This is a genomic window from Caulobacter sp. UC70_42, from assembly GCF_044056025.1.
Lineage (GTDB): Bacteria > Pseudomonadota > Alphaproteobacteria > Caulobacterales > Caulobacteraceae > Caulobacter.
Genome location: NZ_CP171994.1, coordinates 5,398,811 through 5,455,475, shown reverse-complemented (window position 1 = coordinate 5,455,475; position 56,665 = coordinate 5,398,811). Strand labels below are relative to the sequence as shown.

Genomic DNA, 56,665 nt, shown 5'->3' with positions numbered 1-56,665 from the left:
AGCCACCAAGTCCTACCTCGGTCCGGAGGGCGACATCGGCTTTCTGGACCTGCTGAAGCCGATCATCTTCGGGGACGCGGTCTCCCACGAGATGTTCGGCGTCCAGACGCCCGGCGGCACCGGCGCGGTGCGTCTGGCCTGTGAACTGCTGAAGGCCGCCAAGCCGGATATCCGCATGTTCATCGGGGCGGCGACCTGGCCCAACCACACCCAGATCCTGGACCAGCTGGGCATCGAGACCGTCACCTTCCGCCACTACGACCAGCGCGCTCAGCGCATCGGCTTCGACGACATGATGGCGGCGCTGGAGACCGCCCGGGCCGGTGACGCCGTGCTGCTGCACGCCTGCTGTCACAACCCGTCGGGCGCCGACTACAGCCTGGAGCAATGGGCGGCGATCGCCGCGGTGGTGGCCCGCAAGGGGATCACGCCGCTGATCGACCTGGCCTATCAGGGCCTGGGCCTTGGGCTCGAGGAGGACGCGGCGGGCATGCGCCTCGTTCTGGCCGCGGCCGAGGATGGCCTGCTGGCCTATTCCTGCGACAAGAATTTCGGCCTCTATCGCGAGCGGGTCGGCGCGCTCTACACCCTGACTCGCGATGCCGCGACGCTCGATCTGGCGGCCAGCAACATCCGGGCCCTGGCGCGCACCAACTGGTCGATGCCGCCCGATCACGGCGCCGCCACGGTGCGTATCATCCTTGAATCCGAAGCCCTGACCAAGCTCTGGAAATCGGAACTGGACGCCATGCGGACCCGCGTCGCCGACTTGCGTCAACGTCTGGCGAAGGCGGTTCCGCTGCTGGCGCCGCTGGCCGGCCAGCACGGCCTGTTCGCCCTGCTGCCGCTGTCGCCGGCCCAGGTGGCGCGCCTGCGCGACGACCACGCGATCTACATGGCGGGTTCGGGCCGCATCAATCTGGCCGGCCTGACCGTTGACACCATCGACACATTCGCGCGGGCGCTGAACGCCTGCCTGCAGGGAGAACCGGCATGAGCGTGACTCAAGACAATCCCCTCGGCCTCAACGGCTTCGCCTTCGTCGAGTTCACCAGCCCCGACCCGGCCGCCATGAAGGCGCTGTTCGAACAGATGGGCTTCGTCGCCGCCTCGACCCACCCGACCAAGGCCGTGACCCGCTACAAGCAGGGCCGCATCAACCTGCTGGTCAATGACGAGGCGACCGGCCAGGTGGCCGAGTTCCGCGCCGCTCACGGCCCTTCGGCCAATGGCATGGCGTTCGGCGTCGCCGATGTCGAGCAGGCCTATGCCGAGGCCCTGAAGCGCGGCGCCGTGGCGGCCGACGCCTCGGCCACGGTGCTGGGCGAGGGCGCGCGGGTGCTGGAAGGCATCGGCGGCTCGATGCTTTACCTGGTTCCTGGCGCGGACGCGGTGTTCGCCAGCTGGACCCGGTGGCCGGTGCGACGGAAGCCGAGGCGGCCAATAATGTCGGCCTGGATCTGCTCGACCACCTGACCCACAACGTCAAGCGTGGTCAGATGCGCACCTGGTCGACTTTCTATCGCGATGTCTTCGGCTTCGAGGAGCAGAAGTATTTCGACATCAAGGGCCAGGCCACGGGCCTGTTCAGCCAGGCGATGATCGCGCCCGACAAGGCCATCCGCATCCCGCTGAACGAGAGCCAGGACGACAAGAGCCAGATCGAGGAGTTCATCCGCCAGTACAACGGCGAGGGGATCCAGCACCTGGCCCTGACCACGGACAATATCTACGACACCGTCGAGAAGCTGCGCGCCCGGGGCGTGAAGCTGCAGGACACCATCGAGACCTATTACGAGCTGGTCGACAAGCGCGTGCCCGGCCACGGCGAGGACCTGGAGCGCCTGAGGAAGAACCGCATCCTGCTGGACGGCAATGTCGGCGAGGAAGGCCTGCTGCTGCAGTACTCACCGAGAACCTGTTCGGCCCGATCTTCTTCGAGATCATCCAGCGCAAGGGCAACCAGGGCTTCGGCAATGGCAACTTCCAGGCCCTGTTCGAGAGCATCGAGCTGGACCAGATCCGCCGTGGCGTGATCACGGTCGAGGCTTGAGCCTAGGCTTGAAATTACCCTTCGTTGTCATCCCGGCCGAAGCGTAGCGTAGAGCCGGGACCCAGGGGCGACCGCAGTGCGCTGCCTCTGGGTCCCGGATCGCCCTTTCAGGGCGTCCGGGATGATAAGAAAATTGGGTTCGGAACGCACATGGACCTCCGCTACCAAACCGGCTTCGGCGCCCACTTCGCCACCGAGGCCGTGGCCGGCGCTTTGCCGGTGGGCCAGAACTCACCGCAGCGCGTGCCGTTCGGCCTCTATGCCGAGCAGCTGTCCGGCACGGCCTTCACCGCGCCGCGCCACGAGAACAAGCGCAGCTGGCTCTACCGCCTGCCGGCCAAGCGCCGGGCATGGGCCGTATCAACCCTATGCCCAGGACAGGCTGGTCTCGGCGTTCGGCGGGCCGGTGACACCCAACCGCCTGCGCTGGAGCCCGCTGGAGATCCCGGCTGCCCCGACCGACTTCGTCGATGGCCTGGTCACCCTGGCCGGCAATGCCGAGGCCGCCACGCTGAACGGCATCGGCGTGCACCTCTATCTCGCCAACACGTCGATGAAGAACCGGGTGTTCTACGACGCCGACGGCGAGCTTCTGCTGGTGCCGCAGTTGGGGGTCTTGACCCTGGTCACCGAGCTGGGCGTGCTGACGGCGGGCCCCGGCCAGATCGCGGTGATCCCGCGCGGCGTGCGGTTCCGCGTCGAGGTCGGCGGCCCCTCGCGCGGCTATGTCTGCGAGAACTATGGCGCGGCGTTCAAGCTGCCGGACCTGGGGCCGATCGGCTCCAACGGCCTGGCCAATCCGCCGCGACTTCGAGACGCCCGTGGCGGCGTTCGAGGACGTCGATGAAGCGACCCTGGTGATCCAGAAGTTCCAGGGGGCGCTGTGGGCCGCCGCGTGGGATCACAGCCCGTTGGACGTGGTGGCCTGGCACGGCAATCTCGCGCCGTACCGCTACGACCTGTCGCGCTTCAACACGATCAACACCGTCAGCTTCGACCACCCCGATCCGTCGATCTTCACGGTCCTGACCTCGCCCAGCGACACGCCGGGGACGGCCAATTGCGACTTCGTGATCTTCCCGCCGCGCTGGATGGTGGCCGAGCACACGTTCCGACCGCCCTGGTTCCATCGCAATGTGATGAGCGAGTTCATGGGCCTGGTCCACGGCGCTTATGACGCCAAGGAGGGCGGCTTCTCGCCGGGCGGCGCCAGCCTGCACAACTGCATGAGCGACCACGGTCCCGACGTCGCCAGCCACACGAAGGCGACCGAGGCCGAGCTGGGACCGCACAAGATCGACGGGACCATGGCCTTCATGTTCGAGAGCCGCTGGGTGATCCGGCCGACGAAGTTCGCTCTGGAGACTTCCGCGCTTCAGGGTGACTATGACGCCTGCTGGACGGGTTTCCCCAAGGCCCGCCTGCCTTAACTAGAACTGGGAAAGAGGAAGCGTCGATGAAGCTCGCGTCTCTCAAGGGCGGCCGTGACGGCAGGCTTGTGGTGGTCTCTAACGACCTGGCCTGGTTCACCGACGCCGGGACCATCGCGCCGACGCTGCAGGCCGCGCTGGACGACTGGGCGCGTTGCGGGCCGATGCTGCAAGGGCTGGCCGACAGCCTCGAGCACGGTTCGGTGCCGAAGGAGCGCTTCCACGAGCACGACGCCCTGAGCCCGCTGCCGCGCGCGTTCCAGTGGGTCGACGGCTCGGCCTATGTGAACCACGTCCAGCTGGTGCGTCAGGCGCGCGGCGCCGAGATGCCCGAGAGCTTCTGGACCGATCCCCTGATGTACCAGGGCGCGTCGGATGGCTTCCTGGCCCCGCGCGACACCATCCCCCTGGCCGACGCCAGCTGGGGCTGCGACCTGGAAGGCGAGATCGCCGTGATCACCGGCGACGTGCCGCTGGGCGCGACCCGCGAGGAGGCCCTGGCGGCCATCCGCCTGGTCATGCTCTGCAACGACGTCTCCCTGCGCAACCTGATCCCCGGCGAACTGGCCAAGGGCTTTGGTTTCGTGCAGTCCAAGCCGGCCAGCGCCTTCTCGCCGGTGGCGGTGTCGCCGGACGCGCTGGGCGAGGCCTGGAGGGACGGCAAGTTGCACGGCGCCCTGCTGGTCGAGCTGGACGGCCAGGATTTCGGCAAGGCCGACGCCGGCGTCGACATGACCTTCGACTTCGGGACCCTGGTCGCCCACGCCGCCAAGACCCGGTCCTTGAGCGCAGGCACCATCGTCGGCTCGGGCACCGTGTTCGAACCGTGGCGAGGACGGCGGTCCCGGCAAGCCGATCAGCGAGGGCGGCCTGGGCTATTCGTGCCTCGCCGAACTGCGCACGGTCGAGACCATTCTGACGGGCGCGCCGAAGACGCCATTCCTGCTGGGCGACGACACCATCCGTATCGAGATGAAGGACGCCAAGGGTCACTCGATCTTCGGCGCCATCGAGCAGACGGTCGAGCGGGTTTGAGCCAAGACGTCGCGACAGTCGGTCGGATCTGGGAAACGCGGGCCGGGATCAATCTCGGTCCGCTGGACCTGATCGCCGACGGCAAGGCGCGAAACTATGTGCTGCAGATCGGCGAGGCCCGCTTTCACGGCTTCGTGGTGCGCCGGGGCGAGGCGGTGTTCGGCTATGTCGACTGCTGCCCCCACGCCGGCCTGCCGTTGGCTCAGAAACTGGACCAGTACCTGACGCCGGACGGCGGCCTGATCGCCTGCTCCTGGCACGGGGCGGTGTTCACTGTGGAAGAGGGGGCCTGCGTCGGCGGCCCGTGCGTCGGCGCCAGGCTGTCGCCCTGGCCGGTCGAAGCGCGCGAGGGGCGGATCGTCACGGCCTGAGGGTTAACCCTGTTTGGTCAGGTCCGCTTAAGGCTTGCCGACCAGATTGCCATCGATCACCAGAGGAATGCGCCGTGCAGGTTTCCGCCGCCAACGCCGCCCAATATACGCCGCGTCCGGCGGCTTCGAGCGAAGCCGCCGCGGCGATCGTCGACCTGACCCAGCTGGCGGTGGCCCAGACCAACGCCAAGGCCACCGCCGCGGCCGGCGCGGCGCTGAGCCAGGCCACCGGCGAATTGACGGGCGTGCTGGTGAACATCTCGGCCTGAGCCGAGCTCCAGACAAAAGAACGGCCGCCTTCCAGGAGAAGAAGGCGGCCGAGTCATCGGGAGGAAACGCCCAAAGGGCTGATTTCCATATAGACGTTTGAATTGCGTTTGACAACGTTGTCACGTAATTAATTTCGCGTAACGATGAAATTGGAGCGCTCGGGCCGGCCCTACTTCTTCTTGGCCGCCTGGACCTCGATCTCGACCAGCATGCCGTCGGCGACCAGCGAGGTGATCTGGCTGGTGATGCGCGAGGGCTTGTTGGGCTGGGTCGCGGTGCCGAAGTAGGTCTTGTAGCCCTCCATCATGCCGGCGAAGTCCATCTTGCCGCCCTTGGCCGGATCGCCGACCAGCAGGACCCGCATCATCACGACGTCGGCCATGGTTGCGCCCTGCGTCTTCAGGGCGGCCTCGATACGGCCCAGCACGCCCAGGGTCTGGGTCTTGGTGTCTCCGAACTTGGCCACGCCGGTGGCCTTTTCATCGATCACCGGCGGGGTCATGCCGCTGACATAGATGGTGTCGTAGCCGGCCGGCACCGTCACGACGCTGGCGATGGCCGACTTGGGATCGCCGCCGCGGACGATCTCCTGGGCGTGGGCGGCGCCGGCGAGGGCGGCGATGCCGGCGGCGAGGGCGATGAGGCGTTTCATGAGGTCTTCTCCCTGTGGAATTCAAACATTGACGCGTGACGGGCGCCGAAACCGGTATCCACTTTCAGCTGTCACGCTTCGGCTAATGAGCCTGCAGGCCGCGCGCCTTGGCGGCGGCCTTGGCGGCGTTGCGGGCGGCCACGACGTCGCTGGGCTTGATGGCCGAGGCCTTGTTGCCCCACGAACCGCGGACATAGGTCAGGATGGCCGCCAGGTCGGCGTCTGTCAGGTCGTCCTTGAAGGCTGGCATGCCCGCGCGGCCATTTAGCACCGTGGTTATGACGATCTTCGGATCGCCCTGGACGAGCGGCGAGCCGGCCAGGGGCGGAAAGGCGCCCTTGACGCCCTTGCCGGTGGCCTGGTGACAGGCCGAGCAGTTGTCCATGAACTGCGATTGCGGCGTGGCGGCCGAGGCGAGCGCCGGCGCGGCGATCGTCGCGACCAGCGCCAAGGCGGCGAAACGGAAAAATCTGATCATCATCTTTTCTGGTCTCAGGCTTGCGACACGCGGGCGTGGATCTTGCCGATCTGCTGCCAGGCGGATTCGATGGCTCCGGCCTGCCAGCCGCCAAGATAGCTGAGGTGCTCGCCGGCTAGGTACAGGCGGCCGTCAGGCTCGCACAGCGTCGGATAGCTGTTCTTGCGGCCGTCTTCGCCCCACTCGGCCCAGCCGCCCAGATTGTACTCGGCCAGGTGCCAGCAGAAGGAGAAGGCGTTGTCGAAGTTCTCGGCGTATTCCGGGAAGATCTTCTGGCCCGCCGCGACGGCGTAGGCCGCGCGATCAGCCGGGTTCTTGGCGCTGATCCGGGCGGCCTCGCCGCCGAACATGTAGTAGCCCAGCAGCACGCCCTTCTGCCCCTGCCAGCCGTAAGAGGGCAGGGTGATCGAATTGATCGCCGTGTCGGTATAGACGTGTCCGCCGTAGATGTGGTGCTTCTCTTCCCAGAAGCGCGTCTTCATCTGCAGGCCGATCTTGTTGACCGGCGCGTAGGAGACCCCCTCCATCGCCGCCTTGAACGGCGCCGAGGCGTCCAGGTCGATCTGCTTCAGCACGCTGAGCGGGATGGTGCACAGGCAGTAGTCGGCAGTGACCTCGGTCTTCTTGCCGTCGGCCCCCTTGTACGAGACCGTCACGCCGGTGGGCGACTGCTTGATCTTCTCGACCACGGCGCCATAGCGGATCATCGGCCCGACCTGCTTCTCGAAGGCCTTGGCGATCTGGTCCATGCCGCCGATCGGCTGCAGCATGGTGCGCTGCTGCTCATAGCCGGTGACCGAGCTCAGCACCCGCCAGGCGTTGCTGTCGAGCACGTCCTTGAAGGCGAAGGGCGGCAGTTCCTTGCCGGGGCCGGGGTTTACGCCCGCGCCGGGATGGACTGAAAAGCCGCGGCCTTCCGTGCCCTTGTAGGCCAGGTCCTTGGACAGGCGGCCTTCGTTGACGACGTAGGCGATGAACTTCTCGCGGTCGAGGCCCGACAGGGGAGCGTCCAACTGGCCCTGGCTGGCGGCCTTGGCGACCAGTTCGGCGGTGTAGCCGCGGATGTCGGCGGCGATCTCACCCTTGCGGACCGGCTTACCGGCCAGCGCGCCCGCGCCTTTCTCGAAATAGACGTACGACGCGTCGTTATCGTTGACGAAGCTCTCCAGCGGCACGCCGAATTTCTTGGTGTAGTGCAGGGTCGAGCGGTGGTGATACGGGATCCGCCACGGGCCGTGGTTGATGTAGTGGCCCTCGTCGAACTCGCAGGTCTGCTCATGGCCGATCAGGTCTGTGTGCTTGAAGCCCTTGCGCGCCGTCTGGCAGCGACCGCCCGCGAACGAGCGCGCCTCCAGCACCTGCACCTGATAGCCGGCCTTGCTCAGCTCGTAGGCGGCGGTCATGCCCGCCAGGCCCGCGCCCAGGATGACGATCTTGGTGTTCTTGGCGCCGCCGGTCAGCTCGGGGGGGAGCTCGGTGGCCGAGGCCATGCCGTAGCCCAGCGCCTCCATGCCCGACAGCACCAGCGACATGCCGCCGACCGCGGCCAGGCTTTCGAAGAACCGACGCCGTGTAAGCACGCCACCCGAAGAAGACGCGTCCAATCCACTCATAACCATCCCCGCCTGTTCGTTATCGGCCGGCGTCCCGGGACGTCGAGCTCGAGGCCGGCGGACCCTGCACGCCGGAACGCCGCCATCTCGAAATTACGGCCTCGCTGGCGCAATCCGTTTTCAGTCGAGACGGAGACTGACATGTTAGTCGCCTCGCCATTGGGCGCCTGGGGCGGCCGATGGGCGATCGGTGGGCGGGGCGAAACATTGTCCGACGTCATGCCGAATCCCTGTTTTCCGGGGCCTGGCCGCGCCGTGATGGAGTCGTGATGAATTCGTCCCAACCCAACCTTCGTCTTCGCCTGGCGCGTCCCGAGGACATGCCGGTCCTGTCAGCCCTCATGGACCGCGCGATCGGCGAGCTGCTGGGAGCGTTCCTGCCGCCGGAGGGGGTGAAGGCCTCGTTCGAAATCATGGGCCTGGACACTCAGCTGATCGCCGACGGCGCCTATTTCGTCGTGGAGGATGGCGAGGCGATCGCCGGTTGCGGCGGCTGGAGCCGGCGCGCCACCCTGTTCGGCGGCGACCACTCGGCGGGGCGCGACGCGGCCTTTCTGGATCCGAAGACCGACGCGGCGCGGGTGCGGGCGATGTACACCCATCCCGACCATACGCGCAAAGGCGTCGGCCGGCTGATCCTGGACGCCTGCGAAGCCGCCGCCCGCGCCGCGGGCTTTTCGCGTGTCGAGATGGCCGCGACCATGGGCGGCGCGCCGCTGTACCGCGCGTGCGGGTATCATGAGATCGAGCCGTTCGAGGCGGAGACTTCGACCGGCTACCGGGTGCCGCTGATCCGAATGGGAAAGGCGCTGTAGTCGGAAAAGCAAAAGGGCCGGGGATGAACCCGGCCCTTCGCATGGCGCGATGTCCCGATCCTAGAAGGTCGCGGACACCTTGGCGTACCAGAAGCCGCCCTGCCAATCGACGATCGAATCCGAGCGATAGAGGCGGCCGTTGGTGGCCGACTCGCCGGTCTTGTCCGGATCGGGGTAGTTGGCGAAGAGGTTCCGGGCGCCGATGGCGACCGAATAGTTTTCGGTGGCCTGGTACGACAGCTCCAAGTCGACGAAGGTCTCCGGATCCCACTTCTGGACGATCGGATTGGCGACGCTGAACATGTTTTTGTAGGGGCCCCAGATGTTCAGGCGGCCGGTGGCCTTGAACTTGTCGATCTGGTGCGTGGCCGAAACCACCGAACGCCAACGGGGTTGGGCGTGCTCGAAGTCGAACACGCCTTCGGCGTCGAAGAAGTTCGCCGAGAAGACCTTCTGGACCTTGAACTTGTTGTAGTTGCCGCTGACCGTGAAGTTGGTCGACTGACCGTTCTCCCAGCTCTTGCGGTAGGTGGCGACGACGTCGACGCCGGTGGTCTTGGAGTCGAAGGCGTTCTGGTAGAACTGCACCTGACCGATGGTGTCCGCGCCCGGTACGCTGGCCGCGACGAGGGCGGCCCGGATGGTCGGGGTCACCGTGATCGGCGTGGTGGCGTAGAACTGGTCGTTGATCTTGATGCTGTAGGCGTCGACGGTCAGCGACAGGCCATCCATGATCGAGGCCGTGAAGCCGATGGCCAGATTGACCGATTTTTCGGGCTTCAACTCCTTGGCGCCCATGAACTGGGCCACGGGATTGGTGGCCGGGAACAGGCCCGAGGCAATGATGGCGCCGTTCTCGACGCGGGTTGAGACGTTGGTCGTGAACAGCTGGCCCGGCGTCGGAGCGCGGAAGCCCGTACCGGCCGAGGCGCGGATCCCGAAGTTCGGGGTGATCTGGTACTGCGTGGCCACCTTGCCGTTCCAGGTCGACCCGAAATCGGAGAAGTGTTCGCCGCGGAGGGCCAGGTCGAAGAACCAGGCTTCGGTGATGTTGGCCGAACCTTCGACATAGCCTGCGTAGGAGTCGCGGGTCAGCTTGCCCGAATAGGACGGGGGCGAGCCCGGTGCGCCGTTCGAGCCAACCGCCAGGGCGTTGTACACCGGATCGATGCCGGCGAAGCCGTCCGACGCGTCTGACAGGTAGTTGGCGCAGTTCAGGCCGGCCGTGGTCGGCAGAGCCGCGCCCGCGGCCGTGGCCGTATGGGTCGTGGCGTTACAGAACTTGAACGGATCGGGTACGGCCCAAGTGCCCGCGACGTAGGATGGGACGTCGCCCGGTTTGATCTCGTAGCCTTCCTTGCGGTATTCGGCGCCGAAGTTGATCGTGACCGGCGTATGGAAGCCCATGCCGCCCCAGTCATAGGCGAAGTCGGCGTTGGCGGCCGATTCCGACGAGATCAGCGTGCCGACATAGAACGAGTGCGGCGAGGCCGCGCCCATCGACGGGTTGACCGTGTCCCACAGGGTGTAACGAAGCTCGTCGTTCCCGTAACGGCCGCTGAAGTCGTACGACAGGCCGCTGGAAAGCTCGCCCTTAATGCCGCCGGTCAGGCTGTAGTCGGTGATGTCGCCGCCGAACATCGGCGTGAACCCGCCCGGGAAGATCGAGCTGAACTGGAACAGCGAGCCGTCCTGCTGGCGGATGGGCGTAGCGTTGACCGCGTTGCTGACCGGCGGACGATAGTTGAAGTATTCGGTGGCGCTGCTCTTCGAATAGTTGGCGAAGGCGTATAGCGAGACCTTGTCGGTCAGGTCATAGCCCGCGTTGACGACCGCGCGCGTGGCCTCGGCGTCGGGTTGGCCCCACTTCTGCACGTAGTCATGGATCAGGGCGGCGTAGGACGGGTTGGCCGCGGCGTAGCTGGTCACGCAGAAGCCAGCCGATTGGTTCGGGATGCCGACGTTGCAATATTGCCGGCCACGATTGACCTGGTTCTGACTGGTGTATTCGACGGTGGCGTTGACGAAGCCCTTTTCGCCGATGGGCAGGCCGATATTGCCCGTGACCAGGACGTCCTCGCCGTCGCCCAGATAGTATTGGCCGTATTCGGCCGTGAGCGAGCCGCCGCTGGGGCTGTCCTTCAGCTGGAAGTCGATGACCCCCGCGATGGCGTCCGAGCCGTATTGGGCGCCCGCGCCGTCGCGGGTCACCACCACGTTCTTCAGAGCCGAGGCGGGGATTGTCGCGGCGTCCGGGGCCTGGGAGCCGGTGCCGCCGATGCTGACCAGCGCCGAACGGTGGCGACGCTTGGAGTTGACCATGAACAGGGTCTTGTCGGTCGGCAGGCCGCGCAGGCTGGCGGGGCGGATGAAGGTGGCGCCGTCGGAAATGGGTTCGCGAGCCAGGGTGTAGGACGGGACCAGGGTCTTCAGAATGTCGTTAGTGTCGGTGAACGTGGAGGCTTTGATGTCGTTCTCGCTGAACGAGTCCACGGGAACCGCCGAGTCCAGAACGGTCCGGGGTTTGCCGCGGGCGGTGACGACCACGACATCGAGTTCGGAAGTCGGATCGGGGGGCGTAACCGCCGCCGGTGGTGTCGCGTCCGCCGCAAAAGCGGATGCCGAGTATCCAAAAGTAACCGATAGCGCAGAAATACCCGCCAACAAGGCAGGTTTGAAACGCCGAGTCATTAATAGCCCCCTCTTTGTCTTTATGGACGCGTGATGATTCCCTTCTCCATGGTGTTTTTCTCCCCGTTCTTATTGGTTTTGACGCGGGTACTAAAAATATATCGGGTACTGTCCGATCTATTCATGGGGGTCGAAGTCGCCGATTTCGGCAATGGGGCGTTGAAATAAATCGGCAACACAAAGGCCGGCGCCCAGCGGGCGCCGTTTTGCGCGGCGGCGGATCACGGATTTTGAGCAGATCGGCGCCGCTTTTTCGCGCGTGGAGGCGGTTTAGGGGCGGACGGGGCGGTGTGGTTCAGGCGACGAGGCGCATCGGCTCGGCCATTTCGTCGGTCTCTTCGGTCTCGAACAGGTCGAAAGCTTCCTCCCAGGCGGACATCCGGGAATCGCGCAGTTCGGCGTCGTCGGTGACGCGGACGATCTGATCTTCGCGATCGTTCCACACCAGGCCGATATCTGTGACCCGCTCGGCGTCGCGGCCCAGCAGCAGGAAGATGTCGGCCCGCGCCGCGCGCTCATGGCTGATCCGGCGCAGGGTGCGGCCGCCGCCCAGGTCGCGATGGATGTCGGCGAAGTCTAGCACGGCCGAGATCATGGCCTGGTTCACGGGCGCGGTCGCCCAGGGGGAGCAAGCAAAGCGCGACATACAAGGCTCCTTCGGGGCTTCTCCAGTCTCGACATCCGCAGAATGCGCGGGCCTTGCGACAGAAACGGACGTAAGGTACGCGTCTGCTTGAGGAACGCATGAGACACGAAAAAGCGACGCGCCTGCTGGACTTGGCCCGCATGTTGGCGGGCTCGGCCGAAGGCCTGACCCTGGACGAGATGGCCCAGGCCCTGGATGTCGGGCGCCGCACCGCCGAGCGGATGCGCGACGCCGTCTGGGCCGCGTTTCCGCAGATGGAGGCGATCGACGATCCGCCGACCAAGCGCTTTCGCATTCCCTCGGGTCTGGACAGCCTGTTCCAGACCCCGACCGCCGAGGAGCTGGCGGCCCTGCGCACGGCGGCGGACTCGCTGCGCGCCTCGGGCGCCGACAGCCGCGCGGCCTCGCTCTATGCCCTGGAGGCCAAGCTGCTTTCCGCCCTGCGCGGCTCGGCCCGCCGGCGAGTGGCTCCGGACGTCGAGGCGCTGGTCCAGGCCGAGATGATCGCCGTCCACGCCGGCCCGCGTCCCTTCGAGGAAGCATCGGTGCTGGCGACCATCCGTACGGCGATCAAGGGGCTCCAGGCCCTGTCGTTCCGCTATGAAGGCGGCAGCACGCCGGGGCGTACGCGCGAGGTGACGCCGCTGGGCGTTCTCTTCGGCCGTAGCAACTATCTCGTGGCGCTGGAGGGTAAGAACGGCAAGCCGCGTTCCTGGCGCCTGGACCGCATGACCGATCTGAAAGTGGTCGACAAGCCCGCCCCGCCGCCCGAGGGCTTCTCCCTGCAGGCCTTCGCCGACGAGAGCTTCGGCATCTATCACGACGAGATCCAGGATGTGGTGCTGCGCATCAAGCCAAAGGGCGCCGAGGACGCCTTGCGCTGGCGTTTCCACCCCACCCAGAAGGTGAGCCAGGAGACGGACGGCTCGGTGACGGTCACCTTCCGCGCCGGCGGCATGCGCGAGCTGGCTTGGCACCTGTTCACCTGGGGGACTCCGTCGAGATCATCGCGCCTCAGGCGTTGAAGGATAAGATGCTCGAGGAGCTTCGGGAGGCTGGTCGCGCCCACGGGGCGTGGTAGGGACGGGGCCATGAACTACCGCCACGCCTTCCACGCCGGCAACTTCGCCGACCTGCACAAGCACGCGATCCTGCTGGCCATGCTCTCGGCCCTGCAGGGGAGAGCGAGGCGCTGTCGGTGATCGACACCCACGCCGGGGCGGGGGGCTACGACCTCGCCGGCGAGATGGCGCGCCGTTCGGGCGAGGCCCAGGCGGGGATCTTCCGGCTGAAGGCGGCGAGCGACGCGCCGCCGGTGTTCGGCCCCTTGCTGAAGGCGGTCGCGCGCATGAACGGCGGACGCGATGGCGATCTCTATCCCGGCTCGCCGCTGCTGATGGCCCGCGCCCTGCGCAAGGCCGACCGCTACGCCGGCTGTGAGCTGCGACCCGACGATGTGGCGCTGCTCCGCGAGAGCCTGGCGCCTAACGCCAACGCCCAGGCCCTGGAGGCCGATGGCTTCACGATCGCCGTGAGTCAGGCCGGCAAGGGCGGCCGCGCCTTCGTGGTCATCGATCCGCCCTTCGAGCGGCCCGACGACTACGACCGCATCGTCGCCACCACCCGCGCCGTCCTCGCCCGCTCGAAAGACGCGGCCCTGGCCATCTGGCTGCCGATCAAGGACCTGGAGACCTTCGACGCCTTCCTGCGCGGGATGGAAACCGTCACGAACGATCTGCTAGTGGCGGAACTCCGCCTCCGGCCGCTGACGGATCCCATGAAGATGAACGGCTGCGCGATGGTGATGATCGGCGCGCCAGCCAGTGTCGACGGCGCGGCCAGCGCCGCCGGCGATTGGATCGCCGCGCGCCTGGGCGAGACCGGCGGCCGCTCGCGCGTCTGGCGGACGTGAGCAGCGCGCCGCCCAGCTTCGGCGAGGCCGTTCGTGTCTGGCTTAAGGTCGGGCTGCTGGGCTTCGGCGGTCCCGCCGGACAGATCGCCCTGCTGCATCGAGAGGTCGTCGAGGCCCGTGACTGGATCGACGACGACGAGTTCGCCCGCGCCCTGAGCTTCTGCATGCTGCTGCCCGGCCCCGAGGCGCAGCAGCTGGCCACGTGGCTGGGCTGGCGGATTCACGGCGTTCGCGGCGGCGTGGCGGCGGGCCTGTTGTTCGTGCTGCCCGGCCTGGGGGTCATGCTGGGTCTTTCTGCGCTCTATGTCGTCCATGGCCGTTCGGACTGGGCCGGGCCGGTGCTGCTGGGCCTGAAGGCGGCGGTGGTGGCCCTCGTTCTGCAAGCCCTGCTGAAGATCGGTCGGCGCACGATCAAGGACCGCTCCGCCGCCTCGGCGGCCATCGCGGCCTTCGCGATGATGGCCTTCACGACCCTGCCATTCCCGCTGGTGATCATCTGCGCCGGCGCCCTGGGCTGGCTGACCGCCAAGGGCGGGGAGGGGGCGCTCCCGCCGCCCGCCGCGCCCCCGAAAGGCCAGGCGAAGACGGCGCTGGCCTGCTTGGCGCTGTGGCTGGTGCCGATCGCCTTGGCTTGGTGGATCGCGCCGGGCTCCGTCCTGGCCTGGATGGGTCTGACCTTCGGCGGCCTCGCGGCGATCAGCTTTGGCGGCGCCTATGCGGCCCTGGCCTATATTGGTCAGACGGCCTCGGCCCTGGGCTGGCTGTCGGCGCCGCAGATGCTGGACGGCCTGGGTCTCGCCGAGACCACGCCGGGACCGCTGATCCTCGTCTTCGTGTTCGTCGGCTTCGTCGGGGCCTTCCAGACCGCGCCGGTCGAGTGGGCCTGGGTCCTGGCCGTGCTGGGCGGGCTGATGGCCGCCTGGACCACCTTCGCGCCGTCGTTCCTGTGGATCTTCGCCGGCGGGCCGCTGTTCGAGCGCTGGGGCCGTCGGCCCAGACCCGCGCGGGCCTTGGCCATGATCTCGGCCGCCGCTGTCGGCGTGATCGGCCAACTGGCCCTGTGGTTCGCCATCCACCTGCTGTTCCGCGGCGGGCAGACGATGGAGGTGGCGGGGCTGTTCCGCCTGATGCTGCCGGACGTCGGCAGCCTCGACCTCGCGGCGCTGGGCCTGACCGTCCTCGCCCTGACGCTGACCTTCGCCACGCGCCTGCCGATGCTGGCCATGATCGCCGTCATGGTCTCGGCGGGTGTGCTCTTGAAGGTGGTCGGAGCAAGTTGACCTAGGGTCAGCATTTTTGCGCTTGCGAACGAACTTTCCGTGTTATGCTGCATTGCAATAGATCGTGATTGCCAGCCTAGCGGAGCGCGCCATGGTTTCGATCTTCCCCTTCCTTCCCGACTACACGACCGACAAGGCAGCGCCCGAGACCGCGCCTCGCCTGATGGTCGGCGCGGCCTCGCCGCTCTGGCTGATGTTCGGCGGCGCGGCCGCGGCCGGCGCGACCTACTGGTGGTGGGCCAATCGCTGGCGCGAGGCGGTCAATCTCGAGTCGCTGATGGCCCTGGCCCCCGAGCCCGTCGCTCCGCCGCTGGAGGCCGAGCCTGAAGCGCCGACCGAGCCGGTGCTGGAAACCGTCGCCGAACCCATCGTCGAGGCGGTCGCCCTGGCCGCCGAGACCGCCGAAACCGTCCTCGAACGCCACGCAGGAAATCATCGAGGCCGCCGCCGAGCCGATCGTCGAGGCCACGGTCGCCGCCAACGAAGACGCGGCCGGGGTGGTGTCCGAGGCCGTATCCGAGCCGGTCGCCGCGGCCGAACCGATCGTGGCCGAGGCCGTGGACGCCGTCGTCGAAGCCGTCGAGGCGGCGCCCGCCGCGGTGGCGGCCTCGCTCGACGACCTGACCAAGCTGGTCGGCGTCGGGACCCAAGCTGGCGGCGTCGCTGGCCGACCTGGGGGTCACCAAGTTCAGCCAGATCGCGGCCTGGACCCCGGACGAACTGGCCTCTTACGACCAGTTGCTGAACCTGAAGGGACGCGCCGAACGTGAGGCCTGGATCGCCCAGGCCAAGCGCTTTTCGACGGACGCCTAAAGCCCGAAAGCGGCCAACAGCCGGTCCGCCGCAGCCGAGGCCGGAACCTCGCCGGCGCGCACGGCTGTCTCGAGGTCCGGGATCAGAGCCGCGACGGCCGGATCGGTCTTGAAGGCGTCCTCCAGTCGGTCGCGGACCATGGCCCACATCCAGCGGGTGTCCTGGTCGGCCCGACGCGCGGCGCGCGCGCCGTTCGCTGTCATGATGTCGCGATGACGCTGGATCTGCCGCCAGAGTCCGTCCAGGCCCTGGCCCGTCAGGCCGGAGGCCGTCAGCACGGGCGGCGTCCAGTCCTGGTGGGCGGGGGTGAGGATATGCAGGGCGTTGCGATAGTCGCGCGCCGACCGCTCGGCCTTCTGGGGATCGGCGTCGGCTTTGTTGATCAGCAGTAGGTCGGCCAGCTCGATCAGGCCCTTCTTGATGCCCTGCAGTTCGTCCCCGCCGCCGGGGATCAGCACGGCCATGAAGATGTCGACCATGTCGGCCACCGCCGTCTCGGATTGCCCGACGCCGACGGTCTCGACGATGACGATATCGAAGCCGGCCGCCTCGCACAGCAACATCGCCTCGCGGGTCTTGCGCGTCACGCCCCCCAGGGCGCCGCCGGACGGTGATGGGCGGATATAGGCGTTGGGCTGGACGCTGAGCCGCTCCATCCGGGTCTTGTCGCCCAGGATCGAGCCGCCATGGCGCCCGGACGACGGATCGACCGCCAGCACAGCCACCTTGTGGCCGGCCTCGACGAGGTCGCAGCCGAAGCGTTCGATGGTCGTCGACTTGCCGGCGCCCGGCACGCCCGTGATCCCGATCCTCTGGGCGCGGCCGGTCAGGGGCATCAGGCGCGAGAGCAGGGCGCGCGCGGCGGTCTGGTGGTCGGTCCGGCGGCTCTCGACCAGGGTGATGGCGCGCGCCAGGGCGGCGCGGTCGCCGGCGACCAGGCGCTGCTCCAGCTTATCGATGTCGAGGGCGGGATTCACCCGTTCCGCTTAGAGGACGACGGCCGTCCCGGAAACCGAAACCATCATCATCTGGGCGTTAGGGCCGACGGTGTTGTAGTCGAGATCCACCGCCAGGATGGCGTTGGCGCCGACCTTCTCGGCTTCCTTCACTAGGGCCTTCATGGCGTCCTCGCGAGCGCGAGCCAGCACGCGTTCGTACGACTTGGAATGGCCGCCGATGAAGTCGCGGATGGCCGCCATCAGGTCGAGCACGACGTTCGCGCCCAGGATCGACTGGGCGTAGATCGCGCCCTTGTACTCCTGAACAGGGCGCCCCTCGATGAACGGCGTGGTCGTGATCAGCATCCGGGAATCCTGGCGCGGCATTTGGTTAACTTAGGCGCAAACGCCGCCATTCGCGAGGGGCTCCCCCGAAAAGCGAGACTTTCCATAACGCCGTTCGCCCCGTGGGGGAATCTGGCGGGTCGGCCCTTCCTGCGCGGCCGTGCTTCGTGCAGATTGCCGGCGTTTACCGCGTCCGGAGCCCCCTGGTGATCTTCGCGAAATCGCATGTCGAGCTGCACAACATCCGCAACAATGTGGAACGGGTGAAGAAGCTGTCCGACAACGTCGTGGGCGTCGGTCCGCTGGGTATCGGCCTGGACGGGCTGCTCACCTGGATCCCAGGTGCGGGTGAGCTGTACAGCCTGGGCGCCGGCAGCCTGATCGTGTTCGACGCCGTGCGCGCGCGCGCCGCGCCGATGATCGTCATACAAATCTGCGCCATCATCCTGATCGACACGGTGGCCGGAGCGGTCCCCGTGGCGGGCAAGGCGATTGACGTACTGTTCACCGGCCACAAGTGGTCGGCCGACATGCTGACCAAACACATGGACGACACGATCTATTTCGAGGGCTCGCGCAAGGACGTGCAGGGCACCCAGGAGTATCGCGACCTGCTGGCCCGCATCCAGGCGGGCAAGGAAAGGCGCCGGGTCGTCTTCCTGGGCTAGGCGACCTTCACAACCAACTGACGAGCGGAGCGTTCAGGGAAGCATGACCGACGACATCTCCGTCTCGTCCGACTACGCGGACAGCCATGCGGGCCGCCGCGCCAAGGCCCATCGCGCCTGGCGATCGGCGGAGAGCATCAAGCGCATCTCCGACCGGCTGATCGGCATCGGCCCCATCGGCCTGGGGCTGGACGGGGTGCTGGCCTGGGTGCCGGGCGCGGGCCTGGTCTACGGCCTCGGCGCGGGCGGTCTCTTGATGTTCCACGCCGTACAAGGCGGCGCAGCGGCGGGAACCCTGCTGCGCATGGCCGCCTATCTGGCGATCGACAACGCCTCGGACACTGTGCCGGGCCTGGGCTGGGCGATCGACACCCTGTTCCCCGGCCACCTGATGGCCGCCAAGGCGCTCCAGAAAGACATCGAGTCCCGCCACGGCTTGCCGGAGGAGATCGCCTTCGAGCGCTCGCAGAAGCGGCGCGGGCTGTTCGGCCGCAAGAAGGGCTAGCGGATAGGCGGCAGGTCGGCGAGGCGCAGAGAGACGCTGGGCAGGACCAGGGAGGTCACCGTATCCTCGGCGACATGGCGCGCGATATCACGATACAAGCCATCGACCGGATCGCGATGGATGGTGATCGTGTCGGTGTTCACGTCCACGACCCAATAGTCCCGCACGCCGTGTTCAGCATAGAGCTCGGCCTTGAACGCGAGGTCGCTTCGGATCGACGACTGAGCAACCTCGATGACGAGGCCGACATTCGTTCCATCCACGGCCCGTAGCGGAAGATCAGCGTCGTAGAGATAAAGGTCGGGATCCGGTGCATTGGTTGGCGAAAGCCGCAGCGTTGATTCCACCATCACCTGCACGGCCTCTCCGGCCGACAGAATGAAGCGCCTGGCGATCTGCATTTTCACGCGTGAATGCAGGTCACCTTCAGAAGCCATCTCGACCAGAGCTCCATCGATTAACTCGACGCGAGCGCTCTCATCGAGGATGCCGGCCTCCTGCATGCGCAGCACATCGTCCAGCGTGAAGCGGTGCTGTTGAGAGGTCTCCAACGCTCGGACGAGGGCGTTCATGATAGCTAGCGTACCATGCGGGCGACTACCCGCACAGCACTTCGCTAAGCCGCTTCCTGCGTGTAGCCCAGTTGGCGGTTCAACTTGTCCAGCAGCTCGATCGCCGCCTCGGCGATGACGGTGCCGGGCGGGAAGATCGCCGCCGCCCCCGCGTCGCGCAGGGCCTGGAAGTCCTGGGGGGGGATGACGCCGCCCACGACCATCAGGATGTCGTCGCGGCCCTGCCTGGCCAGCTCGGCTTTCAGCTCCGGCGCCAGGGTCAGGTGGCCGGCGGCGAGGGAGCTGGCGCCCACGACGTGGACGTCGTTCTCCACCGCCTGGCGGGCGGCCTCGGCGGGGGTCTGGAAGAGGGGCCCGATGTCGACGTCGAAGCCGAGATCGGCGAACGCCGTGGCGATGACCTTCTGGCCCCGATCATGGCCGTCCTGGCCCATCTTGGCGATCAGAATGCGCGGGCGGCGACCATCGGCCTGCTCGAAGGCTTCGACCATGGCCTTGGCGCGGGCCGTCGTCGGATCGTTTCCGGCCTCCTTCATATAGACCCCCTGGATCGACTTGATCTCGGCGCGATGGCGGCCGAACACCTTCTCCATCGCCAGGCTGATCTCGCCGACCGTGGCCTTGGCGCGGGCCGCGTCGACGGCCAGCGCCAGCAGGTTGCCGGTCCCGCGAGCACCGTCCTCCAGCGCCTTCAGGGCCCGTTCGGTCTCGGCCGGATCGCGTTCGGCCTTCAGGCGGGCCAGCTTTTCCAGCTGCTGGGCGCGCACCGTGGCGTTGTCGACCTTCAACATCGGGATGTCGTCGGCGACGTCGGGCTTGTAGCGGTTGACGCCGACCACGCTCTGGCGATTGGCGTCGATACGGGCCTGGGTCTTGGCGGCGGCTTCCTCGATGCGCAGCTTGGGGATGCCCTGCTCGATGGCCTTGGCCATGCCGCCGGCCGCCTCGACCTCCTCGATGTGGGCCAGCGCCTTCTGAGCCAGCTCATACGTGAGACGTTCAACGTAGTAGCTGCCGCCCCACGGGTCGGCGACGCGGGTCGTGCCGCTTTCCATCTGCAAAAAGAGCTGGGTGTTGCGGGCGATGCGGGCCGAGAAGTCGGTCGGCAGGGCCAGGGCCTCGTCCAGGGCGTTGGTGTGCAGGCTCTGGGTCTGGCCGTTCACGGCGGCCATGGCCTCGACGCAGGTGCGCGAGACGTTGTTGAACACGTCCTGTGCGGCCAGCGACCAGCCGGAGGTCTGGCTGTGGGTGCGCAGGGAGAGCGAGCGGTCGTCCTTCGGCTCGAACTCGCGCTTCATCAGCCGGGCCCAGAGCAGGCGCGCGGCCCGCATCTTGGCGACCTCCATGAAGTAGTTCATGCCGATGGCCCAGAAGAACGACAGGCGCGGCGCGAAGGTGTCGATGCTCATGCCCGCGGCGACGCCGGCCCGGGCGTATTCGACGCCGTCGGCCAGGGTGTAGGCCAGCTCCAGGTCGGCCGTCGCGCCGGCCTCCTGCATGTGATAGCCGCTGATCGAGATCGAGTTGAACTTGGGCATGTTCGCCGAGGTAAAGGCGAAGATGTCCGAGATGATCCGCATCGAGGGCGCGGGCGGATAGATGTAGGTGTTCCGCACCATGAACTCTTTGAGGATGTCGTTCTGGATCGTCCCCGACAGCTTGTCGGGCGTGACGCCCTGCTCCTCGGCCGCCACGATGTAGAGCGCCAGGATCGGCAGCACCGCGCCGTTCATGGTCATCGACACGCTCATCTTGTCGAGCGGTATGCCCGAGAACAGAGTGCGCATGTCCAGGATCGAGTCGATGGCCACGCCGGCCATGCCGACATCGCCCTTCACCCGCTCGTGGTCGCTGTCATAGCCGCGGTGGGTGGCCAGGTCGAAAGCCACCGACAGGCCCATCTGACCCGCGGCCAAGTTGCGGCGGTAGAAGGCGTTGCTGTCCTCGGCGGTCGAGAAGCCCGCGTACTGACGAACGGTCCACGGGTTGGTCACGTACATGGTCGGGTAGGGGCCCCGCACATAGGGCGCGACGCCCGGATAGCCGCCCAGGAAGTCGAGGCCCGCTACGTCGTCGGCGTCGAACGCCGGGGCGACCGCGACGCCCTCGGGCGTGTTCCAGGCCGCGCCTTCCGGAGCGGGCGCCGAAGCGACCTCGGCGAAGTCGATCGTGGTGAAGTCCGGGAACTTGCTCATGGCTTACGCTCCCTCGAAGGCGGCGGCGAAGCGCACCGGCGTCAGGGCCGGGCAGTGGCTGTCTGGGCCCGGCAGGCGGACGTCGGGGCCGGCGACGGCGAAGGCGGCCGGATCGGGGGTTTCGACCTCTGGGACCTTGTCGTCGGGGTTGGGGAACACCGTGACACCGAGGATCTTGCGGGACTTGTCGGCGAAGGCGGCTTCCTGCGCCGCGCGGGTCTTGGCCACCGCATCGGCGACGAGGCCCTTCTCCAGCGCCTTTATGATCCCGCCTACGCCCTCGATGGTCTGGAAATAGTCCCAGGCGGCGCGGGCCAACTGGTCGGTCAGGCTGTCCAGGTACCACGCTCCCCCGGCCGGGTCGGCGACACGGCCCCAGATTGCTCTCTTCCATCAATACCAGTTGGGTGTTGCGGGCCTGGCGGCGGGCGAAGGCGGTGGGCAGGCCGATGGCGTCGGTAAAGGCGTCCAGCAGGATGGCGTCGGCCCCGCCGACGGCTCCCGCGAAGCCGGCCGAGGTGAGGCGCAGCAAGTTGGTCCAGGCGTCGGCCTTGGCCAGCATGCGACGCGAGGAGCGGGCCTCGATCCTTGGCGGGACGCTGACGCCGCAGGCCTGGGTCAGTCGCGCCCACATCGCCTTGGCGGCGCGGACCTTGGCGACGCCGGTAAAGTATTCCCCGTCCAGGCTGACGCCCAGGACAATGCGGCCGAACGCGTCCTCCATCGTCAGGCCCGAGCGCACCATGGCCTTGGCGTAGGCCAGGGCCGCGGCGATCATCACGGCCAATTCCTCGGTGTTCGAGCCGCCAGCCTCATGCGCGGCCCGGCCCGTGGCCAGGAACAGGCTGGCCTTGGCGTAGGTCCCGGCCAGGCGCGAGGCGACCGTGGCGGCGTTGAAGACGTGGCTCTCGATCGGGCCGGGGCTGACGCCGGCGATCGCGAAGGCGGTCAGGGGATCCAGGTGAAAGGCCAGCGGCGCGTTGGGCGCGGCCTTGGCCAGAGCGCCGAGCCAGTCGGCCGCCTTGGGGCCCAGGAAGCCGGCGTCCAGGGCGACGGGGGCCAGGTCCAGCAGCACGCCCGAAAGGGCCTTGGCAAGGTCGTCCGCCGAGCCGACGGCGACGCCGTCCACGCCGGCGGGATCGAGCCGCAGCAGCACCGAAGCCGCGCCGCCCTCGAGGTCGACCATGATGTCCTTGGCCGTGCGGAGCGGATCTGGATGGGCGGCGCGCATGCGCAGGTCCCAGGGGCGTTCGGGATCACGCGCGCGCAGGTCGCGGGCCACGGCGACGCCGTCCTGGGCGGTGTAGAGCGGCTGGATCGTCAGGCCATCGGGCGTCGTGATGGTCAGGGCGTCATCAAAGCTCTGACCTTTCAAGGTCTTTTCGACCAGGGCCATCCAGCGAGCGCGGGTCGCCGCGTCGCCTTGGGCGCCAAATTCCTCGGCCAGGGGCGTCGTCGCGACGGTCAAAGCGTCTGTCTCCTGCGGTGCAGCATTTTTTTGTCTTTTGGACGGTGATGCGCTCCTGCCGTTAGGGCCGTCAAGCCTTGCGCCAAGTCTTCTCTTCGCCTTGCATCGGAGCCAAACGCGCGTTTAATCTGATCGGTGATCACATATTCGGCGTCTCAAGCCGAACTCCAAAGGGGAGCCTTTCATGGCCTTGCCGCCTATCCTGCGTGACCGTCTGCGCCTGCCGGTCATCGCCTCGCCGCTGTTCATCATCAGCAATCCAGATCTGGTGATCGCCCAGTGCAAGGCCGGCATTGTCGGCTCGTTCCCGTCGCTGAACGCCCGCCCGATCTCGCAGCTGGACGAGTGGCTACATCGCATCACCGAGGAGTTGGCCGCCCACGACAAGGCCCATCCCGAAGCGCCCAGCGCGCCGTTCGCGGTGAACCAGATCGTCCACAAGACCAACAACCGGCTCGAGGAGGACATCGAGCTGTGCGTGAAGCACAAGGTCCCGGTGGTCATCACCTCGCTGGGCGCGCGGGAGGATCTCAACGCGGCGATCCACTCGTACGGCGGCATCACCCTGCACGACGTCATTACCGATCGCTTCGCCCGCAAGGCCATCGAGAAGGGCGCCGACGGCCTGATCCCGGTCGCGGCGGGCGCTGGCGGCCACGCCGGCACCCTGTCGCCGTTCGCCCTGATCCAGGAGATCCGCCAGTGGTTCGACGGCCCGGTGGCGCTGTCGGGCTCCATCGCCTGCGGTCGCTCGATCCTGGCCGCCCAGGCCATGGGCGCGGACCTGGCCTATATCGGCTCGGCCTTCATCGCGACCGAAGAAGCCAACGCCATCGAGGGCTACAAGCAGGGCATCGTCGAGGGCCGCGCCGACGGCATCGTCTATTCGAACCTGTTCACCGGCGTGCACGGCAACTACCTGCGGGCGTCGATCGTCGCCGCGGGCCTGGACCCCGACAACCTGCCGGTCAGCGACCCGTCCAAGATGAGCTTCGGCTCGGGCGGCAATCAGGAGGCCAAGGCCTGGCGTGACATCTGGGGCTCGGGCCAGGGCATCGGCGCGATCGACAAGGTGCTGCCGGCCGCCGAACTCATCGCGCGCTTCGCCGAGGAGTACGAGCAGGCCAAGGCCGAACTGGCGGCTAAGACGGCGCTGACGTCCGGAAATCATTTGGCTTTCGCCGCCGAATAGGCGGGCGAGGCATGGGGACGGAGCGGTGTCCGTCCCCGGCCTTCGCGGCGGCGTGATGCTGGGAGCGACTTCAACCCGCTCTCGGAGCCGCTCATGCCCGATCCTGTTTTCAGCGACGTCACGCCTCGCCTCGGCCTGCCCTATGTGGTCGCCGCCCAGGCGCAGAAACACATCCCCATCAACGAAAGCCTCGCCCGGCTGGACGGCCTGGTGCAACTGGCCGTCGAGAGCCGGTCGGTCTCGGCCCAGCCGACCGGTCCGGCCGCCGGCGGCGTCTGGATTCTGCCGGCCAGCGCGACGGGCGCGGCCTGGGCGGGCCAGCCCGCCGGCGGCCTGATGCGCTTCGAGGCCGGGGCCTGGGAGCCGCTCGCGCCGGCCGAGGGGATGCTGGCCTGGGTCAAGGACGAGAACCAGATGGTCGCCTTCGACGGGGCGAGCTGGACTCCGCTGTCGGCGACGTTTCGCGCCACGACCGTCGCCCAGACGCCGGGTCTCGCCAACACCCGTCTGGAGATCCTTGAGCAGGAAGTGACCCTGTCGGGCGCGTCGACCGCGACGGGCATCGCCATACCCAACCGCGCCATCGTGCTGGCCGTATCGACCCGCACCACGGTCGCGGTGACCGGGGCGGCCTCGTACAACTGCGGCGTCTCGGGCGATGCGAGCAAGTTCGGCGGCTCGCTGGGCGTGGCCAAGAATTCCAGCAACATCGGCGTGGTGGGGCCGACCGCCTACTACGCCGACACCCCGGTGCTGATCAGCGCCGTCGGCGGCAGCTTCGTCACGGGAAAGGTGCGGGTCGCCATCCACGTTCTGAGGTTCGACGCGCCCGCCGCGGTCGCCTGATACGTTGACCTGGCGCGTTGACGGCGGGGGGCGGAGCGGCTAAACGCGCCTTACCTTTGGGGAGTAGCCGCCCGCGACTATCAGCGGGCCCCGCCGTCAACACACTTGCTTCTTCGGGAGCATGGCGCGGGGAAGGGAAGCGACTTCAAGCTTCCTTGGCGAGACCAATGGCGCCGATTTCATCCGGGCCGGGTGGACGTCGACGCTATTGGCATGCGCCCGGCCCGGAGGACTATTTCAGTGGAAGCCCTGCTCGTCTCGACCCTGGTCGTGGCCATCGCCGAAATCGGCGACAAGACCCAGCTCCTGGCCATCATCCTGGCCACGCGGTTCAAGAAACCCATTCCGATCATTCTTGGCATCCTGGTCGCCACCCTGGCCAACCACGCCCTGGCCGCGACTGCCGGCTACTGGGTGTCGGACTTCCTGAGCGGGGCCTGGTTCAAGTGGGCCATCGCCATTTCGTTCATCGCCATGGCCGCCTGGGCCCTGATCCCGGACAAGGCCGATGACGAGGAAGGTCAGAGCGCCGGTCGCTACGGCGTGTTCGTGACCACGGCCATCGCCTTCTTCCTGGTCGAGATGGGAGACAAGACCCAGATCGCCACCGTCGCCCTGGGCGCCAAGTTCCACTCGATCTTCTGGGTCGCCGCGGGCACCACCCTCGGCATGATGCTGGCCAATGTCCCGGCCGTCTATCTGGGCGAGGCGGCGACCAAGGTCGTGCCGCTGAAGTACGTGCGGATGGGCGCGGCGCTGATCTTCCTGCTGCTGGGCCTCTGGCAGGTGGCCGAGCTCACGGGACTGTTGAAGTAGGCGTCGCAGCGGCTATGAGGGGCGGAGCAAGGAGTTCCGCCCCTCATGACTCAAGATCCCGCGCGGCTGGGAATTCTGGATCGACCGGGGCGGCACCTTCACCGACATCGTCGCGCGGCGGCCCGACGGCGCGTTGGTCACCCACAAGTTGCTGTCGGAAAATCCCGAGCACTATGCCGACGCCGCCGTCGCGGGCGTTCGGGCGCTGCTCCCCGAGGGGGCGGTCATCGATGCGGTGAAGATGGGCACCACCGTCGCCACCAACGCCCTGCTCGAGCGCAAGGGCGAGCCTACGGTCCTGGCGATCACAGCGGGTCACGCCGACGCCTTGCGGATCGGCTACCAGGCGCGGCCCAAGCTGTTCGAGCGCCACATCGTCAAGCCGGAAGCGCTCTACGACCGCGTCGTCGAGATTGACGAGCGGATGAGCGTCGAGGGGCAGACGCTGCGGCCGCTGGACGAGGGCGCGGCGCGGGCGAGCCTGCAAGCGGCTTTCGACGAAGGCTTCCGCGCCATCGCCATCGTGCTGCTGCACGGCTTCCGCTTCACCGACCACGAGGCGCGGGTCGCCGCGATCGCGCGCGAGATCGGCTTCACCCAGGTGTCGGTCAGCCATGAGGTCAGCCCGCTGATGAAGCTGGTCGGGCGCGGCGACACGACGGTGGTCGACGCCTACCTGTCGCCGATCCTGCGCCGCTATGTCGACCAGGTGGCCGATGCGCTGGGCCATGACACCCGGCTGCTGTTCATGCAGTCGAATGGCGGGCTGACCGACGCTCGGGCCTTCCGAGGCAAGGACGCCATTCTGTCCGGCCCGGCGGGCGGCGTGGTCGGCATGGCGCGGACGGCGGGCGAGGCCGGCTTTGATCGTGTCATCGGCTTCGACATGGGCGGCACCTCGACCGATGTCTGCCACTATGCCGGCCAGTACGAGCGGGCCTTCGAGACCGTGGTGGCCGGCGTGCGGATGCGCGCCCCGATGATGAACATCCATACCGTGGCGGCCGGCGGGGGCTCGATCTGTTCGTTCGACGGCGCGCGGCTGCGCGTGGGCCCGGCCTCGGCCGGCGCGGTCCCGGGACCGGCGGCCTATCGTCGGGGCGGACCGCTGACGGTCACTGACTGCAACGTCATGCTGGGCAAGCTGCGGCCGGAGTTCTTCCCCAGGGTGTTCGGGCCGAACGCCGACCAACCGCTGGACGCCGAGGCCGTTTCGAGGGGTTTCGAGGCGGTCAGCGCGGAGATTGAAGCCGCTACAGGCAAGGCTATGGCCCCGCAGGAGGTCGCCGAAGGCTTCGTCACCATCGCCGTTGAGAACATGGCCAAGGCCGTGCGGCAGATCTCCATCCAGCGCGGCTACGACGTCACCCGCTATGTCCTGGCCTGTTTCGGCGGGGCGGGCGGGCAGCACGCCTGCCTGGTGGCCGACGCCCTGGGCATGACCAAGGTGATGGTCCACCCGTTCGCGGGTGTCCTCTCGGCCTACGGCATGGGCTTGGCCGACCTGCGCCTCATTCGCGAGGAGACGGTGGAGCGGCCGTTGGATGCGGCCGGCGATCTGCCTGACCGCGCCAAGGCGCTGGCGACTGAGGCCGAAGCCGCCCTGCGCGCGCAGGACGTGCCGATGGCCTCGGTCGAGACCGTCGCCAGCCTGCGGGTGAAATACGCCGGGACGGATACGCCTCTGGTCACGCCATTCGGCGACGCGGACTCCATTCGCGAAGACTTCGAAGCGCTGCATCAACGCCGCTTCGGTTTCACCTCGCCGACGACGCCTTTGGTGGTCGAAACGCTGTCGGTCGAGGCGATCGGTCATTCGGACGCTGGTTCAGCGCCGGATCTTGAGGCCGGCCCGTCCAAGGACGAACCCACGCCGCTGGCCACCGTCGAAACGCGGATGGCGGGCGCCAATCGTACGACGCCGGTCTTCGACCGCGAAGCCCTGGCCGTCGGCGCCGAGGTCCTGGGCCCCGCCATCATTCGCGAAGCCACCGGCACGACGGTCGTCGAGCCCGGCTGGCGCGCCACGGTCGACGCCCGCCTGAACCTGATCCTCGACCGCGTCGTCGCCCTGCCGGCCCGCAAGGCCATCGGGACCGAGGCCGACCCGGTCATGCTGGAGGTGTTCAACAATCTCTTCATGGCCGTGGCCGAGGAGATGGGTTTCGCCCTGCAGAACACGGCCTATTCGGTGAACATCAAGGAGCGGCTCGACTTCTCCTGCGCCCTGTTCGACCGTGACGGAAACCTGATCGCCAACGCTCCGCACATGCCGGTGCACCTGGGTTCGATGGGCGATAGCGTGCGGGCGATCCGTGACGCGCGCGAGGGCGACGGCCGGGGCCTGCGGCCCGGCGACGTCTACATGCTGAACGCCCCCTACAAGGGCGGCACCCACCTGCCGGATATGACGGTGGTCATGCCGGTGTTCGACAAAAGCCAAGCCCTGCTGTTCTACGTCGCCGCGCGCGGGCACCAGGGCGATATCGGCGGCATCACGCCGGGCTCGATGCCGCCGACCAGCAGGACGGTCGAGGAAGAGGGCGTCCTGATCGAGAACTTCCTGCTGGTCGAGGGCGGGCGGTTCCTGGAGGCGGAGACGCGGGCTTTGCTCGCCTCGGGCAAGTGGCCGGCGCGCAATCCCGACCAGAACATCGGCGACCTCAAGGCCCAGATCGCCGCCTGCGCCCGCGGCGCCGAGGCGCTGACCTCCATGGTCGCCGAGTTCGGCCAGGAGGTCGTTCGAGGCCTATACGGCCCATGTCCAGGACAATGCCGAGGAAGCCGTCCGCCGCGTGCTGGCGACCCTGAAGGGCGGGGCGTTCGCCTATGAACTGGACGACGGTTCGGTTGTGAAGGTGACCGTCACGGTCGACCAGCGGACTCGCGCCGCCCGCGTCGACTTCACCGGCACCAGCGACCAGGTCCCGACCAACTTCAACGCCCCGGCCTCGATCTGTCGCGCGGCGGCGCTCTACGTCTTCCGCACCCTGGTCGACGACGAGATCCCGATGAACGACGGCTGCCTGCGGCCGGTCGAGCTGGTCATTCCCGAGGGCTCGATGCTGCGGCCGCGCTATCCGGCGGCGGTGGTGGCCGGCAATGTCGAGACCAGCCAGGTGGTGGTCGACGCCCTCTATGGCGCCTTGGGCGTTATGGCTGGGGCGCAGGGAACGATGAACAACTTCACCTTCGGCGACGAGCGGCGACAGTACTACGAGACCATCTGCGGCGGCTCGGGCGCGGGGCCGAACCTCGCCGGGACCGACGCGGTCCAGACCCACATGACCAACAGCCGCCTGACCGATCCCGAGGTGCTGGAGACCCGCTATCCCGTACTGGTCGAGGCGTTCTCGATCCGGCGCGGGTCTGGCGGGCAGGGCGCCCATCGCGGCGGCGACGGCGTGGTGCGCAGGATCGGCTTCCGCGAGCCGATGACCGCGACCTTGCTGTCCAACCGCCGCCGCGTGCCGCCGTTCGGCCTTCAGGGCGGCGGCCCGGGCGCGGTCGGCAAGGCGTGGGTCGAGCGCGCCGACGGAACGATCCGGCCGATGGCGGCCACCGATCTCGTGGAGGTCGGCGCGGGGGACGCCATCGTCATCGAGACGCCGGGCGGCGGTGGTTGGGGAGACGTCTGATGGCCAAGGCTTCCGTGCTGTTCGTCTGCATGGGCAACATCTGTCGCTCGCCCCTGGCCGAGGGCGCTTTCCGGGTCGAAGCCGAGCGCCTGGGCCTGGAGGTCACGGTCGACAGCGCCGGGACGGGCGACTGGCACAGGGGCGATCCGCCGGATCCGCGGGCGATCGCGGTGGCGCGGCGCAACGGCGTCGACATCGGCGGCCTGAAGGCGCGCCAGGTGAAGCCCGACGACTTCCGCACCTTCACCCACATCTACGCCCTGGATCACGACAACCTGCGCGGTCTGATGCGAGTCGCGCCGCCCGACTCGACTGCGGAGGTCGGGCTGTTGCTGGATCTGGTGGAGGGCCATCGCGGCCGGGCCGTCGCCGATCCCTACTACGGCGACGACGCCGGGTTCGACGTGACTTGGAGCGACGTCGTGCTGGCGGCCCAAGCGTTGGCGCGGCGGCTGGCGCACGAGGGTTGGTCTCGAAGCTAGTGCAGCGTCGGTCGGTGCGCGTGCGAAACCACCACCGCTGGCTCGTCGAACCGCATCGGCAAGGCCATGCCATCGTTGGCCAACGCCGTATTCAGGAACCGGGCCATCACCGTGACGCTCTCGGGCGTGATCACCAGGCCCTCGATCAGTCGACCGGCGATCTCTGGCGAGGCGGGGCAGACCCCGCAGGCGGTGATCAGGCGTTGCTCGTCGTCGGCGTAGCCCTTGCAGCAGGGCGCGGAGACGCAGAGCGGCCGGCGGACCTGGCCCTCTATGGCGCTCATCATGAGGATGAAGGCGGCGGCCACGCGGGGCGAGACCAAGGCGCCGGCCTTCTTCGACAGGCGTTGACCGGGCTCCTCGCCCAGAACGCGGGCGGTGACCCATTGGCGCAGCATCCAGAGCAGGATCCGCTCGCCTTCGGCAAGGCCGACCGGGCCGCAGTGATTCAGGTGGGTCTCTGAGAAAGGGTCGGGCCGCACGCCGGAAATCTCCTCGCCGGGCAGGGGGCCGACACCCGCCATGGCGAACCGATCTCGGTGAGCGGCCCGACGCGTTCTTGCGAACACATCGCAACTAGACGGGAAGTGTAGTTGCGAGTCAATCGCAAAAATACATCGGCCGACCTAGCCGCCGAAGCCGCCCTTATAGCTGCCGCTGTGGGCGTAGCTGCGACCGCCGCCGAAGCCGCCGCGCGAGACCACGGAGGTGCGAGTCTGGACCTTGGGCGGCGCGTTGCGGATCGCGTCCGGCGGGTCGATGCTGTCGCGACTGATGACCGTGCGGCCAGTGCTGTAGTCGCGGCCCAGGCGTCCGCCCCAGGTCGAGTAGTAGCCGCCGCCATAGCGGTCGTCCTGGCGATAGAGGCCGGTGCCGCGATAACCGCCGCCGTCCAGCATCCGGCCGATCACGAAGCCGGCCAGCAGGGGCGTGAAGAAGTTGCCGCCGTTGTTGTAGCTGCGCGGCACGCAGTTGCCGGCGCCGTAGACCTCCTCGCACGAGGCGCGGGCCTCGAAGCGCGGGGCGTCCTTGGCGTCGTCCTTCTGGGCGGCGGCGTAGGAAGTGTCGCACTGGGCGTCGGAGACCTCGTTGGCCGCCTTGCACTCTTCCAGGGTCTTGTAGCTGAAGGCCTCGACCTGCTCGCCCTTGTTGGGATCCCAGCTGGCCTGGCCCGCGGGTTCGTCGCACCCGGACAGGGTCAGGGCCGTGGCGCCGGCCAGCATGGTGGTCAGCTTCAGCGAGCTCGAGCGTTTGCGCGGGGTCATCGCTCAGGTCCTCAGGAGGTCATGCAGGCGGCGTTGAGCAGGCCGACCACGATGGAGATGCCGGCCAGGTAGACGCCGATCGCGATCTCGTTGTTTTCAACGCGGACCTGGACGTCGCGCAGGGCGACCAGACGCACGATGCTGAAGGCGGAGATTTGAACGACGCCGGCCACCGTGGCCCAGGCGGCGAACTCCGGCAGGCTGACCGTGTGGCTGAGCGCCGAGGCCAGGGGCAGGGCGTAGCCGACCAGCGCGCCAGCCAGGGCGATGGCGGCCGTCACGTTGCCGGCCCGGATCAACGCTTTCTCGTTGTAGGGCGTGATCCACTGGTAGATGTACTTGAAGGCGATGGTGAACAGGCCCGCCACGACGAAGGCGAGCAGAAACGCCGTCGCGCCGTCCTGGAATCCGGTGAAGTCGAACATCGCGTTGGCCCCTCAGGCTCGGAACTCACCCACCGACAGCGGCAGGCCGATCATCGTCTCGTGGCTCACGTCCTTGCTGTCCTCGGGCTCCAGCGTGAGCGCCAGCAGGAGTTCGCGCCCGTCGCCGCCGGCGAGGTCGCGGTTGAACAGCATGGTGGTCTGGAACAGCCGTCGGTCGGGCCGCGAGGCGTCGCGGTCGTAATAGACGTCCTCCCAGAGGGTCACGGGATCCTGCTCGGCGGCCTCGTCGCCGAACCACAGGCGGGTGTAGGCGGGCAGGCTCTCGGGCTGGAACGTGCGGGCGCGCAGGCGCTGGGTCCAGAGGTCGCGGTCGGCGCGGTCGGCGGGATACTCGCTGGCCCATGGGACGAAGACAGTGAAGTCGTTGGCCTTCTGACCCTCGCGGTCGTCCGAGACGACCTGGAAAAGGATCTCGTCATCCGTATAGAAGCGGTGCACGAACGCGCCATCGTTCAGCTGGATCAGGCCCTGGGCGGTGATCTCCAGCGTGTCGCGGTCGAGGGCGAACTTGGTCTCGGCTCCGAACCGGCGCCAGGCCAGCGGATCCAGCACCACGGTCCGGCCGATCGTGACATTGCGGATCACGGGCAGGGCGGATCTGGCCTCGCCGCCTTTGTTGCCGAAAAGCTTTCCGAACATCGCGGTGCGCGTGCCCTCAAAAACCTGCTCGGGCCGCTTATCTGACAAGCGACGCCGAATTGCCCGACGGCGGCGCTTGCCCCGGCCCTGTTCAAGGAACAAGGTCGGGCCCAGGCGCACTGAGCGTGGCGAGCCGCGCTCGGGGGTGAACTAATGCGCAGCATGACGCTGAACGACGCCTTGTCAAGCGTACATGTTATGCGTACATGTAACGCATGCCTGCCAAACCGACCCGAAGCGCCCAGGCCGCTGAAAGAACCCGAGCGTGGCGCGAAGCCCGTCGGAACGCCGGCTTCGTAAAGATCGAAGTCTGGGCGCCGGCGGCGTGCAAGGCCGACATCCTTTCGGCCGTCCAAGCCATCGTCGTCGAGTCGGTCCGTGGGCCGACCCTGGCAACCAACCCCCATCCCCCCAAGGGCGTCAGACACATGGACTCCGTTATCGACACCGCCTGGACGATCCACAACTTGCGCGACGCGCTGGTGGAAAGCGCCCTCGTGCGCGAGGGCGAGTTGACCGCCACCGTCGTCGAGGGCGTCGAGCCCGTGCTTCAGGTCACGATGCACGAGTTCGGCGATCTGCCGATCTATGTCAGCGGCGGCGAGCTGCAACTGGTCGTATCGACCCTGTTGTGGCCCTGCGACGAGCAGAACGACCGCGCGGCCTTCAACGAGTTCCTGCTCAAGGCCCAGAAGATCGTGCCGCTGTCGAATTTCGGCATCACCAGCGTCGACGGTCGTGACTATTACGAGCTGATGGGCGAGATCTCGTCCAAGACCACCCTGCAGACGCTGATCATCGAGCTGCGCACCCTGGCCGACAACGCCATCGCCGCCGCCAGCGACCTGCGCGACACCTTCGAAAAAAGCCGCGCGTCGGCCGCTTAACTAGAGACCTGGAGACCTTCGAATGTCGATCTGGAGCAAGCTCTCGGCGCTCTTTCGCGGTACGGCCCATGACGGCGCCCAAACCATCGTGGACGCCAACGCGCTACGAATTCTGGACCAGGAAATCCGCGACGCCGACAACGCCCAGGGCAAGGCCCGGGACGAGCTGGCCAAGCTGGTCGCTCGCCGCCGTTCGCTGGAGACCGAGGTCGCTCAGCTGACCGATCAGTCGCGCAAGTACGAGTCCTCGGCCCGCGCGGCGATGAACAAGGGCGACCAGGCGCTGGCCCTGGAAGTCGCCCAGCGCATCGCCGATCTCGAGAAGGACGCCGGCCAGAAGGCCACGCAGATGAACGAGCTGCGCGCGGCCGAGGAAAAGCTGCGCACGATCATCGCCCAGACCGACACCAAGGTCGAAGCCCTGCGCCGCGAAATCGAGATCGTGAAGGTCAACGAGAGCGTCCAGAAGGCTCAGGCCGCCGTGATCTCGCGTTCGGGCTCGGCCAGCGGCGTCGTCGGCTCGGCGGCCGACAGTCTCAAGCGCATCAAGGAGCGCCAGTCGGTCCGCGAGGAGCAGTTCCGGCTGCATAGCGAGTCGGAAGACCGCAAGACCGGCGCGGATCTGGACGCCAAGCTGGCGGCCGCAGGCATCCTGCCGGGCGGCGGCGGCGCCGAGGACGTGCTGGCCCGCCTGATGGCCCCGAAGGACGAGGCTCTGCCAGCCCCGATGCTGGCCATCGAGGACAAGGTGAAGGTCAATAAGGGCGGTTCGGACGCCTGATGCGCCGTCTCACCCTGACGCCTCGGCCGGACTGGAAGTCCAAGGCCGAGGCGGTCGGCTTCACCTGGCATCACGCCGACGGTCGTCGCTACTGGGACGAGCGGGCCGCCTACGCCTTCACGCTGGAGGAGGTCGAGGGCCATCTGGAGCCCGCGACCGAGGCGCTGCACAAGCTGTGTCTCGATTTCGTCGACGACGCGGTGAAGAGCGACGCCCTGATGGCCAAGCTGCGGATCCCGGACGCCTCGCGCGATCTGGTCGCCGCCTCGTGGAAGGCGCGTGACCCCTCGCTCTACGGCCGCTTCGACTTCTTCTACGACGGGGCCGAGCCGCCCAAACTCTACGAGTACAACGCCGACACCCCGACCAGCATCTATGAGGCCGGCGTGTTCCAGTGGTTGTGGCTTGAGGATCTGATCCAGCAGGGTCTGCTCCCGGAGAGCACGGACCAGTTCAACAGCCTGCACGACCAGTTGGCCGACCGCTTCAAGGCGATCTTCCCGAACGGCGGCTTCGTCCACTTCGCCAGCGATCCCGACTTCGTTGAGGACCGCCAGACCGTTCGGTTCCTGGAGGACATGGCCAGGCTGGCGGGCCTGGAGCCGAAGTTCGTGCCGATGACGCAGATCGGCCTCGACGCCGACGGCCGCTTCGTCGACCAGGACAACTACATCGTCGGCGCGATGTTCAAGCTGTACCCCTGGGAAGACATGCTGCGCGAGCCTTACGCGGCCAATATCGCGGCCTCCAAGACCCTGTTCCTGGAGCCGCCGTGGAAGGCGGTGCTGTCGAACAAGGCGCTGCTGCCTCTGCTATGGGAGCGCCATCCGGGCCACCCGAACCTGCTCGAGACCTATTTCGACGACGATCCCAAGGTCGAGCGGTTGGGCAACAGCTACGCCCGCAAGCCTTTGTTCAGCCGCGAGGGCGCCAATGTCGAGCTCTGGAAGGACGGCCGCAAGGGTCGGGTGCTGGACCAGGGTTATGGCGAGGAAGGCTGGATCCGCCAGGAACTTAAAGCCCCGCCCAAGTTCGGCGTGAACTATCCGGTGGTGGGCTCCTGGGTGATCGGCGACCAGCCCGCCGGCATCGGCGTGCGCGAGGACCGCGGCCGGGTGACGCGGGACCGCTCGCGGTTCATCCCGCATATCATCGAGGGCTAGGGGCCGAACCTCGACCGCGACAAGCTCAGGGGCAGGACAAGGCGTGGTGCTCGCCATCTGTTTCAGAGATCGCGGAGGATCCGCGCCGCTTCCGCGACGGCTGCCTCATCCGTGTCCCGCAGTTCCGGCGGCACGAAGCCCATCTCGCTGAGCCTCGATCGCGGAGCCGCTCCCGGGATCTGACCTCCAAACGAGCCGTGCACCTCGCGCACGCCGGTCCGCCGCACCAGTTCGGCCACGTTCGATGGCCGCACGCCCGCGCCGGCCAGGATGCCGATGCGTCCGTCGGCCTGTCGCACCAGTTCGGCGATCCGTTCCGCGCCCGCCTGCGCTGTCAGGGCGCCGCCAGAGGTCAGCACCCGCTCGAAGCCGAGGGCGATCGCGGCTTCCAAGGCCACGGACTGTTCGGGGAACGAGGTCGAACGCGCGATGCAGGCTCAGGCCCAGCCCCTGGCTGTGCTCGACCAGCATTTCCAACGCGTCCAGGTCCAGCTGGCCATCGGGCAGGTTGGCCCCGATGACGACGCCCGCGAGGCCGTATTCCCGCACCGCGTCGATATCCCGCCGCATGTGATCCAGATCGCCGGCGTCGTAGCAGAAGTCTCCATTCCGTGGGCGGATCATCGGATAGATCGGGATCGGCGCTTTCGCCGCCTGAGCCATCAGGCCGGGCGCCGGGGTCAGGCCCTGCAGCGCCAGCGCCGCGCAAAGTTCGATCCGATCCGCGCCGCCGGCGATCGCCGCCGCCAGTCCGGCGGGCGTGTCGACACAGACTTCCAGAAGAATGCGGTCGGCGGTCATGGTCCTGCTCCAGGTCGTGCTAGGGATTCGCGCGATCTTGTTGGAGCACACGAGCATGATGAATCGTAGAGGCCTGATCGGCGCCTCCCTGGTCGGATCGGCGATGCTGGGCGCCAAGGCGTCCGCCGCGGAGGGCGGCGTCAAGCTGGACGGGCCGTGCGTCATCTCCACGTGGGACTTCGGCGTGGCCGCCAACCAGGCCGCCTGGGCGGTGCTGTCCAAGGGCGGTCGGGCGCTGGACGCCGTTCGAGGCCGGCGCGCGCGTGCCCGAGCAGGACCTGAAGAACCACAGCGTCGGTCGCGCTGGCTATCCCGACCGCGACGGCCATGTCTCGCTGGACGCCTGCATCATGGACGAGCTGGGCAACTGCGGCGCGGTCGCGGCCCTGGAGCACATCGCCCACCCGATCTCGGTGGCGCGCAAGGTCATGGAGAAGACCCCGCACGTGATGCTGGTCGGCGCCGGGGCCCTGCAGTTCGCGCTCGAGCAGGGCTTCCCGCGTGAGGAGTTGCTGACCCCGGAATCCAGGATCGCCTGGGAAGCTTGGAAGAAGGACGCCAAGTACCAGCCCAAGGCCAATAGCGAGGTCGGCGACTACGGCAAGACTTCCGGCCAGTTGGGCACGCCGGGCGGGGCCAACAACCACGACACCATCGGCATGCTGGCCATCGACGCCAAGGGAAACATCGCCGGCGCCTGCACGACCAGCGGCATGGCCTGGAAGATGCGCGGCCGGGTAGGGGATAGTCCGATCATCGGCGCGGGTCTCTATGTCGACAACGAGGTCGGCGCGCCACATCGACCGGGGTCGGCGAGGAGGTGATCCGCAATGTCGGCAGCTTCCTGGTCGTGGAGCTGATGCGCCAGGGCCGCTCGCCCGAGGCCGCCTGCCGCGAGGCCGTCGAGCGCATCCTGAAGAAAAAGCCGAACGCCAAGGAATTCCAGGTTGGCTTCCTGGCCGTCAACAAGCAGGGCGAGGTCGGAGCCTGGGCGATCCAGAGCGGCTTCAGCTACGCCCTGTGCGACGGCAAGAAGCAGGACCTGCTGCTGCCCGGCAAAGCCACGTACCAACTCACCTCCTAAAGAGGGTAGGCGGCGGCAGAACGTGGTTATAGCGTGCCGGCCCAACCATTCGGAGGAGACCGCCATGTGCGATGACGACATCCACCCAGGCCTCGTTCACGATCCCCGCCTTTCGCGTCGCGCCTTCGGTCTGCTGACGGTCGCGGCCACCGGCGCCGCCACGGTCGCCCGCGCCGACGACACGGTCGAGGAAAAGGACGTCGAGGTGAAGACGCCGGATGGCGTGGCCGACGCGGCGCTCTTCTACCCGAAGGCCAAGGGCAAGTACCCGGCGGTGCTGCTGTGGCCCGACGTCATGAGCCTGCGGCCGGTGTTCCGCGACATGGGCCGCCGCCTGGCCGCGGCCGGCTATGTGGTGCTGGTCCCCAACCTCTATTACCGCGTCAAGAAGGCGCCGGTGGTCGAGGGGACGTTCAACTTCGCCAACCCCGACGATCGCGCCAAGCTGACGCCGCTGCGCGCCTCGGTGACCACGGAGGGCACGTTCAAGGACGCGGCCGCCTACATCGCCTTTCTCGACGCGCAGGCCAAGACCGACAAGGCCAAGAAGGCCGGCGTGCAGGGCTACTGCATGGGCGGTCCGCTGTCGTTCCGCACGGCCGCCGCCGTCCCGGCCAGGATCGGCGCGGTCGCCAGCTTCCACGGCGGCGGTCTGGTCACGGACAAGGAGGACAGCCCGCACCTGCTGATCCCCAAAACCCAGGCCGCATACCTGATCGAGATCGCCGACAACGACGACAAGCAGGACCCGACCGCCAAGGACAAGCTGAAGGCCGCCTTCGAGGCCGCCAAGCGGCCGGCCCAGGTCGAGGTCTTCGCCGGCGCCGCTCACGGTTGGACGGTGAAAGGCAGCCAAGTCTACAGCGAGGCCGCCGCCGAGACGGCCTGGAGCAACCTGCTGGCGCTGTACAAGAAGGCGCTGGCCTAGGAACGTCGCGTCGCGCCTCTCTCGCCGGACGGGGAGGGAGGCGCGATGAACAGCCTCGAAATCGCGCAGAGAAAAGGCAGGACCTGTCCTCGCGACTGGAACTCCGCCGCCCCGTCGTCGTGGGCGTTGACGCATCCGGACGATGCATCGATAGCGTCGAGCCATGACTGACACCGCCGCCCGACAGGACGTCCAGATAGCCGGAGCCAACGCGTGAGACTGCTGGCCGCCGTTCTCGCCGCGCTTGCCCTCGCGGGCGGCGCCAGGGCGCAGGTTCCCGCCACCGCCCCGATCAAGGTCAAGGTCTTCGTCGCCGCCATGTTCGAGATCGGCGAGAACACCGGCGACCGCGCCGGCGAGTTCCAGCCCTGGTACGAGCGCTACTGGCGCCAGAGCGCGCCCAGGACCGTGAGGGGCGCTCTGAAGCCCGTCTACTGCAACCCCGACGGGGTCTGCGGCTCGACCCTGGGCATGGGCAAGGTCAATGCGTCGGCCTCGATGCAGGCCATCCTGCTGGATCCGGCCTACGACTTTTCACAGACCTATTTCGTCCTCAGCGGCGTCGGCGGGACGCCGCCTTCGCGCGGGACGATCGGCGACGTTTCCTGGGCGACCTGGCTGGTCGACTATGACCTCGGCCATCGCTGGGCGCCCGAAGAGAACACGCCCGGCGCGCCGACCTTCATGCCGCGCGCCGGCTACGAGGAGTATCGCCGCTTCAAGCTCGACCCGATCCTGGTCGGCTGGGCCGTGCGGTTGTCCAGGGGCGCTCCCATGCAGGACAGCGACGACGCCCGCCGCTACCGCATGCGCTATGCCGGCGCTCGGGCGCGCGCGGCGCCCTCCGTCATGGTCGGCACGCACATGACCGGCGACACATTCTTCCACGGTCCCGGCCTGTCGAAGGAGGCCCAGTCCATCGCCAAGCTCTACGGCGCCGACGACTATGTGATCACCGAGATGGAGGCCGCCGCCCTGGCCCTGGTGATCAAGCGCCAATGGGGAACTGGGCGCATCTTGAGCCTGCGCGGGGCGGTCAACTTCGACCAGGGCGCTCCGGGTGAAACAACCTGCAGCATCTCGACCCGGCGCCGGGGCAAACAGCCGGCGGCTTCGCCGAGACCGTCGCCAATATCGGCGTGGTCGGCGCGCGCGTCGTGGACCACATCGTCGCCGACTGGCCGCGCTGGCGGGATGGCCCACCGCCCCTCTGAGCCGCCTCCCAATGAGCGGCGCAAGACTCGAGCGGCGCCGCCCTTGCGATGAGATAGGTAGGATGCTATCTAATTTAGATAGGAAGCTACCTATTTAATCGATCGTTGTTCCATGATCTCCATTCGCACCCTTGATGAACGCGCCTTCGCCCAGGGCCTGCTGCGCCTGGCGCGGATCTATCGGCGAGAGGTCAATCGCGCCCTGGCCGCGCATGGCATTTCGGACGCCAAGGCGATGCCGGTGCTGCACATCGCCCGCGCGGGCGGCGGCATGCGCCAGGGCATGCTGGCCGAGGAGATCGGGGTGGAGGGGCCGTCCCTGGTCCGGATTCTCGATCAGTTGAGCCAGGCGGGTCTGGTCGAGCGCCGCGACGATCCCTCCGACAAGCGGGCCAAGACGCTGCACCTCACATCCGAGGGCCAGGCGCTGGCGGCGGTGGTCGAGGATGCCGTGCAGGTGGTCCGGGCTCAACTGCTGGCCGACGTCGGCGACGCCGATCTCGCCGCCGCCGTACGGACCTTCACCGCGTTCGAAGCCGCCTTGAACGCGGCTGCCGGGCAAGGGGCGTAGAGCGCTTCCACCATGTTCCCCAAGTTCGATCGGCATACGCTGCTGTTCTCGGCGAACAGCTTCGCGGCGGCGATGCTCGCCCTCTATATCGGCTTCGCTCTGGGCCTTCCGCGCCCCTACTGGGCGATGACCACGGCCTATATCGTCAGCCAGCCGCTGGCGGGGGCCGTGCGCTCCAAGGCGCTGTACCGCGTGCTGGGCACCGTGCTCGGCGCGGCCGCCGCCGTCGCCCTCGTGCCCAATCTCGTCAACGCGCCGGTGCTGCTGTGCCTGGCCCTAGCCCTGTGGGTCGGCGGCTGTCTGGCCATCTCGCTGCTGGACCGCACCCCGCGCAGCTACCTCCTGATGCTGTCCGGCTACACGGCCGCGATCATCGGCTTTCCCAGCGTCAATCAGCCGGGCGCGATCTTCGACGTCGCCGTCTCGCGGGTGATCGAGATCGGCCTGGGCATTCTCTGCGCCACCCTGGTTCACAGCCTGGTCTTCCCGCGTCCGGTCGGGACGGTGCTGAAGCAGCGCCTCTTTACCTGGCTGGGGGAGGCCGACCGCTGGGCGCTGGACGTGCTGCATGGCGAGGACGGCGAGGCTATCGCCCGCGACCGCCGCCACCTGGCCGCCGCCGCCAGCGAGATCCAGATGCTGGCCGTCCACCTGCCGTTCGACACCTCGCGCCTGCGCGAGACCACCGGCGTCGTCCGAGCCATGCACGAGCGCATGCTGGTGCTGATCCCGCTGCTGTCGGGCCTGGCCGACCGCATGGAGGCCCTGCGTGAGATTCGCGACGACCGCGTCCGCGCCGCTCTGAACGCGGTCACGGCCTGGATCGAGGCCGGTTCGCCCCGCGACCGGGGTCTCGACCTGATCGAGCGCCTGGACAAGCTGGCCGCCCACCGCCGCGGCTCGGCGTGGTCGGCCCTGCTGATCGAGAGCCTGCTGGCGCGCCTGTCGGCGACCGTCCGAGCCCTGGCCGAGGGCCACGCCCTGATGGCCCGCTTCGACGATCCCGACGCGCCGCTGTCGCCCGGCCTGGAGGCCTCGACCCGCGCCAAGGGGCAGCGCGCGATGCACGCCGATCTGCCGCTGGCCTTGCTGTCGGGCGGGGCGGCGGCGATCGCCATCCTGCTGTCCTGCGCGACCTGGATCCTGGCCGGCTGGGGCGACGGCGCCGCCGCCCCGGTCATGGCGGCGGTGTTCTGCTGCTTCTTCGCGGCGATGGACGATCCGGTCCCGGCCATCAAGAGCTTCGGCGTCTACACCCTGCTCTCCTTGCCGCTGTCGGCGATCTACATGTTCGCCATCTTGCCCGCGATCGACGGCTTTCCGCTGCTGGTCCTGACCATGGCGCCCCCGCTGCTGTTCCTGGGCCTCTACATCCCCGACCCGCGCCGGGCTGGCGCGGCCCTGGCCGTGTTGATGGGCTTCTCCAACGCCCTGGCCCTGCAGGAGATGTTCAGCGCCGACTTCGCGAGCTTCCTGAACGGCAATCTGGGCCAGTTCGTCGGCCTGTTGTTCGCGATCATCGTCACGGCCGGCTTGCGGTCGATGGGCGTGGACGCCAGCGCCCGGCGCCTGCTGGTCCGCACCTGGAAGAGCTTGGCCCGCCTGGCCCGCGCCCGTCAGGCGCCCGAGGCGGCCGCCTTCGCCGCCATCCTGGTCGACCGCCTGGGCATCCTGACCCCCAAGCTGGCCGAGGCCGGCGCGCGCCACGACTTCGTCGGCGTCGACGCCCTGCGCGACCTGCGGGTTGGCATGAACCTGGTCGCCGTCCAGGCGGCTCGGTCGGACCTGCCGCCCGAGGGCAAGGACCGACTGGACGCCGCGCTCGACGGCGTCGGCGACCACTTCGCCGCCCTGGCCGCCGGAGCGGCCCGGAAACCCAGCGACGAGCTGCTCGCCCGTATCGACGCGGCCCTGCGCGGGCTGTCGATCGCCTCGGCCGCTTCGGCGGTGCAGGGCGTGTCGGGCCTGGTCGGCCTGCGGCGCAACCTCTTCCCCGAGGCTCCGGCCTTCGTTCCGGAGATCGCCCGATGATCGGTGAGTTCGCTATCGACGGGGTCTTCCTGTCGTCCGTCCTGGTCTCGGCCGTGATCGCGCTGGCCGCCTCGTTCGTGCTGCGCCGCGTGCTGTCGAAGGTCGGGGCCTACCGCTTGGTCTGGCATCCGGCGCTGTTCGACACCGCCCTGTTCGTCATCCTCTGGGCCGTCGTCGTGACGGTTCCTTCGCCCCTGAAATTCTGAACCGAAGTTCCGACCTCATGCCCCCGCTGAAGACCGTCCTGCCGACTGCCCTCCGTGTCACCGTCACCGGAGCCGTCGTGATCGCCGCCCTGGTTGGCGGCAAGGCGCTGTGGACCCACTACCAGGTCGATCCCTGGACCCGCGACGGTCGCGTTCGCGCCGATGTCGTGCAGGTGGCTCCGGACGTTTCTGGCCTGGTCACCCGCGTCGCCGCCGCCAATGACCAGACGGTCAAGGCCGGCCAGCCGCTGTTCTATGTCGACCGCGAGCGCTACGCCCTGGCCCTGCGTCAGGCCGACGCCGCCGTCGAGGCCCAGCGTGCGACCCTCGCTCAGGCCCGTCGAGAACTGGCGCGCAACCGAACCCTCGGCGAACTGGTGGCCGGCGAGGTCACCGAGCAGAGCCTGTCCAAGGTCGAACAGAGCCAGGCGGCCCTCTTCCAGGCCCTGGCCGCCCGCGATGTCGCGGCCCTGAACCTGGAACGTACGGTGGTGGCGGCTCCCACTGACGGCTTCCTGTCGGACCTCACCCTGCGCGCCGGCGACTACGTCACCGCAGGCAAGCCGGTCCTGGCCCTGATCGACAGCCGCTCGTTCCGGGTCGAGGGCTATTTCGAGGAGACCAAGCTGTCGTCCTTGCGCATCGGCCAGCCGGTGACCGTCAAGGTCATGGGCGACGATCGACCGTTGAAGGGCCACATCCAGTCGATCGCCGCCGGCATCGAGGATCGCGACCGGGCCGCCAGCGGCAACCTGCTGCCCAACGTCAACCCCACCTTCAGCTGGGTTCGCCTGGCCCAGCGCGTGCCGGTGCGGGTAGCCTTGGACCAAACCCCGCGCGATCTGCGCCTGATCGCCGGCCGAACCGCCACCGTCGCGGTCGTGGGGAGCCGGTCGATCGAGCCCGCTGAAGGCCCTGGCGGTCGCCGGCTCGCTGCTGGCCTTGACCGCTTGCACGGCGGTCGGGCCGAACTACAAACTGCCCGCCGAGGCCAAGATCAACGCCCCGACGGCCCAGGGGCCGTTCCTGGGCGCGGCCTCGGAGGCGGTCAGCCAGGCCCCGGTCCCGGCCGGCTGGTGGAAGCTCTATGACGACCCGGTTCTGAACAGCTTGGTCGAAGAGGCCTTGAGGGCCAACACCGACCTGCGCGTCGCCGCCGCCAACCTGGCGCGGTCCCAGGCCATCGCCGGCGAGGCCGACGACGCGGGCGGCTTCAAGCTCGGTGCCTCGGCGGGCGCCGTGCATTCGCGGGAGTTCGGGCGAGCAGTACCTGCTGACCGAACAGCTGCCGGTCGAGAATCTGGCCGATGTCGGGGTGGAGGTCTCTTACCAGGTGGACCTGGTGGGTCGGATCAAGCGCGCCGCTGAGGCCGCCCATGCCGACGCCGAGGCCAGCCAGGCCGCCCTCGACCTGGCCCGCGTCAGCGTCGCCGCCGACGTCGCTCGGGCCTATGTCGAGGCCTGCGCCAACGGGCACGAACTGGCTGTCGCCCAGCACGCCGTCGACCTGCAGTCACGCAGCCTGGACGTCACTCGCAAGCTCGTGAGGGCGGGCAGGGGGACGGCCGTCGACCTGTCCCGCGCCCAGGCCCAGCTGGATCTCTCCCGCGCCAGCCTGCCGACCTACCAGAGCCGGCGACGCGCGGCGCTCTACAGGCTGGCCACCCTGACCGGAAAGCCGCCGACCGAGTTTCCCACGGCGGTCGAGGCCTGCATTCATCCGCCTATCCTGACCCAGCCGATCCCGGTCGGCGACGGGGCGGCCCTGCTGAAGCGCCGCCCCGACGTGCGCCAGGCCGAACGGACCCTGGCCGGGGCCACGGCCCGGATCGGCGTCGCCACGGCCGCGCTCTATCCGAACGTCACCCTGGGCCTCGGCGCGGGCTCGACGGGCCTGCTGGCCGACATCGGCCAGGCGCCGGCCAACCGCTGGGGCCTGACCTCGCTGATCACCTGGACCCTGCCGGGCGAGGCCGAACGGGCTCGCATCCGCCAAGCCGAGGCTGGCGCGGACGGCGCGCTGGCCCGGTTCGATGGGGTGGTTCTGAATGCCCTGCGCGAGACCGAGACCAGCCTGGACGCCTACGCCCACGACCTGCGGCGCCAGGCGGCTCTGAGGGCGGCCCGTGACCAGGCCGTCCTCGCCGAGACCCAGGCCCAGACGCTCTACCGCGCCGGCCGCAGCCCCTACCTTGCCGGCCTCGACGCCCAGCGCGTCCTGGCCCAGTCGGAAGCGGCCCTGGCGACGGCCGACAGCCAGGTGGCCACTGACCAGGTCAACCTGTTCCTGGCCCTGGGCGGCGGCTGGGAACGATAGCGGCGCGGTGCGGCTTTGGGCTAAGCATAACCCTCCGCCACAGTAGAGTTCGCCCGTGCCGTTTGACGTCCCGCCGCCCTCGGTTTCCACGGTCGTCGTCGAGCCGCCGCGGCTTCTGCCGCTGGCCGGGCAGGAGGCCTTCTCGACAGCCTACTATGACGGCGCCGAGCTGGGGGCCCAGGCGCGGCTGGACGATGTCTTGAAGACAACGCCCGGCGTGTCGCTGTTCCGCCGCACCGGCAGCGACGCGGCCAACCCGACCATCCAGGGGCTTTCCCTGCGGGGTGTCGCGCCTTCCGGCGCGGGCCGGGCGCTGGTCACCTTGGACGGAGCGCCGCAGAATGATCCGTTCGGCGGCTGGGTGATCTGGACCGCGCTCCCGGGCGAGGGCCTGTCCGGCGCCACGGTCGTGCGCGGCGCGGGGGGCGGGACCCTACGGGGCCGGCGCCCTGACCGGCGTGGTGGCCCTGCGCGAACGGGCGGCCGGTGGCGGCCTGACCAGCTTCACGGCCGAGGCCCGCGAGCGCGACGGTTGGCGCGTGGCCGGGACCTTCGGAACCCAGCACCTGCTGCTGGCCGCCAGCGGCTCGCGCACCGACGGCTATCGCCCCGTCCGGGGCGCGGCGGCCGGCGCGGCCGATGCGCCGACGACGCTTGAGGACGGCTCGATCGCCGCCCGGGTGCAAGGCGACCTCGGCGGCGCGCGCTGGGCGATCCGCGCGGGCGCCTTCCAAGAGAGGCGAGACGCGGGCCTGGTCGGCGCTCGATCGAACGCCACCGGCGCCTCCCTGGCCGTGACCGTGGCCGGCGACGACTGGCGCGTACAGGCCTGGGCGCGCCGGAGCGATCTCGAAAACACCTCCGTCGCCGTCGCCGCCGGCCGCGTCGGCGCGACCCCCGCCAACGATCAGTATTCGACCCCGGCCAGCGGCTATGGCCTCAACGCCGCCTGGCAGGGCGCGCTGGGGGAATGGACGTGGGAGCTAGGCGGCGACGCCCGCATGACCGAGGGTGAGACTCACGAGCGCTTCCGCTACATGGCCGGCGTCTTCACCCGCCAGCGCGCGGCCGGCGGCCGGACCCTGGTGGGCGGGGGCTATGCCGAGGCCGCCTGGAACCGACCGGATTTCTCCCTGGTCGCCGGCGCGCGGCTGGACGGCTGGCGCGCCTATGACGGCGTCCGGCGCGAGCGGGACACGGCCACCGGAGCCTTGACCGTGGACGCCCCGCCGGCCAACGCCTCGGGCGCGACGCCGACGGGGCGCATCGGCTTGCGTTGGCGCTTGGCGGGCGAGACCTGGGCGCGGGCGGCGGCCTATGCCGGGTTCCGCCCCCCGACGCTCAACGAATTGCATCGCCCGTTCCGGGTCGGCAACGATATCACGGAGGCCAACGCCGCCCTGAAGCCCGAGACCCTTTACGGCGTAGAGACCGGCCTGTCCGGCGCGGGCGCCGTGACGTGGAACCTCGGCGTCTTCTACAATCAGGTCCGGGACCCGATCACCAACGTCACTATCGGCATCGGCCCGGGGACCTTTCCGATCGCCGGTTTCATCCCGGCGGGCGGCGTGCTCCGGCAGCGCCAGAACGCCGGCCAGATCAACGCCTATGGTCTGGAAGCCGACGTCGCCGCCGACCTGTCGCCTGCCTGGACCGTGCGCGCCGCCCTCTCGGCGACCCACGCCCGCATCGACGGCGGCGCGGCGGCGGCTCAGCTGACCGACAAGCGCCCCGCCCAGGCCCCGGCGCTGACGGTCACCGCGGGCGCGCGCTGGCGGCCGCTGGAGCGCCTCCGGTTCGACGCCGACCTGCGCTACGAGAGCAAGCGGTTCGAGGACGATCTGAACCAGCGGGCGCTGAAGGCCGGGACCAGTCTGGACCTGCGCGCCGGCTGGATGCTGTCGCCGAGCACCGAGGTTTATCTGGCCGCGGACAACGCCCTCGACGCCAACCTCGCGGTTGGTCAGACAGCGGACGGCGTCACCAGCTATTCCGCACCGCGCACGATCTATATCGGCTTCGCCCTGAGACTTTAGACCTCGCCGCCGATCCGCTCGATCTCGGCGGCCAGGGCCGCCAGGTCCAGAACATGCAAGGTGCGGCCGGTCTGGCGGACGATCTCCAGGCTGGCCAGGCGATTGAGCTCGCGGGTGACCGGTTCGCGCTGGCTGCCCAGCAGGGCGGCGAGCTCGGCGTGGGTGGGGCAGGGGTGGATGACGCCGGTCTGGCCGTCCTCGCTATTGGCTGCGGCCAGGCGCAGGATCTCGATATCGACGCGGCAGGCGACCGAGACGGCGGTCAATTCGAACAAGCGGTCCGTCAGCGAACGGGTCAGTCCGGCCATGTCTTCCAGTAGCGCCCGCATGAAGCGCGGCGAGTCCTCGAACAGGCGCCGGACCGAACTCTGGGGCAGGCGGGCGAGACGGGAATCCTCGATCGCGACGATGTTGGCCGAGCGCGGCAGGCCGTCTATGGCCGAGATCTCGCCGAAATAGCCACCGGGAGTGATCCGGCGATAGCCGACCTCGCGCCCCGACTTGGCGTACTGGTTGGCCAGTAGCAGGCCGTCCAGCAGCAGATAGACGCCGCCGTCCTGGTCGCGGCGCTGCAGAATCATCTCGCCCTTGCCGTAGGATCGCTGCTCGATCGACGGCGCCAGGGCCTCGATCTCTTCGCGCGACATGTGCCGGAAGATCTTGTTGGCGCGATAGTCTTTGGACGGCTGCTCGAACATCGTATGGCTGATGGCGCGGGGGGGCGATGATGGAATCACGGTCATCGGGTACGCTCCTGCCGTCGAGTGGGGCGACGCATGAATAGCCGACAGCGGTACAAGGCCTTTATCAGCTATAGTCACCGCGACCGCAAAGCCGCCGAGTGGCTGCATCGGGCGCTTGAGACCTATCGCGCGCCGCGCGCCCTGGCGAGCGCCGACCGGTCCTTGCGTCCCATATTCCGCGATCGGGACGAGCTGAGCGCATCGGCCAACCTCAACCAGGTCATTCGCGATGCGCTGGACCTGTCCGACGCGCTGATCGTGCTGTGCTCGTCCGCCTCCGCCGCCTCGCGGTGGGTGGACCAGGAGGTGGCCTACTTCCTGACGGGCGGAGGCCCCGAACGAATCCTCTGCGTGATCACGCCCGATACGCCGCCCACGACCGCGCTGGGCGAAATCCTGCCGCCTTCGCTGCGTGCGGCCTTGCCGGCGGGCGTCGAGCCGCTGGCCGTCGATCTGCGGCCCGACGCCGACGGCAAGCGCCTGGCCCGGTTGAAGATCGCCGCCCGCCTGCTCGGTGTCAGCCTCGACCGGCTGGTGCAGCGCGACGCGCGTCGCCGTCTGCGGGTTATGGCGGCGTTCACCACCGTGGCGATGGCCGTGACCGTGGGCATGGGCGCCATGACCGTGGTCACGCTGAAGTCGCGCCAGATCGCCCGCGAGCAGCGCGACGAGACCGAGGCGCTGGTGGCCTACATGCTGGGCGACCTGCGCCAGCAACTGGAGCCCGTAGGTCGCCTTGATCTGCTGGATGGGGTCAGCGCCAAGGTGCTGGCCTACTACGGCAAGTCGCGCACGGACCGCCTCGACGACAAGGCCCTGGCTCAGCGCGCCAAGGCCCAGACCCTGCTGGGCACGATCCGCGAGCAGCGCGGCGACCTGGCCGGCGCGGAGGACGCCTTCGGTCAGGCGGCGGCGACTACCCACGCCCTGGCGGCGCGCGATCCCAAGAACGGCGACCGCATCTTCGACGAGGCCCAGAACGTCTTCTGGCTGGCCTACGTGCAGTGGCGGCGCGGCGATTTCTTGAAGGCCGAGGAAGGCCTCAAGCACTACGACGAACTGGCACAGCGCCTGGTCAAGCTGGATTCCAACCGCGCGGAATGGCGGGTCGAGGTCGGTTACGCCCGCAGCAATCTCGGCACGTTGCTGTTCGAACGGGGACGGCCCGAGGAAGCCCTGGCGGCCTTCCGCGGCGCCTTGGAGGTGTTTGGCGCGGAACTGGCCCGGGCGCCAAACGACAAGACCCGCATCGCCGACGCGACCAACAGCCAGGCTTGGGCGGCCGACTCCCTGTTGCGCCTGGGCCGGCCTCGCGAGGCCTTCGTCGAGCGCGAGCGGGCCGCCAACCTGCTGGCGCGGGCGGCGGCGGCCGATCCGGCCGACAAGCGCCTGGCGGCCAAGGACGTGGCGATGCAGCTGGCGCTGGCGCGGCTGGAAGTGGATCTGGGGCGCCTGGCGCAGGCCCGCGCGCGATCGGAGGCCAGCCTACGCCGCCTCCATACCCTGTCGGCCCTGGACCCCAGCAATGCGCGCTGGCGTGAGTATCTGGTGGTCGGGCAACTGGACGCGGTCGAGATCGCCTGCTGGTCGGGCCGTCTGGCCGAAGCCCGCGCAGCGTACGCGGGGGCGGCGGCCAGCCTTGCCGAGCTGAACGCCAGCGAGAAGGAGAAGGTCTGGCGGGCCGACCTGGAAGGGCGTCTCGCCAGACAGGCGATCATCCTGGCGCAGGAGGGCGGCGACCCGGGGAGGGCGCGCGACCTGGCGGCGGCGCTCCTGACGGCGCTGAAGGCCGGCAAGCCGGAGGAGACCGCCGAGCTGGAAGGCTTCGCGCGGTTCGCCCAGGGCCAGGCTTCGGAGGCGGTGTCCGTGTTGAGCCCCAAGCTGGCGTCGATGTCGCTGGCCAGCCGCGACGTCCTGGCGCGCGCCTATCTGGCGACGGGGGCGCGCAGCCAAGCCGGAAGCATCGTGCGCCTACTCAAAAAACAAGGCTACGAACACCCCGCCTTCCTTGCTTTTTGGCGAGATTCGCCTTCTGGTGGAATTTGAAGTCGGGAGAGAGTTAAATGAGCGAATCTGAACCTGAAAAGATCGTCAAACTGGTCATCGGCCTCGACGAACACTACAATTTTATGAATTTCGTCGATCCAGCCATGCCTACTCGGCTGAAACTGGACTTGACCGAGCGCTGCCTGCTCGTGTTTACGCTCAGCGATCAACTGATCAACGCCGGCTGGAGCTTCCAGCGTCGTCCGATCGAGATCGACCGTGACTACGGGGTGAATTTCTCCAGCTTTGTCTGGGTTCCCTACGGCATTGACGGCGAGGACAGCCCGCGCTCGCGCTTCAAGATCATCTACGAGTGCGCGCGGATGGGCGAGTACACCTACAGCCTTTTGATGATGGACTCGCATGGCCAGCTGATCAATCTCGATCCGGTCATCGAGAATGGCACGGGCCACATCGAGGGTAGCAAGGCCTGACCGTCGAGGCGGTGTTCGACCGCGAGCAAGTCGCCGCGCTGATCCGGCGCGGCGAGATTCTGGCCGCCTACGATATCGCCCACGCCGCCCTCGAGGCGGGGGAAGACGCGCGTGAGATCGCCTACACCGCTGTGCTCTGTCTGGCGCGCGCCGGGGCCGTCGATTTCGCGCGGGCCGAATATGTCCGCCTTGGCCTGGCCGACGCGGAGGACCATGCGGACGCCGTCGCCTTGGGCGCGCGCCTTCTGAAGGATGTCGCCCTGGCGGCGCGCGGACCGCGCCGTATCGCTTTCGCCAAGGCCTCGCTCCGCCGATACGAGGCCTTGTCCCGCCGCTTCGGCGGGCTCTACGGCACCGTCAACGCCGCGACCCTCGCCCTTGTGGCCGGCGACCGCGCCGGAGCCGCCGCGCGCGCCTCGGCGGTGCTGGCGACGCCGCCCATGCCGGGCCTGGAAGGCGAGGGCGCCTACTATGACGCCGCCAGCCGCGCCGAGGCCTGGTTTCTGACCGGCGACCAGGACGCCGCGCGCGAGACCCTGGCGGCCGCCATGGCGTCCGCGCCCTCCGCCTACGCCGCCCACGCCTCGACCCTGCGTCAGCTGGAGATGCTGTGCCGCGAGACCGGCGTGGATCCCGATTGGCTGGCGCCCTTCCGGCCGCCGCTCTGCGCGCACTTCACCGGTCACATCACCAGCCTGCCCGAAGACGCATTGCGCCAGCGTATCGACCGCGTGCTACGCGAGCAGCGCGTCGGTTTCGCCTATGGCGGCCTTGCGGCAGGCGCGGACATCCTCTTCGCCGAGGCGCTGCTGGACGCTGGCGGCGAACTGCATGTCGTCCTGCCCGTGAGCCTCGCCTCGTTCGTAGAGGTGTCGGTGGCGCCGTTTGGCGAGGACTGGGTCCCGCGCTTCGAACGCTGTCTCGCGCGCGCCACCTCGATCCGCTACGCCTCTCAGGACCCCTATCGCGGCGATGAGCAGGTCTTCGCCTATTCCAGCCAGTTCGCCATGGGTTGCGCGGTATTGCGCGCCGAGACCCTGTCGACCGAGGCGATCCAACTGGCCGTCTGGGACGGGTACGTCGCGCCCGGCCCGGCCGGCGTCTCGGCGGACATGGCCTATTGGCGGGGCAGCGAAAGGCGGCTCGCGGTCATCGAGGTGCAGCGTCCGCCGCCCTGTCCGTCACGCTGGGCGGCGCCGTCGGCGAGGGACGAGCGGCGGGCGATGAAGGCCATGCTGTTCGCCGACGTCCAGGGCTTCGGCGCACTCCGCGACGACCAGATCCCGGCCTTCATCGAGGGCGTGATGGGGCGCATGGCCGAGACGGTCGAGGGGCTGGCCGAGCCGCCGTGTCACATCGAGACCTGGGGCGACGGGCTGTTCCTTGTCTTCGACCGGCCGATCGACGCGGCCCTGGCGGCGCTGGCGCTGCTGGAGGCCCATCGGACGCTGGACCTGAAGGCCCTGGGCCTGCCGCGCGGCCTTGGCCTGCGCATAGGCGGCCACTACGGCCCCGTCCATCTGCGGACCAATCCGTTGACCAAGGCTCCGGCGGTGATCGGCGCCCACGTCGTGGTGGCCGCCCGTATCGAGCCGGACGTCGCGCCGGGCTCGGCTTATGTCAGCGAAGCCCTCGCCGGGGCGTTGGCGACCTTTCACGGCGACCGCGTTCGCTGTGGCTATGTCGGCCGCACCCAGGGGCGCAAGGGCTTCCCGGCGACTCCGATCTTCAGCCTGTCGCGTGCGCTCTAGACGCGCTCAAGCGCTCAACGATCGCACGCCTAGGGCGCGATGGCCGCAATTATAAACCTTCCCGGGAAAATCGTAATTTTTCCCGATGTGCATATCCGCACATCCATGTCGCCCCTCCACGAACATGGTTCAGCCGTCGACCGCGACAGGCAGCAACCCATTCCCTGGATCAAGCCCATCGCAGGCCGCGTGAACCGACTGGGGACCCGGCCACCCGCCGGCTGGGTCCTCTTTTTCGAAGCCTCAGCCAGGTCGGAGATCCGACCTCAAAACAGGAGCCGCGCCGTGCAATTCGACGAAGTTCTCTCCGACACCCCTTCCAATCCGGAAACCGGCCGGACCTTCCTGCGCCACGCCCTGCGCGTTTGGGCCCGCGAAAACGGCGTGGCCGACGACCGACTGCCCGACGTGGTCCACAACATCCTGGACTTCGCGGTCGGCTCTCTCCGCGGCCAGCCTCAACAGGGCCTGGGCGCCTGATCTTCCGCCTTTCAGCGACGCGACCTCGTCGTTCCCGATGTGTGGGGCATTGGGGACGACGGGCCGAGGGAAGCCCGCGTGCGCGGAGCGCATGGCCTCCGTCGCGAAGGACCTGAGCGGCGGGGCCGCTCGGGTCCTCCTTAACATCTGATCCCGCAACGCACCGGAACCGAGACATGCTGGCCTTGCTGAGCCTTTTCGACAGCCCGATCGTTCGCCTCCTCGCGGAAATCCTCGCTGTGGCGCTGTTGCCGACGGTGGCGTTCCTGGTTCCACGGCTGCTGGGCGCCGAGACGCGCCTGGCCCAGTCACGGCAAATCGCCAGCGACCTCGCAGCCGATCGCGATCGCATCCTGGCCGAGCTGGCCCTGAGCCGCGAGCGCCTGGCCGAGACCCGTCAGGCGGCGGGCCGCGCCCAGGCCGAGGCCGCGGAGCGCGAAGTGCGGCTCAAGGCGTTGGCCAATGCCCGTTACGAGCTCGGCGAGCGTCGGACGATCGTCGACAGCTTCCGCGACGTCGGACTCTGACGGGCCGCCAACCCGACGTTAACGCCACGGGGCGCTATCTATTAGCGAGCGCGGGCTGGGCCGCGCGGGGGCGGCGCGTTGAACTGTCTTTGGAGCCTGGAACGGGACGGTCGCATTCAGCACATGAATGACGCTGCGGCGACGTTCGCCGGCGCCACCCTGATCGAGGCGCGCGGAAAGCCCTGGCGCGACTACTGGCCTGAGCAGAACCGCTTCTCCGTTGACCGCGCGTTGGCCTCGGCCGCCGAGGGGCGAGTGGCTCGGTTCCGGACGTTCGACGCCCGCGGCGGTGCGGCCCGCACCTATCACGACACCACGATAGCTCCGGTCTGCGACGCGGACGGCGCGGTGACCGCGTTGGTCGCCGTTTCGCACGACGCAACCGCCGAGGTGGAGGCCGAGGCGCTGATGCGGTCGGTCGTCCAGTCGCTCCCGTCGCCCCTGATGGTCAGGTCGGCGCGGAGCCGCCGCTACGTGCTGTGGAACCGCGCGGCGGAAGCCCTCTTTGGCGTCGACGCCGACGACGCCTTGGGGCGCACGCCCGAGGAGCTGTTCGATCCGGACTTGGCCAGGGCCGTCGCGGTCGGCGATCCGGACGCTCTGCGGATGGGCGAGACCCACATCGCCGCTGGCGTCGTCATGCCGCCAGCGCTGGGCGGCGGTGTGTTCGACATCAAGTCGCTGGCCACCTTCGACGACCAGGGACCGCGCCACGTCATCTGCCTGGGCGAGGAGATCACCGAGCGGCTGGAGCAGGCCAAGGCCCTGCGCGTGGCGCTGGACGCCGCCGAACGCGCCAGTCAGGCCAAGAGCGCCTTCCTGGCCAATATGAGCCACGAAGTCCGCACGCCGTTGCACGGCATCGTCGCTGGAGCGGACATACTGGCCCGCGCCGCCCTCGACCCGAAGGCGCGCGAGCTGGTCGACATGATCCGCGGCTCCGGCCGGACGCTGGAGCGCCTGCTCGACGACCTGCTGGACGTCGTGCAGATCGAGGGCGACCGCGTCCGCATCGTCGATGGGCCGTTCCATCTGGGAGAACTTCTCCGGTCTATCGCGGCGATGGCGCAACTGAGTTCTGGGCGAGGTCGAGGCCAAGTTCTCGCTCGTCCTGCCGCCGGAGCTGGACGGCGAACTGATCGGCGACGGCGTGCGCCTGGGCCAGGTGATCGGCAACCTGGTGCGCAACGCGATCAAGTTCACCGAGCGCGGCGCCATCACGCTGACGGCGACTCTCGGGGCGGGAGATCGCGTCCGCTTCGAGGTCGCCGACACTGGCATCGGCTTCGACACCGCCGAGAAGGCGCGTCTGTTCGAGCGCTTCCAGCAGGCCGACGCCTCGATCACTCGCCAGTTTGGCGGCATGGGTCTGGGATTGTCGATCTCTAGCGACCTAGTGTCGCTGATGGGTGGGGTCCTGGACTGCGAGAGCGCGCCGGGCCACGGCGCGCGGTTCTGGTTCGAGCTCTCGCTGCCGCCCTCGGTCGCCGGCGGCGCGCAAGGATCGAGCCCGGCGGCTGCGGAGCGGACGCTAAGGGTCCTCGTCGCCGACGACCACCCGGCCAATCGTCGTATCGTGGAGCTGATGCTGGCCGAGGCCGCCGAGGTGACCTGCGTCGAAAACGGTCTCGAGGCCGTGCGCGCCTACCTCGTCGAGCGGCCCGACGTGGTGCTGATGGACATGCAGATGCCCGTCATGGACGGTCTCTCGGCGGTGAGCGAGATCCGTCGCCTGGAAGTCGCCGGTGGCCAGGAGCGCCGGCCGATCTTCATGCTGACGGCCAACGCTGGCGACGAGCACGTCCGTGCCAGCCTGGCGGCCGGAGCCGATCGTCACCTGCAGAAGCCGATCACCGCCGCCAGCCTGTTCGGCGCCCTGCAGGCCGTGCTGTAGGCGATCGACCGTCTCGCATGCGCGAAGAACCGCGCGTTGTGGACATAATGTCGCAGCCCTTGGGGTTGCCGAGTTTACCTTAATTTAAGCCTGGCAACTGCACCTTAGGTGGCAGGTATAGTTCCGTTCATTTGACGGTCTATATTTGTGCGCGGGGGCGACAGTGTCAGACGAGTTTCAAGATTCGGTTGTCCGATTTTCGGGTAACGTTAATATCTCAAATATTGCGGATGCGCACGGTATTTTGCTCGCGGCTCTCGAGCAGAACAATTCCATCACAATTGAAATCGACGACCTCGAAGAAGTGGATTTGACCTTCGTTCAGCTGATCGAGTCTGCTCGGCGCTCAGCCGCGGAAGGTGAACGCTCGATCGCGTTGAGAAAGGCCGCGCAAGGCGCGGTCCTGCAGGTCCTACAGCGAGGTGGTTTCCTGGATCCCGAAGAGCGGGATCGGACGAACTTCTGGCTTCAAGGGGCGAACCAACAATGACCGCGATCCTCACCGTCGATGACTCGGCCTCCATTCGCGCGGCTATCAAGATCGCCCTGACCGGCGAAGGCTACAGCGTCACCGAGGCCGCCCATGGGGCCGAGGGCCTGGATAAGGCCTCGGCGGGCGGCTTCGACCTGATCGTCACCGACCTGAACATGCCGATCATGGACGGACTGACCATGATCCGCGAGCTGAGGCAGCGCCCGGCCGGCGCGGGCGTGCCGATCCTGTTCCTGACCACCGAATCCGACGCCGACGTGAAGGCTCAGGCCAAGGCGGCCGGCGCGACCGGCTGGCTGACCAAGCCCTTCGATCCCGAACAACTGGTGCGGGTCGTCAAGAAGGTGCTCGCCAAATGAGCGGCCTCGATCCCATCGAGACGTTCCGCCAGGAGGCCCAGGAGCTGCTGGAGCAGGTCGAACAGGGTCTGCTCGACTTGGCGCGTCGTCCGGGGGATCGCGCGCTCATCGACACCATCTTCCGGGGGCTGCACACCTTGAAGGGCTCCGGGGCCATGTTCGGCTTCGACGCCCTGGCCGCTTTCACCCACCACTGCGAGACCGCCTTCGACCGCGTCCGCAAGGGCGAGGTGCCGGCTTCGCCGAGCCTGGTCTCGGCGGTCCTGGCCGCCCAGGACCACATGCGGGCTCTCGCCGAAGGCGCGCCCGTCGTCGACGGCGCCGGCGAGGCGCTGCTGGCCGACCTGCAGGCGGCCATCGACGGCGGCGAGACGGCTCCGATCGCCGCGCCGGCCGAGCCGGGCCTCAACACCTTCAAGATCCGTTTCAGCCTGCCGGCCGACGCCCTGATCAATGGGGCGCGCCCGCTGCCGCTGCTGGACGAACTGCGCGACCTGGGCGATGCCCGCGTGCGGGTCATCACCGACGACGTCCCGCCGCTGGCCCAACTGGCCCCCACCGAGTGCCGCCTGGCCTGGGAAGTGCTGCTGACCACCAAGCACGACCGGGACGCCATCGACGACGTCTTCATCTTCGTGATCGACGAGATGACGCTGGAGGTCGAGGATCTGACGGCCGCCTTCGAAAAAACCGAGGTCGTCGAAGCCGTCATCGCCCAGGAAGAGGCCGCGCCCGTCGCCGCCAACGCCCCGGCCGAAGCCGGCCGCGTCGCCTCGCAAGATGCGCGAGGAAAGTCCGGCGACACCGTCCGCGTTCCGGCCGAGCGCCTGGATGAACTGATGGACCGGGTGGGCGAACTGGTCATCGCCCAGTCGCGCCTCAAGCAACTGGCCGCCTCGTCGTCCGACGTCGCCCTGCGCGCGGTCGCCGAGGAAATCGAGCGCCTGGCCAGCGAGATGCGCGACACCATGATGGTCGTGCGCATGGTGCCGATCGCTCAGCTGTTCGGACGCTTCCGGCGCCTGATCCACGACCTGGAGCGCGACACCGGCAAGCAGATCGAGCTGTCGACCGAAGGCGAGACCACCGAGCTGGACAAGACGGTGATCGAGCGCCTGGCCGATCCGCTGATCCACCTGATCCGCAACTCGGCGGACCACGGCCTGGAAGGCGCCGAGCAACGCGCCGCCGCCGGCAAGCCGACTGTGGGCAAGATCATGCTGGCCGCCCGCCAGTCCGGCGCCGAGGTGGTGATCACCATCACCGACGACGGCCGCGGCGTCGACCGCGCCCGCGTCCGCGCCAAGGCCGAGGAGAACGGCCTGATCCAGCCGGGTCAGACGCTGAGCGACAACGAGCTGCTGCAACTGATCTTCGCTCCCGGCTTCTCGACCGCCGCGGCGATCACCAACCTGTCGGGTCGCGGCGTCGGCATGGACGTGGTCAAGAAAGACCATCGAGGGCCTGCGCGGCTCGATCGAGATCGCCAGCACGCCCGGCGAGGGTTCGGTGGTGTCGCTGCGCATCCCGCTGACCCTGGCGATCATCGACGGCCTGCTGGTCCGCGTCGGCTCGGGCCGCTACGTCATTCCGCTGGCCACGGTCGAGGAATGCGTCGAGCTGACCCCGACCCAGGACCTGCGCTCCACGGGGCGCAGCCTGATCACGCTTCGCGACGAACTGGTGCCGTTCATCCGCCTGCGCGAGCAGTTCGCGACGGGAACCCCGCCCGATCCGCACCAGAAGATCGTCGTCGTCGCCACCGGCCAGGACCGGGTGGGCCTGGTCGTCGACCAGATCCTCGGCGACCACCAGACGGTCATCAAGCCGCTGTCCAGCTTCCAC

The 56,665-nt window shown here is 68.4% G+C and carries 45 protein-coding genes and 13 pseudogenes (2 of these 58 cut by a window edge); 41 read left to right on the top strand and 17 right to left on the bottom strand.

The window, feature by feature from the left end:
- On the top strand, window positions 1-997 hold the 3' portion of the coding sequence (locus tag ACHMW8_RS27545) for an aromatic amino acid transaminase (protein WP_395446073.1). Its footprint begins 143 nt before the window's first position; the window shows 997 of its 1,140 coding nt (coding positions 144-1,140); its start codon lies off the left edge, out of view; the stop codon is at window positions 995-997.
- Window positions 994-2,053, top strand: a pseudogene (gene hppD / locus ACHMW8_RS27540) (4-hydroxyphenylpyruvate dioxygenase). Before ACHMW8_RS27545 ends, hppD begins: the two are co-directional and overlap by 4 nt.
- A 25-nt stretch (window positions 2,054-2,078) precedes the next feature.
- Here hppD and ACHMW8_RS27535 read toward each other — a convergent pair.
- Window positions 2,079-2,154, bottom strand: a pseudogene (locus ACHMW8_RS27535) (hypothetical protein); the annotation flags it as partial.
- A gap of 49 nt (window positions 2,155-2,203) precedes the next feature.
- Here ACHMW8_RS27535 and hmgA point away from each other — a divergent pair.
- The 4 genes and pseudogenes from hmgA (at window position 2,204) to ACHMW8_RS27515 (ending at window position 5,158) form a co-directional block, all read left to right on the top strand.
- A pseudogene (gene hmgA / locus ACHMW8_RS27530) lies at window positions 2,204-3,483 on the top strand (homogentisate 1,2-dioxygenase).
- Between the two features lie 26 nt (window positions 3,484-3,509).
- Window positions 3,510-4,518 (top strand): annotated as a pseudogene (locus tag ACHMW8_RS27525) (fumarylacetoacetate hydrolase family protein).
- Window positions 4,515-4,889, top strand: coding sequence for a Rieske (2Fe-2S) protein (locus tag ACHMW8_RS27520; protein WP_395444416.1), 375 nt, complete (start codon window positions 4,515-4,517; stop codon window positions 4,887-4,889). The pseudogene ACHMW8_RS27525 and the gene ACHMW8_RS27520 overlap by 4 nt, the downstream one beginning before the upstream one ends.
- 74 nt (window positions 4,890-4,963) lie before the next feature.
- Entirely contained in the window at window positions 4,964-5,158 is a 195-nt protein-coding gene (locus tag ACHMW8_RS27515) for a hypothetical protein (RefSeq protein WP_125159425.1), read from the top strand.
- A gap of 170 nt (window positions 5,159-5,328) precedes the next feature.
- On the opposite strand, the gene ACHMW8_RS27510 is transcribed toward ACHMW8_RS27515, so the two are convergent.
- The 3 genes from ACHMW8_RS27510 to ACHMW8_RS27500 form a co-directional block, all read right to left on the bottom strand.
- Complete coding sequence (locus tag ACHMW8_RS27510; RefSeq protein WP_125159424.1) at window positions 5,329-5,811, bottom strand: RidA family protein; 483 nt, start codon at window positions 5,809-5,811, stop codon at window positions 5,329-5,331.
- Between the two features lie 82 nt (window positions 5,812-5,893).
- Complete coding sequence (locus ACHMW8_RS27505) at window positions 5,894-6,289, bottom strand: cytochrome c (RefSeq protein WP_125159423.1); 396 nt, start codon at window positions 6,287-6,289, stop codon at window positions 5,894-5,896.
- A gap of 14 nt (window positions 6,290-6,303) precedes the next feature.
- Window positions 6,304-7,902 (bottom strand): flavin monoamine oxidase family protein, encoded by a 1,599-nt coding sequence (locus ACHMW8_RS27500; protein ID WP_125159422.1) that lies wholly within the window; start codon window positions 7,900-7,902, stop codon window positions 6,304-6,306.
- A 269-nt stretch (window positions 7,903-8,171) separates the two neighbouring features.
- On the opposite strand from ACHMW8_RS27500, the gene ACHMW8_RS27495 reads away from it, so the two are divergent.
- Complete coding sequence (locus tag ACHMW8_RS27495; RefSeq protein WP_395444415.1) at window positions 8,172-8,717, top strand: GNAT family N-acetyltransferase; 546 nt, start codon at window positions 8,172-8,174, stop codon at window positions 8,715-8,717.
- A gap of 60 nt (window positions 8,718-8,777) precedes the next feature.
- On the opposite strand, the gene ACHMW8_RS27490 is transcribed toward ACHMW8_RS27495, so the two are convergent.
- Window positions 8,778-11,408: a TonB-dependent receptor plug domain-containing protein gene (locus ACHMW8_RS27490; RefSeq protein WP_395444414.1), complete on the bottom strand. Its 2,631-nt coding sequence runs from the start codon at window positions 11,406-11,408 to the stop codon at window positions 8,778-8,780.
- Window positions 11,409-11,703: 295 nt separating this feature from the next.
- Window positions 11,704-12,054: a hypothetical protein gene (locus ACHMW8_RS27485; RefSeq protein WP_125159419.1), complete on the bottom strand. Its 351-nt coding sequence runs from the start codon at window positions 12,052-12,054 to the stop codon at window positions 11,704-11,706.
- A 98-nt stretch (window positions 12,055-12,152) separates the two neighbouring features.
- Here ACHMW8_RS27485 and ACHMW8_RS27480 point away from each other — a divergent pair.
- From ACHMW8_RS27480 to ACHMW8_RS27465, 4 genes and pseudogenes are all read left to right on the top strand, one after another.
- Window positions 12,153-13,135: pseudogene (locus ACHMW8_RS27480) on the top strand (helix-turn-helix transcriptional regulator).
- Window positions 13,136-13,145: 10 nt separating this feature from the next.
- A pseudogene (rlmJ, locus tag ACHMW8_RS27475) lies at window positions 13,146-13,966 on the top strand (23S rRNA (adenine(2030)-N(6))-methyltransferase RlmJ).
- Complete coding sequence (gene chrA, locus ACHMW8_RS27470) at window positions 13,963-15,246, top strand: chromate efflux transporter (protein WP_395444413.1); 1,284 nt, start codon at window positions 13,963-13,965, stop codon at window positions 15,244-15,246. Before rlmJ ends, chrA begins: the two are co-directional and overlap by 4 nt.
- A gap of 91 nt (window positions 15,247-15,337) precedes the next feature.
- The gene (locus ACHMW8_RS27465; protein WP_395444412.1) at window positions 15,338-15,991 is read left to right on the top strand and encodes a hypothetical protein; all 654 of its coding nucleotides are present in this window, start codon (window positions 15,338-15,340) and stop codon (window positions 15,989-15,991) included.
- A gap of 64 nt (window positions 15,992-16,055) precedes the next feature.
- Here ACHMW8_RS27465 and meaB read toward each other — a convergent pair whose 3' ends face one another.
- Together meaB and ACHMW8_RS27455 are read right to left on the bottom strand one after the other, a co-directional pair.
- Complete coding sequence (meaB, locus tag ACHMW8_RS27460) at window positions 16,056-17,036, bottom strand: methylmalonyl Co-A mutase-associated GTPase MeaB (RefSeq protein WP_125159414.1); 981 nt, start codon at window positions 17,034-17,036, stop codon at window positions 16,056-16,058.
- A gap of 9 nt (window positions 17,037-17,045) precedes the next feature.
- On the bottom strand, window positions 17,046-17,363 hold the full coding sequence (locus ACHMW8_RS27455) for a YbjQ family protein (protein WP_125159413.1): 318 nt from the start codon (window positions 17,361-17,363) through the stop codon (window positions 17,046-17,048).
- Between the two features lie 182 nt (window positions 17,364-17,545).
- Between ACHMW8_RS27455 and ACHMW8_RS27450 the strand changes: the two genes are divergently transcribed.
- Together ACHMW8_RS27450 and ACHMW8_RS27445 are read left to right on the top strand one after the other, a co-directional pair.
- Window positions 17,546-18,010 carry a DUF4112 domain-containing protein gene (locus tag ACHMW8_RS27450; RefSeq protein WP_125159515.1) on the top strand — a complete coding sequence of 155 codons (465 nt, stop codon included), beginning with the start codon at window positions 17,546-17,548 and terminating at the stop codon, window positions 18,008-18,010.
- Between the two features lie 43 nt (window positions 18,011-18,053).
- Window positions 18,054-18,515: a DUF4112 domain-containing protein gene (locus ACHMW8_RS27445; RefSeq protein WP_125159412.1), complete on the top strand. Its 462-nt coding sequence runs from the start codon at window positions 18,054-18,056 to the stop codon at window positions 18,513-18,515.
- On the opposite strand, the gene ACHMW8_RS27440 is transcribed toward ACHMW8_RS27445, so the two are convergent.
- From ACHMW8_RS27440 to ACHMW8_RS27430, 3 genes and pseudogenes are all read right to left on the bottom strand, one after another.
- Window positions 18,512-19,087: a Uma2 family endonuclease gene (locus ACHMW8_RS27440; RefSeq protein WP_395444411.1), complete on the bottom strand. Its 576-nt coding sequence runs from the start codon at window positions 19,085-19,087 to the stop codon at window positions 18,512-18,514. The genes ACHMW8_RS27445 and ACHMW8_RS27440 overlap by 4 nt on opposite strands.
- 44 nt (window positions 19,088-19,131) lie before the next feature.
- The gene (gene scpA / locus ACHMW8_RS27435) at window positions 19,132-21,282 is read right to left on the bottom strand and encodes a methylmalonyl-CoA mutase (protein ID WP_395444410.1); all 2,151 of its coding nucleotides are present in this window, start codon (window positions 21,280-21,282) and stop codon (window positions 19,132-19,134) included.
- Window positions 21,283-21,285: 3 nt separating this feature from the next.
- Window positions 21,286-22,678: pseudogene (locus ACHMW8_RS27430) on the bottom strand (methylmalonyl-CoA mutase family protein).
- A gap of 256 nt (window positions 22,679-22,934) precedes the next feature.
- Between ACHMW8_RS27430 and ACHMW8_RS27425 the strand changes: the two are divergent.
- The 5 genes and pseudogenes from ACHMW8_RS27425 to ACHMW8_RS27405 all read left to right on the top strand — a co-directional run bounded on the left by ACHMW8_RS27425 (window position 22,935) and on the right by ACHMW8_RS27405 (window position 29,724).
- Window positions 22,935-23,942: a nitronate monooxygenase family protein gene (locus ACHMW8_RS27425; protein ID WP_125159409.1), complete on the top strand. Its 1,008-nt coding sequence runs from the start codon at window positions 22,935-22,937 to the stop codon at window positions 23,940-23,942.
- Window positions 23,943-24,035: 93 nt separating this feature from the next.
- Window positions 24,036-24,788: a DUF2793 domain-containing protein gene (locus ACHMW8_RS27420; protein WP_395444409.1), complete on the top strand. Its 753-nt coding sequence runs from the start codon at window positions 24,036-24,038 to the stop codon at window positions 24,786-24,788.
- A gap of 240 nt (window positions 24,789-25,028) precedes the next feature.
- Window positions 25,029-25,604, top strand: coding sequence for a TMEM165/GDT1 family protein (locus ACHMW8_RS27415; RefSeq protein WP_395444408.1), 576 nt, complete (start codon window positions 25,029-25,031; stop codon window positions 25,602-25,604).
- A gap of 55 nt (window positions 25,605-25,659) precedes the next feature.
- Window positions 25,660-29,242, top strand: a pseudogene (locus ACHMW8_RS27410) (hydantoinase B/oxoprolinase family protein).
- Window positions 29,227-29,724: a low molecular weight protein-tyrosine-phosphatase gene (locus tag ACHMW8_RS27405; RefSeq protein WP_395444407.1), complete on the top strand. Its 498-nt coding sequence runs from the start codon at window positions 29,227-29,229 to the stop codon at window positions 29,722-29,724. The pseudogene ACHMW8_RS27410 and the gene ACHMW8_RS27405 overlap by 16 nt, the downstream one beginning before the upstream one ends.
- Here the strand turns inward: ACHMW8_RS27405 and ACHMW8_RS27400 are convergent.
- The 4 genes from ACHMW8_RS27400 to ACHMW8_RS27385 all read right to left on the bottom strand — a co-directional run bounded on the left by ACHMW8_RS27400 (window position 29,721) and on the right by ACHMW8_RS27385 (window position 32,074).
- A complete protein-coding gene (locus ACHMW8_RS27400; RefSeq protein WP_395444406.1) occupies window positions 29,721-30,248 on the bottom strand; it encodes a hypothetical protein in 528 nt (175 codons plus the stop codon). The genes ACHMW8_RS27405 and ACHMW8_RS27400 overlap by 4 nt on opposite strands.
- Before the next feature lie 102 nt (window positions 30,249-30,350).
- Entirely contained in the window at window positions 30,351-30,989 is a 639-nt protein-coding gene (locus ACHMW8_RS27395) for a DUF1190 domain-containing protein (protein WP_395444405.1), read from the bottom strand.
- 11 nt (window positions 30,990-31,000) lie between these two features.
- A complete protein-coding gene (locus ACHMW8_RS27390; protein WP_125159402.1) occupies window positions 31,001-31,414 on the bottom strand; it encodes a DUF350 domain-containing protein in 414 nt (137 codons plus the stop codon).
- A 12-nt stretch (window positions 31,415-31,426) separates the two neighbouring features.
- Window positions 31,427-32,074: a YjfK family protein gene (locus ACHMW8_RS27385; protein WP_395444404.1), complete on the bottom strand. Its 648-nt coding sequence runs from the start codon at window positions 32,072-32,074 to the stop codon at window positions 31,427-31,429.
- Between the two features lie 215 nt (window positions 32,075-32,289).
- On the opposite strand from ACHMW8_RS27385, the gene ACHMW8_RS27380 reads away from it, so the two are divergent.
- From ACHMW8_RS27380 to ACHMW8_RS27370, 3 genes are read left to right on the top strand one after another with little or no spacing between them, the layout of a single operon-like run.
- The gene (locus tag ACHMW8_RS27380; protein WP_395444403.1) at window positions 32,290-32,961 is read left to right on the top strand and encodes a YjfI family protein; all 672 of its coding nucleotides are present in this window, start codon (window positions 32,290-32,292) and stop codon (window positions 32,959-32,961) included.
- A 22-nt stretch (window positions 32,962-32,983) separates the two neighbouring features.
- Window positions 32,984-33,742 carry a PspA/IM30 family protein gene (locus ACHMW8_RS27375; protein WP_395444402.1) on the top strand — a complete coding sequence of 253 codons (759 nt, stop codon included), beginning with the start codon at window positions 32,984-32,986 and terminating at the stop codon, window positions 33,740-33,742.
- On the top strand, window positions 33,742-34,905 hold the full coding sequence (locus ACHMW8_RS27370; protein WP_395444401.1) for a glutathionylspermidine synthase family protein: 1,164 nt from the start codon (window positions 33,742-33,744) through the stop codon (window positions 34,903-34,905). Before ACHMW8_RS27375 ends, ACHMW8_RS27370 begins: the two co-directional genes overlap by 1 nt.
- Before the next feature lie 62 nt (window positions 34,906-34,967).
- Here ACHMW8_RS27370 and ACHMW8_RS27365 read toward each other — a convergent pair.
- Window positions 34,968-35,706, bottom strand: a pseudogene (locus ACHMW8_RS27365) (copper homeostasis protein CutC).
- Window positions 35,707-35,761: 55 nt separating this feature from the next.
- On the opposite strand from ACHMW8_RS27365, the pseudogene ACHMW8_RS27360 reads away from it, so the two are divergent.
- The 9 genes and pseudogenes from ACHMW8_RS27360 to ACHMW8_RS27320 all read left to right on the top strand — a co-directional run bounded on the left by ACHMW8_RS27360 (window position 35,762) and on the right by ACHMW8_RS27320 (window position 46,093).
- Window positions 35,762-36,790 (top strand): annotated as a pseudogene (locus ACHMW8_RS27360) (N(4)-(beta-N-acetylglucosaminyl)-L-asparaginase).
- A 64-nt stretch (window positions 36,791-36,854) separates the two neighbouring features.
- Complete coding sequence (locus tag ACHMW8_RS27355; protein WP_395444400.1) at window positions 36,855-37,718, top strand: dienelactone hydrolase family protein; 864 nt, start codon at window positions 36,855-36,857, stop codon at window positions 37,716-37,718.
- A gap of 213 nt (window positions 37,719-37,931) precedes the next feature.
- A complete protein-coding gene (locus tag ACHMW8_RS27350) occupies window positions 37,932-38,984 on the top strand; it encodes a hypothetical protein (protein WP_395444399.1) in 1,053 nt (350 codons plus the stop codon).
- Window positions 38,985-39,134: 150 nt separating this feature from the next.
- Window positions 39,135-39,503 carry a MarR family winged helix-turn-helix transcriptional regulator gene (locus ACHMW8_RS27345; protein ID WP_370450257.1) on the top strand — a complete coding sequence of 123 codons (369 nt, stop codon included), beginning with the start codon at window positions 39,135-39,137 and terminating at the stop codon, window positions 39,501-39,503.
- Window positions 39,504-39,515: 12 nt separating this feature from the next.
- Window positions 39,516-41,534, top strand: a complete 2,019-nt coding sequence (locus ACHMW8_RS27340; RefSeq protein WP_395444398.1) for an FUSC family protein — start codon at window positions 39,516-39,518, stop codon at window positions 41,532-41,534.
- On the top strand, window positions 41,531-41,740 hold the full coding sequence (locus ACHMW8_RS27335; RefSeq protein ID WP_125159391.1) for a DUF1656 domain-containing protein: 210 nt from the start codon (window positions 41,531-41,533) through the stop codon (window positions 41,738-41,740). The genes ACHMW8_RS27340 and ACHMW8_RS27335 overlap by 4 nt, the downstream gene beginning before the upstream one ends.
- Window positions 41,741-41,757: 17 nt before the next feature.
- Complete coding sequence (locus tag ACHMW8_RS27330) at window positions 41,758-42,831, top strand: efflux RND transporter periplasmic adaptor subunit (RefSeq protein WP_395444397.1); 1,074 nt, start codon at window positions 41,758-41,760, stop codon at window positions 42,829-42,831.
- Between the two features lie 131 nt (window positions 42,832-42,962).
- A complete protein-coding gene (locus tag ACHMW8_RS27325) occupies window positions 42,963-44,057 on the top strand; it encodes a TolC family protein (RefSeq protein WP_395444396.1) in 1,095 nt (364 codons plus the stop codon).
- A 55-nt stretch (window positions 44,058-44,112) separates the two neighbouring features.
- Window positions 44,113-46,093: pseudogene (locus tag ACHMW8_RS27320) on the top strand (TonB-dependent receptor).
- On the opposite strand, the gene ACHMW8_RS27315 reads toward ACHMW8_RS27320, so the two are convergent.
- Complete coding sequence (locus ACHMW8_RS27315; protein ID WP_395444395.1) at window positions 46,090-46,836, bottom strand: Crp/Fnr family transcriptional regulator; 747 nt, start codon at window positions 46,834-46,836, stop codon at window positions 46,090-46,092. The pseudogene ACHMW8_RS27320 and the gene ACHMW8_RS27315 sit on opposite strands and share 4 nt — an antisense overlap.
- Before the next feature lie 33 nt (window positions 46,837-46,869).
- Here ACHMW8_RS27315 and ACHMW8_RS27310 point away from each other — a divergent pair, with 33 nt between their 5' ends.
- From ACHMW8_RS27310 to ACHMW8_RS27260, 11 genes and pseudogenes are all read left to right on the top strand, one after another.
- A complete protein-coding gene (locus ACHMW8_RS27310; protein ID WP_395444394.1) occupies window positions 46,870-48,882 on the top strand; it encodes a TIR domain-containing protein in 2,013 nt (670 codons plus the stop codon).
- Window positions 48,883-48,899: 17 nt separating this feature from the next.
- Window positions 48,900-49,316 carry a hypothetical protein gene (locus tag ACHMW8_RS27305; protein ID WP_125159385.1) on the top strand — a complete coding sequence of 139 codons (417 nt, stop codon included), beginning with the start codon at window positions 48,900-48,902 and terminating at the stop codon, window positions 49,314-49,316.
- An 11-nt stretch (window positions 49,317-49,327) separates the two neighbouring features.
- On the top strand, window positions 49,328-51,067 hold the full coding sequence (locus ACHMW8_RS27300) for an adenylate cyclase (protein WP_395444393.1): 1,740 nt from the start codon (window positions 49,328-49,330) through the stop codon (window positions 51,065-51,067).
- Window positions 51,068-51,352: 285 nt separating this feature from the next.
- A complete protein-coding gene (locus tag ACHMW8_RS27295) occupies window positions 51,353-51,547 on the top strand; it encodes a hypothetical protein (protein ID WP_125159383.1) in 195 nt (64 codons plus the stop codon).
- 176 nt (window positions 51,548-51,723) lie between these two features.
- Window positions 51,724-52,074 (top strand): hypothetical protein, encoded by a 351-nt coding sequence (locus tag ACHMW8_RS27290; RefSeq protein WP_395444392.1) that lies wholly within the window; start codon window positions 51,724-51,726, stop codon window positions 52,072-52,074.
- A gap of 78 nt (window positions 52,075-52,152) precedes the next feature.
- Window positions 52,153-53,058, top strand: a pseudogene (locus ACHMW8_RS27285) (PAS domain-containing protein); the annotation flags it as partial.
- 166 nt (window positions 53,059-53,224) lie between these two features.
- Window positions 53,225-53,968: an ATP-binding protein gene (locus ACHMW8_RS27280; protein ID WP_395444391.1), complete on the top strand. Its 744-nt coding sequence runs from the start codon at window positions 53,225-53,227 to the stop codon at window positions 53,966-53,968.
- Window positions 53,969-54,131: 163 nt separating this feature from the next.
- On the top strand, window positions 54,132-54,458 hold the full coding sequence (locus ACHMW8_RS27275; RefSeq protein WP_395444390.1) for an STAS domain-containing protein: 327 nt from the start codon (window positions 54,132-54,134) through the stop codon (window positions 54,456-54,458).
- The gene (locus ACHMW8_RS27270) at window positions 54,455-54,820 is read left to right on the top strand and encodes a response regulator (protein WP_125159379.1); all 366 of its coding nucleotides are present in this window, start codon (window positions 54,455-54,457) and stop codon (window positions 54,818-54,820) included. Before ACHMW8_RS27275 ends, ACHMW8_RS27270 begins: the two co-directional genes overlap by 4 nt.
- A pseudogene (locus tag ACHMW8_RS27265) lies at window positions 54,817-56,211 on the top strand (chemotaxis protein CheA); the annotation flags it as partial. The gene ACHMW8_RS27270 and the pseudogene ACHMW8_RS27265, both read left to right, overlap by 4 nt.
- A 118-nt stretch (window positions 56,212-56,329) precedes the next feature.
- Window positions 56,330-56,665: the 5' portion of a chemotaxis protein CheW gene (locus tag ACHMW8_RS27260; protein WP_395446072.1), read on the top strand. The gene runs 126 nt beyond the window's last position; only the first 336 of its 462 coding nucleotides appear in the window; the start codon lies at window positions 56,330-56,332; its stop codon lies beyond the right edge, outside the window.

Excerpts from the sequence above, each read along its gene's own strand:
- ACHMW8_RS27510 (WP_125159424.1), bottom strand. The coding sequence starts at position 5,811 with ATGAAACGCCTCATCGCCCTCGCCGCCGGCATCGCCGCCCTCGCCGGC.
- ACHMW8_RS27505 (WP_125159423.1), bottom strand. The coding sequence starts at position 6,289 with ATGATCAGATTTTTCCGTTTCGCCGCCTTGGCGCTGGTCGCGACGATC.
- ACHMW8_RS27500 (WP_125159422.1), bottom strand. The coding sequence starts at position 7,902 with ATGAGTGGATTGGACGCGTCTTCTTCGGGTGGCGTGCTTACACGGCGT.
- ACHMW8_RS27495 (WP_395444415.1), top strand. The coding sequence starts at position 8,172 with ATGAATTCGTCCCAACCCAACCTTCGTCTTCGCCTGGCGCGTCCCGAG.
- ACHMW8_RS27490 (WP_395444414.1), bottom strand. The coding sequence starts at position 11,408 with ATGACTCGGCGTTTCAAACCTGCCTTGTTGGCGGGTATTTCTGCGCTA.
- ACHMW8_RS27485 (WP_125159419.1), bottom strand. The coding sequence starts at position 12,054 with ATGTCGCGCTTTGCTTGCTCCCCCTGGGCGACCGCGCCCGTGAACCAG.
- ACHMW8_RS27465 (WP_395444412.1), top strand. The coding sequence starts at position 15,338 with ATGGTTTCGATCTTCCCCTTCCTTCCCGACTACACGACCGACAAGGCA.
- ACHMW8_RS27455 (WP_125159413.1), bottom strand. The coding sequence starts at position 17,363 with ATGCTGATCACGACCACGCCGTTCATCGAGGGGCGCCCTGTTCAGGAG.
- ACHMW8_RS27445 (WP_125159412.1), top strand. The coding sequence starts at position 18,054 with ATGACCGACGACATCTCCGTCTCGTCCGACTACGCGGACAGCCATGCG.
- ACHMW8_RS27440 (WP_395444411.1), bottom strand. The coding sequence starts at position 19,087 with ATGAACGCCCTCGTCCGAGCGTTGGAGACCTCTCAACAGCACCGCTTC.
- scpA (WP_395444410.1), bottom strand. The coding sequence starts at position 21,282 with ATGAGCAAGTTCCCGGACTTCACCACGATCGACTTCGCCGAGGTCGCT.
- ACHMW8_RS27425 (WP_125159409.1), top strand. The coding sequence starts at position 22,935 with ATGGCCTTGCCGCCTATCCTGCGTGACCGTCTGCGCCTGCCGGTCATC.
- ACHMW8_RS27420 (WP_395444409.1), top strand. The coding sequence starts at position 24,036 with ATGCCCGATCCTGTTTTCAGCGACGTCACGCCTCGCCTCGGCCTGCCC.
- ACHMW8_RS27400 (WP_395444406.1), bottom strand. The coding sequence starts at position 30,248 with ATGGCGGGTGTCGGCCCCCTGCCCGGCGAGGAGATTTCCGGCGTGCGG.
- ACHMW8_RS27395 (WP_395444405.1), bottom strand. The coding sequence starts at position 30,989 with ATGACCCCGCGCAAACGCTCGAGCTCGCTGAAGCTGACCACCATGCTG.
- ACHMW8_RS27390 (WP_125159402.1), bottom strand. The coding sequence starts at position 31,414 with ATGTTCGACTTCACCGGATTCCAGGACGGCGCGACGGCGTTTCTGCTC.
- ACHMW8_RS27385 (WP_395444404.1), bottom strand. The coding sequence starts at position 32,074 with ATGTTCGGAAAGCTTTTCGGCAACAAAGGCGGCGAGGCCAGATCCGCC.
- ACHMW8_RS27380 (WP_395444403.1), top strand. The coding sequence starts at position 32,290 with ATGCCTGCCAAACCGACCCGAAGCGCCCAGGCCGCTGAAAGAACCCGA.
- ACHMW8_RS27375 (WP_395444402.1), top strand. The coding sequence starts at position 32,984 with ATGTCGATCTGGAGCAAGCTCTCGGCGCTCTTTCGCGGTACGGCCCAT.
- ACHMW8_RS27370 (WP_395444401.1), top strand. The coding sequence starts at position 33,742 with ATGCGCCGTCTCACCCTGACGCCTCGGCCGGACTGGAAGTCCAAGGCC.
- ACHMW8_RS27355 (WP_395444400.1), top strand. The coding sequence starts at position 36,855 with ATGTGCGATGACGACATCCACCCAGGCCTCGTTCACGATCCCCGCCTT.
- ACHMW8_RS27340 (WP_395444398.1), top strand. The coding sequence starts at position 39,516 with ATGTTCCCCAAGTTCGATCGGCATACGCTGCTGTTCTCGGCGAACAGC.
- ACHMW8_RS27335 (WP_125159391.1), top strand. The coding sequence starts at position 41,531 with ATGATCGGTGAGTTCGCTATCGACGGGGTCTTCCTGTCGTCCGTCCTG.
- ACHMW8_RS27330 (WP_395444397.1), top strand. The coding sequence starts at position 41,758 with ATGCCCCCGCTGAAGACCGTCCTGCCGACTGCCCTCCGTGTCACCGTC.
- ACHMW8_RS27315 (WP_395444395.1), bottom strand. The coding sequence starts at position 46,836 with ATGACCGTGATTCCATCATCGCCCCCCCGCGCCATCAGCCATACGATG.
- ACHMW8_RS27310 (WP_395444394.1), top strand. The coding sequence starts at position 46,870 with ATGAATAGCCGACAGCGGTACAAGGCCTTTATCAGCTATAGTCACCGC.
- ACHMW8_RS27305 (WP_125159385.1), top strand. The coding sequence starts at position 48,900 with ATGAGCGAATCTGAACCTGAAAAGATCGTCAAACTGGTCATCGGCCTC.
- ACHMW8_RS27290 (WP_395444392.1), top strand. The coding sequence starts at position 51,724 with ATGCTGGCCTTGCTGAGCCTTTTCGACAGCCCGATCGTTCGCCTCCTC.
- ACHMW8_RS27270 (WP_125159379.1), top strand. The coding sequence starts at position 54,455 with ATGACCGCGATCCTCACCGTCGATGACTCGGCCTCCATTCGCGCGGCT.